61 protein-coding genes and 1 tRNA gene (2 of these 62 only partly in view) are annotated in these 54,396 nt (G+C 67.4%); 24 read left to right on the forward strand and 38 right to left on the reverse strand.

Going from position 1 to position 54,396, the window contains the following annotated elements:
* Both MA876_RS02215 and MA876_RS02220 read right to left on the reverse strand, forming a co-directional pair.
* Window positions 1-357 carry the start of an ATP-binding cassette domain-containing protein gene (locus MA876_RS02215; protein ID WP_248145663.1) on the reverse strand. The gene continues 423 nt to the left of window position 1, outside the view, so only the first 357 of its 780 coding nucleotides appear in the window; it begins with the start codon at window positions 355-357; its stop codon lies off the left edge, out of view.
* Between the two features lie 46 nt (window positions 358-403).
* Complete coding sequence (locus MA876_RS02220; protein WP_248145665.1) at window positions 404-1,402, reverse strand: sugar ABC transporter substrate-binding protein; 999 nt, start codon at window positions 1,400-1,402, stop codon at window positions 404-406.
* Window positions 1,403-1,587: 185 nt separating this feature from the next.
* Between MA876_RS02220 and MA876_RS02225 the strand changes: the two genes are divergently transcribed.
* Window positions 1,588-2,124, forward strand: a complete 537-nt coding sequence (locus MA876_RS02225) for a cupin domain-containing protein (RefSeq protein ID WP_248145667.1) — start codon at window positions 1,588-1,590, stop codon at window positions 2,122-2,124.
* A 1-nt stretch (window position 2,125) separates the two neighbouring features.
* On the opposite strand, the gene MA876_RS02230 is transcribed toward MA876_RS02225, so the two are convergent.
* Both MA876_RS02230 and MA876_RS02235 read right to left on the reverse strand, forming a co-directional pair.
* Window positions 2,126-2,482 carry a nuclear transport factor 2 family protein gene (locus tag MA876_RS02230; protein WP_248145672.1) on the reverse strand — a complete coding sequence of 119 codons (357 nt, stop codon included), beginning with the start codon at window positions 2,480-2,482 and terminating at the stop codon, window positions 2,126-2,128.
* 29 nt (window positions 2,483-2,511) lie between these two features.
* Window positions 2,512-3,570 carry a Gfo/Idh/MocA family protein gene (locus MA876_RS02235; protein WP_308221630.1) on the reverse strand — a complete coding sequence of 353 codons (1,059 nt, stop codon included), beginning with the start codon at window positions 3,568-3,570 and terminating at the stop codon, window positions 2,512-2,514.
* A 144-nt stretch (window positions 3,571-3,714) separates the two neighbouring features.
* Between MA876_RS02235 and MA876_RS02240 the strand changes: the two genes are divergently transcribed.
* Window positions 3,715-4,449 (forward strand): FadR/GntR family transcriptional regulator, encoded by a 735-nt coding sequence (locus MA876_RS02240; protein WP_248145673.1) that lies wholly within the window; start codon window positions 3,715-3,717, stop codon window positions 4,447-4,449.
* Here MA876_RS02240 and MA876_RS02245 read toward each other — a convergent pair.
* The 4 genes from MA876_RS02245 to MA876_RS19385 are packed head-to-tail and all read right to left on the reverse strand — an operon-like array spanning window position 4,446 to window position 8,015.
* Window positions 4,446-4,844, reverse strand: a complete 399-nt coding sequence (locus MA876_RS02245) for a hypothetical protein (RefSeq protein ID WP_248145674.1) — start codon at window positions 4,842-4,844, stop codon at window positions 4,446-4,448. The two genes, MA876_RS02240 and MA876_RS02245, sit on opposite strands and share 4 nt — an antisense overlap.
* 3 nt (window positions 4,845-4,847) lie before the next feature.
* Complete coding sequence (locus MA876_RS02250) at window positions 4,848-6,371, reverse strand: class I adenylate-forming enzyme family protein (protein WP_248145676.1); 1,524 nt, start codon at window positions 6,369-6,371, stop codon at window positions 4,848-4,850.
* Window positions 6,368-7,585 carry a thiolase family protein gene (locus tag MA876_RS02255; RefSeq protein ID WP_248145678.1) on the reverse strand — a complete coding sequence of 406 codons (1,218 nt, stop codon included), beginning with the start codon at window positions 7,583-7,585 and terminating at the stop codon, window positions 6,368-6,370. The genes MA876_RS02250 and MA876_RS02255 overlap by 4 nt, the downstream gene beginning before the upstream one ends.
* A complete protein-coding gene (locus tag MA876_RS19385) occupies window positions 7,503-8,015 on the reverse strand; it encodes a Zn-ribbon domain-containing OB-fold protein (protein WP_372491492.1) in 513 nt (170 codons plus the stop codon). The genes MA876_RS02255 and MA876_RS19385 overlap by 83 nt, the downstream gene beginning before the upstream one ends.
* A gap of 21 nt (window positions 8,016-8,036) precedes the next feature.
* On the opposite strand from MA876_RS19385, the gene MA876_RS02260 reads away from it, so the two are divergent.
* Complete coding sequence (locus MA876_RS02260; protein WP_248145680.1) at window positions 8,037-8,474, forward strand: Lrp/AsnC family transcriptional regulator; 438 nt, start codon at window positions 8,037-8,039, stop codon at window positions 8,472-8,474.
* Window positions 8,475-8,861: 387 nt separating this feature from the next.
* Here the strand turns inward: MA876_RS02260 and MA876_RS02265 are convergent, their stop codons facing one another.
* Window positions 8,862-11,330 carry a glycoside hydrolase family 2 TIM barrel-domain containing protein gene (locus MA876_RS02265; protein WP_248145682.1) on the reverse strand — a complete coding sequence of 823 codons (2,469 nt, stop codon included), beginning with the start codon at window positions 11,328-11,330 and terminating at the stop codon, window positions 8,862-8,864.
* A gap of 9 nt (window positions 11,331-11,339) precedes the next feature.
* Window positions 11,340-12,653, reverse strand: coding sequence for an MFS transporter (locus MA876_RS02270; protein WP_248145683.1), 1,314 nt, complete (start codon window positions 12,651-12,653; stop codon window positions 11,340-11,342).
* 182 nt (window positions 12,654-12,835) lie between these two features.
* Here MA876_RS02270 and MA876_RS02275 point away from each other — a divergent pair, with 182 nt between their 5' ends.
* Window positions 12,836-13,468, forward strand: a complete 633-nt coding sequence (locus MA876_RS02275; RefSeq protein WP_248145685.1) for a TetR/AcrR family transcriptional regulator C-terminal domain-containing protein — start codon at window positions 12,836-12,838, stop codon at window positions 13,466-13,468.
* 36 nt (window positions 13,469-13,504) lie between these two features.
* Here MA876_RS02275 and MA876_RS02280 read toward each other — a convergent pair whose 3' ends face one another.
* From MA876_RS02280 to MA876_RS02305, 6 genes are read right to left on the reverse strand one after another with little or no spacing between them, the layout of a single operon-like run.
* The gene (locus tag MA876_RS02280; protein ID WP_248145687.1) at window positions 13,505-13,912 is read right to left on the reverse strand and encodes a (R)-mandelonitrile lyase; all 408 of its coding nucleotides are present in this window, start codon (window positions 13,910-13,912) and stop codon (window positions 13,505-13,507) included.
* 2 nt (window positions 13,913-13,914) lie between these two features.
* Window positions 13,915-14,766, reverse strand: a complete 852-nt coding sequence (locus MA876_RS02285; RefSeq protein ID WP_248145689.1) for an aldo/keto reductase — start codon at window positions 14,764-14,766, stop codon at window positions 13,915-13,917.
* Window positions 14,767-14,792: 26 nt separating this feature from the next.
* Window positions 14,793-15,776 carry an aldo/keto reductase gene (locus tag MA876_RS02290; RefSeq protein WP_248145691.1) on the reverse strand — a complete coding sequence of 328 codons (984 nt, stop codon included), beginning with the start codon at window positions 15,774-15,776 and terminating at the stop codon, window positions 14,793-14,795.
* 13 nt (window positions 15,777-15,789) lie between these two features.
* Window positions 15,790-16,161, reverse strand: coding sequence for a DUF2255 family protein (locus tag MA876_RS02295; RefSeq protein WP_248145693.1), 372 nt, complete (start codon window positions 16,159-16,161; stop codon window positions 15,790-15,792).
* The gene (locus MA876_RS02300) at window positions 16,158-17,597 is read right to left on the reverse strand and encodes an MFS transporter (protein ID WP_248145703.1); all 1,440 of its coding nucleotides are present in this window, start codon (window positions 17,595-17,597) and stop codon (window positions 16,158-16,160) included. Before MA876_RS02300 ends, MA876_RS02295 begins: the two co-directional genes overlap by 4 nt.
* Entirely contained in the window at window positions 17,594-18,430 is an 837-nt protein-coding gene (locus MA876_RS02305; RefSeq protein WP_248145705.1) for an oxidoreductase, read from the reverse strand. The genes MA876_RS02300 and MA876_RS02305 overlap by 4 nt, the downstream gene beginning before the upstream one ends.
* 123 nt (window positions 18,431-18,553) lie before the next feature.
* On the opposite strand from MA876_RS02305, the gene MA876_RS02310 reads away from it, so the two are divergent.
* Complete coding sequence (locus tag MA876_RS02310; RefSeq protein ID WP_248145707.1) at window positions 18,554-19,417, forward strand: helix-turn-helix transcriptional regulator; 864 nt, start codon at window positions 18,554-18,556, stop codon at window positions 19,415-19,417.
* Window positions 19,404-19,817 (forward strand): hypothetical protein, encoded by a 414-nt coding sequence (locus MA876_RS02315; RefSeq protein WP_248145709.1) that lies wholly within the window; start codon window positions 19,404-19,406, stop codon window positions 19,815-19,817. The genes MA876_RS02310 and MA876_RS02315 overlap by 14 nt, the downstream gene beginning before the upstream one ends.
* A gap of 124 nt (window positions 19,818-19,941) precedes the next feature.
* Here the strand turns inward: MA876_RS02315 and MA876_RS02320 are convergent, their stop codons facing one another.
* Window positions 19,942-20,355 carry a MarR family winged helix-turn-helix transcriptional regulator gene (locus MA876_RS02320; protein ID WP_248145712.1) on the reverse strand — a complete coding sequence of 138 codons (414 nt, stop codon included), beginning with the start codon at window positions 20,353-20,355 and terminating at the stop codon, window positions 19,942-19,944.
* A 242-nt stretch (window positions 20,356-20,597) separates the two neighbouring features.
* Between MA876_RS02320 and MA876_RS02325 the strand changes: the two genes are divergently transcribed.
* Window positions 20,598-21,392, forward strand: a complete 795-nt coding sequence (locus MA876_RS02325) for an MBL fold metallo-hydrolase (protein ID WP_248145714.1) — start codon at window positions 20,598-20,600, stop codon at window positions 21,390-21,392.
* A gap of 103 nt (window positions 21,393-21,495) precedes the next feature.
* Here the strand turns inward: MA876_RS02325 and MA876_RS02330 are convergent, their stop codons facing one another.
* Window positions 21,496-22,014: a MarR family winged helix-turn-helix transcriptional regulator gene (locus tag MA876_RS02330; RefSeq protein WP_248145716.1), complete on the reverse strand. Its 519-nt coding sequence runs from the start codon at window positions 22,012-22,014 to the stop codon at window positions 21,496-21,498.
* Window positions 22,015-22,094: 80 nt separating this feature from the next.
* On the opposite strand from MA876_RS02330, the gene MA876_RS02335 reads away from it, so the two are divergent.
* Window positions 22,095-22,673 (forward strand): NADPH-dependent F420 reductase, encoded by a 579-nt coding sequence (locus MA876_RS02335; protein ID WP_248145718.1) that lies wholly within the window; start codon window positions 22,095-22,097, stop codon window positions 22,671-22,673.
* Between the two features lie 28 nt (window positions 22,674-22,701).
* Window positions 22,702-23,610, forward strand: a complete 909-nt coding sequence (locus MA876_RS02340) for a VOC family protein (RefSeq protein WP_248145720.1) — start codon at window positions 22,702-22,704, stop codon at window positions 23,608-23,610.
* A 313-nt stretch (window positions 23,611-23,923) separates the two neighbouring features.
* On the opposite strand, the gene MA876_RS02345 is transcribed toward MA876_RS02340, so the two are convergent.
* Both MA876_RS02345 and MA876_RS02350 read right to left on the reverse strand, forming a co-directional pair.
* Window positions 23,924-23,996: transfer RNA gene (locus MA876_RS02345), tRNA-Arg, on the reverse strand.
* Between the two features lie 38 nt (window positions 23,997-24,034).
* The gene (locus tag MA876_RS02350; RefSeq protein ID WP_248145730.1) at window positions 24,035-24,613 is read right to left on the reverse strand and encodes an asparagine synthase; all 579 of its coding nucleotides are present in this window, start codon (window positions 24,611-24,613) and stop codon (window positions 24,035-24,037) included.
* 91 nt (window positions 24,614-24,704) lie between these two features.
* Between MA876_RS02350 and MA876_RS02355 the strand changes: the two genes are divergently transcribed.
* Window positions 24,705-25,538, forward strand: coding sequence for an SDR family NAD(P)-dependent oxidoreductase (locus tag MA876_RS02355; protein ID WP_248145732.1), 834 nt, complete (start codon window positions 24,705-24,707; stop codon window positions 25,536-25,538).
* A 24-nt stretch (window positions 25,539-25,562) separates the two neighbouring features.
* On the opposite strand, the gene MA876_RS02360 is transcribed toward MA876_RS02355, so the two are convergent.
* Complete coding sequence (locus tag MA876_RS02360) at window positions 25,563-25,940, reverse strand: DUF5684 domain-containing protein (RefSeq protein WP_248145734.1); 378 nt, start codon at window positions 25,938-25,940, stop codon at window positions 25,563-25,565.
* Window positions 25,941-25,967: 27 nt separating this feature from the next.
* A complete protein-coding gene (locus tag MA876_RS02365; RefSeq protein WP_248145736.1) occupies window positions 25,968-26,399 on the reverse strand; it encodes a YdeI/OmpD-associated family protein in 432 nt (143 codons plus the stop codon).
* Between the two features lie 132 nt (window positions 26,400-26,531).
* Between MA876_RS02365 and MA876_RS02370 the strand changes: the two genes are divergently transcribed.
* The 3 genes from MA876_RS02370 (at window position 26,532) to MA876_RS02380 (ending at window position 27,807) form a co-directional block, all read left to right on the forward strand.
* The gene (locus tag MA876_RS02370; RefSeq protein ID WP_248145738.1) at window positions 26,532-26,720 is read left to right on the forward strand and encodes a hypothetical protein; all 189 of its coding nucleotides are present in this window, start codon (window positions 26,532-26,534) and stop codon (window positions 26,718-26,720) included.
* Between the two features lie 147 nt (window positions 26,721-26,867).
* Window positions 26,868-27,287: a DUF4383 domain-containing protein gene (locus MA876_RS02375; RefSeq protein WP_248145740.1), complete on the forward strand. Its 420-nt coding sequence runs from the start codon at window positions 26,868-26,870 to the stop codon at window positions 27,285-27,287.
* A gap of 1 nt (window position 27,288) precedes the next feature.
* Window positions 27,289-27,807: a hypothetical protein gene (locus MA876_RS02380; protein WP_248145742.1), complete on the forward strand. Its 519-nt coding sequence runs from the start codon at window positions 27,289-27,291 to the stop codon at window positions 27,805-27,807.
* Between the two features lie 29 nt (window positions 27,808-27,836).
* On the opposite strand, the gene MA876_RS02385 is transcribed toward MA876_RS02380, so the two are convergent.
* From MA876_RS02385 to MA876_RS02405, 5 genes are all read right to left on the reverse strand, one after another.
* A complete protein-coding gene (locus MA876_RS02385) occupies window positions 27,837-28,781 on the reverse strand; it encodes an aldose 1-epimerase family protein (protein WP_248145743.1) in 945 nt (314 codons plus the stop codon).
* A 4-nt stretch (window positions 28,782-28,785) separates the two neighbouring features.
* On the reverse strand, window positions 28,786-30,288 hold the full coding sequence (gene araA / locus MA876_RS02390; RefSeq protein WP_248145744.1) for an L-arabinose isomerase: 1,503 nt from the start codon (window positions 30,286-30,288) through the stop codon (window positions 28,786-28,788).
* 56 nt (window positions 30,289-30,344) lie between these two features.
* A complete protein-coding gene (locus MA876_RS02395) occupies window positions 30,345-31,880 on the reverse strand; it encodes a xylulokinase (protein ID WP_248145745.1) in 1,536 nt (511 codons plus the stop codon).
* Complete coding sequence (locus tag MA876_RS02400; RefSeq protein WP_248145746.1) at window positions 31,877-32,587, reverse strand: L-ribulose-5-phosphate 4-epimerase; 711 nt, start codon at window positions 32,585-32,587, stop codon at window positions 31,877-31,879. Before MA876_RS02400 ends, MA876_RS02395 begins: the two co-directional genes overlap by 4 nt.
* Before the next feature lie 205 nt (window positions 32,588-32,792).
* Complete coding sequence (locus tag MA876_RS02405; protein ID WP_248145747.1) at window positions 32,793-33,788, reverse strand: LacI family DNA-binding transcriptional regulator; 996 nt, start codon at window positions 33,786-33,788, stop codon at window positions 32,793-32,795.
* A gap of 19 nt (window positions 33,789-33,807) precedes the next feature.
* On the opposite strand from MA876_RS02405, the gene MA876_RS02410 reads away from it, so the two are divergent.
* On the forward strand, window positions 33,808-34,707 hold the full coding sequence (locus MA876_RS02410; RefSeq protein ID WP_248145748.1) for an oxygenase MpaB family protein: 900 nt from the start codon (window positions 33,808-33,810) through the stop codon (window positions 34,705-34,707).
* Window positions 34,708-34,730: 23 nt separating this feature from the next.
* Here the strand turns inward: MA876_RS02410 and MA876_RS02415 are convergent, their stop codons facing one another.
* A complete protein-coding gene (locus tag MA876_RS02415) occupies window positions 34,731-35,285 on the reverse strand; it encodes a hypothetical protein (protein WP_248145749.1) in 555 nt (184 codons plus the stop codon).
* Window positions 35,286-35,510: 225 nt separating this feature from the next.
* Between MA876_RS02415 and MA876_RS02420 the strand changes: the two genes are divergently transcribed.
* Together MA876_RS02420 and MA876_RS02425 are read left to right on the forward strand one after the other, a co-directional pair.
* Window positions 35,511-36,353, forward strand: coding sequence for an NAD-dependent epimerase/dehydratase family protein (locus MA876_RS02420; protein ID WP_248145750.1), 843 nt, complete (start codon window positions 35,511-35,513; stop codon window positions 36,351-36,353).
* Window positions 36,350-36,868 carry a DnaJ family domain-containing protein gene (locus tag MA876_RS02425; RefSeq protein WP_248145752.1) on the forward strand — a complete coding sequence of 173 codons (519 nt, stop codon included), beginning with the start codon at window positions 36,350-36,352 and terminating at the stop codon, window positions 36,866-36,868. The genes MA876_RS02420 and MA876_RS02425 overlap by 4 nt, the downstream gene beginning before the upstream one ends.
* A 132-nt stretch (window positions 36,869-37,000) precedes the next feature.
* Here MA876_RS02425 and MA876_RS02430 read toward each other — a convergent pair whose 3' ends face one another.
* Window positions 37,001-38,020, reverse strand: coding sequence for a LacI family DNA-binding transcriptional regulator (locus MA876_RS02430; RefSeq protein ID WP_248147153.1), 1,020 nt, complete (start codon window positions 38,018-38,020; stop codon window positions 37,001-37,003).
* Window positions 38,021-38,202: 182 nt separating this feature from the next.
* Between MA876_RS02430 and MA876_RS02435 the strand changes: the two genes are divergently transcribed.
* The 4 genes from MA876_RS02435 (at window position 38,203) to MA876_RS02450 (ending at window position 43,263) form a co-directional block, all read left to right on the forward strand.
* Window positions 38,203-39,498 carry an ABC transporter substrate-binding protein gene (locus tag MA876_RS02435; RefSeq protein WP_248145754.1) on the forward strand — a complete coding sequence of 432 codons (1,296 nt, stop codon included), beginning with the start codon at window positions 38,203-38,205 and terminating at the stop codon, window positions 39,496-39,498.
* A 61-nt stretch (window positions 39,499-39,559) separates the two neighbouring features.
* Window positions 39,560-40,462, forward strand: coding sequence for a carbohydrate ABC transporter permease (locus MA876_RS02440; RefSeq protein WP_248145756.1), 903 nt, complete (start codon window positions 39,560-39,562; stop codon window positions 40,460-40,462).
* Window positions 40,463-40,465: 3 nt separating this feature from the next.
* A complete protein-coding gene (locus MA876_RS02445; RefSeq protein ID WP_248145758.1) occupies window positions 40,466-41,359 on the forward strand; it encodes a carbohydrate ABC transporter permease in 894 nt (297 codons plus the stop codon).
* Window positions 41,356-43,263 (forward strand): glycoside hydrolase family 127 protein, encoded by a 1,908-nt coding sequence (locus MA876_RS02450; RefSeq protein ID WP_248145760.1) that lies wholly within the window; start codon window positions 41,356-41,358, stop codon window positions 43,261-43,263. Before MA876_RS02445 ends, MA876_RS02450 begins: the two co-directional genes overlap by 4 nt.
* A gap of 144 nt (window positions 43,264-43,407) precedes the next feature.
* Here MA876_RS02450 and MA876_RS02455 read toward each other — a convergent pair whose 3' ends face one another.
* The 8 genes from MA876_RS02455 to MA876_RS02490 all read right to left on the reverse strand — a co-directional run bounded on the left by MA876_RS02455 (window position 43,408) and on the right by MA876_RS02490 (window position 51,009).
* On the reverse strand, window positions 43,408-44,469 hold the full coding sequence (locus MA876_RS02455) for a LacI family DNA-binding transcriptional regulator (RefSeq protein ID WP_248145762.1): 1,062 nt from the start codon (window positions 44,467-44,469) through the stop codon (window positions 43,408-43,410).
* A gap of 43 nt (window positions 44,470-44,512) precedes the next feature.
* Entirely contained in the window at window positions 44,513-45,526 is a 1,014-nt protein-coding gene (gene yjfF, locus MA876_RS02460; RefSeq protein WP_248145764.1) for a galactofuranose ABC transporter, permease protein YjfF, read from the reverse strand.
* On the reverse strand, window positions 45,523-46,569 hold the full coding sequence (locus MA876_RS02465; RefSeq protein ID WP_248145766.1) for an ABC transporter permease: 1,047 nt from the start codon (window positions 46,567-46,569) through the stop codon (window positions 45,523-45,525). Before MA876_RS02465 ends, yjfF begins: the two co-directional genes overlap by 4 nt.
* On the reverse strand, window positions 46,566-48,143 hold the full coding sequence (locus MA876_RS02470) for a sugar ABC transporter ATP-binding protein (RefSeq protein ID WP_248145768.1): 1,578 nt from the start codon (window positions 48,141-48,143) through the stop codon (window positions 46,566-46,568). The genes MA876_RS02465 and MA876_RS02470 overlap by 4 nt, the downstream gene beginning before the upstream one ends.
* Before the next feature lie 93 nt (window positions 48,144-48,236).
* The gene (locus MA876_RS02475) at window positions 48,237-49,229 is read right to left on the reverse strand and encodes an ABC transporter substrate-binding protein (RefSeq protein ID WP_248145770.1); all 993 of its coding nucleotides are present in this window, start codon (window positions 49,227-49,229) and stop codon (window positions 48,237-48,239) included.
* 223 nt (window positions 49,230-49,452) lie between these two features.
* Window positions 49,453-49,671 carry a hypothetical protein gene (locus MA876_RS02480; protein WP_248145772.1) on the reverse strand — a complete coding sequence of 73 codons (219 nt, stop codon included), beginning with the start codon at window positions 49,669-49,671 and terminating at the stop codon, window positions 49,453-49,455.
* A 34-nt stretch (window positions 49,672-49,705) separates the two neighbouring features.
* A complete protein-coding gene (locus MA876_RS02485; RefSeq protein ID WP_248145774.1) occupies window positions 49,706-50,209 on the reverse strand; it encodes a gluconokinase in 504 nt (167 codons plus the stop codon).
* A gap of 14 nt (window positions 50,210-50,223) precedes the next feature.
* Window positions 50,224-51,009 (reverse strand): IclR family transcriptional regulator, encoded by a 786-nt coding sequence (locus MA876_RS02490; protein WP_248145776.1) that lies wholly within the window; start codon window positions 51,007-51,009, stop codon window positions 50,224-50,226.
* 108 nt (window positions 51,010-51,117) lie between these two features.
* Between MA876_RS02490 and MA876_RS02495 the strand changes: the two genes are divergently transcribed.
* The 4 genes from MA876_RS02495 (at window position 51,118) to MA876_RS02510 (ending at window position 54,232) form a co-directional block, all read left to right on the forward strand.
* A complete protein-coding gene (locus tag MA876_RS02495) occupies window positions 51,118-51,885 on the forward strand; it encodes a CoA transferase subunit A (RefSeq protein ID WP_248145778.1) in 768 nt (255 codons plus the stop codon).
* A gap of 2 nt (window positions 51,886-51,887) precedes the next feature.
* On the forward strand, window positions 51,888-52,541 hold the full coding sequence (locus MA876_RS02500) for a 3-oxoacid CoA-transferase subunit B (protein ID WP_248145780.1): 654 nt from the start codon (window positions 51,888-51,890) through the stop codon (window positions 52,539-52,541).
* Entirely contained in the window at window positions 52,538-53,722 is a 1,185-nt protein-coding gene (locus MA876_RS02505) for an acetyl-CoA C-acetyltransferase (RefSeq protein ID WP_248145782.1), read from the forward strand. Before MA876_RS02500 ends, MA876_RS02505 begins: the two co-directional genes overlap by 4 nt.
* A gap of 120 nt (window positions 53,723-53,842) precedes the next feature.
* Window positions 53,843-54,232: a hypothetical protein gene (locus tag MA876_RS02510; protein WP_248145784.1), complete on the forward strand. Its 390-nt coding sequence runs from the start codon at window positions 53,843-53,845 to the stop codon at window positions 54,230-54,232.
* On the opposite strand, the gene MA876_RS02515 is transcribed toward MA876_RS02510, so the two are convergent.
* Window positions 54,222-54,396: the end of a tocopherol cyclase family protein gene (locus tag MA876_RS02515; RefSeq protein ID WP_248145785.1), read on the reverse strand. 815 nt of this gene lie beyond the right edge of the window; only the last 175 of its 990 coding nucleotides appear in the window; the start codon falls outside the window, past its right edge — the gene reads right to left on this strand; its stop codon occupies window positions 54,222-54,224. The two genes, MA876_RS02510 and MA876_RS02515, sit on opposite strands and share 11 nt — an antisense overlap.

Genomic DNA, 54,396 nt, shown 5'->3' on the forward strand with positions numbered 1-54,396 from the left:
GAGCAGTCCGCGCTTGCGGACCGTGTGCCCAAGAAACATGTTGTCGACCACCGAGAGATCGGGCGCGAGCGCGAGCTCCTGGTGGACGCAATCGACACCCTCGGCTTGGGCGTCGCGGATGCTCGCGAGCTCGACTTCCCGGCCGTCGATCACGATGTGCCCCGCGTCGGGTCGGTAGACGCCGAGCAGAGTCTTCAAGAAGGTCGACTTCCCCGCCCCGTTGTCGCCGAACAACGCGACGACCTCGCCGTGATGGACGGTGATGTTCGCGTCGGTCAGAGCGCGAACGTGACCGAACGTCTTGGCGATGTTGACGCCGGCGATTGCGATCTCGGGACGTTCTTGCGTTGTCTCCATTACAGGGACCTCTCGGGCGATAGGGCGGGAAAGTCGTGTGCCTGGGCTAGTTCTGGCAGGTGTCGGAGTAGATGAATCCCGCCATGTCCGGATCGTCGATGTTGTCCTTCGTGAGGAACCCGAGTGGCGTGAACACCGGCTCACCCGTCACGGGCACCGGACCGGCGTCGGGGTTGGCTTTGATGTACTCGACGAGTGCGTTCACCTGCGCTCGCGCGACGTCCCCAGGGCTCTGCGCGATGAGCGCCGTGATCGTGCCGCGTCGAAGCGCATCGACTTCGGCCGGAACAGCGTCGAATCCGAGGACCGTGATCTCTCCTGCCTTGCCGGCCTGCTCGACGGCCGCGGCGACGGCCTGGCCCCCCGGGCCTGAGGAGGCGATGATGAACTTCAGATCGGGGTTCGCCAGGATGACACCGCTGATGAGCTGCGTTCCCTTGGCGACATCGAAGTTGTCGATCTGGTCGGGGAGCCATTCCAGGTTCGGGTTGGACTCCTGCAAGGCCTCCTGGATCGCCCCGTACCGATCGAGCTCCCAGCTCGCGCTCTCCGAAGGAAGACCGTTCAGGATGACCGCCTTGCCCTTCACGTCGGCGAGACTGTCGATGAGTTCGCCGGCAAACTCACTCCCGTCCTGACTGGACATGATGTTTTTCCACACAGTGTCCGGAGACTGCGGGCTCTCTCCCGTGACCGCGATGCCGTCCGCCATGATCGTCGCAATCCTGGACGAGAAGGTGGTGGAGTCGGCAGGCGCGAAGATGATGCCCTGAGGGTTCGTGAGCAGCGCAGCGTCGAGGGTCTGCGTCAATTGGGTGTTGTCATTCGTGGCGATCGAGAAGACTTCGTAATCGACCCCGAGCTTCTCCGCTTCGTCTGTCGCCGCACAGATCGTGGATGCGACGTAGGCGTCGACGGTGTTCCGGTACACCCCAGCGATGCGGATCTCCCCGTCGCTGCTGGGTTCCGTGGCGGGCGATGCCGAACAGGCGGAGACGGCGAGGCCGACGCCGACTACGGCGAGGAAAGAGAGGGTCTTCTTCATTGAGTGCTCCTGGGTGCGTCGTTGCTGATTTGCTTCGCAGGAAGGCGGTGCCGCCATCGAACTCTGCTACTGCCTGACTATTGTGTCATACCTATGGCAATAAAGGTAGTACCAGGCATTGATATCATTAGACCACTCGATTGGGATCCGGCGCCCCGTGCGACGAACAGGAAGAAGGAGCAGGCATGCGCGAAGGCAGCGAAGTTTCCGCGGCCACCATCGATCCGAACGAAGGTTCGGTCGCTGATCACGGCGCGAGAGTGGTGGTGACCGGCCTTGACGCACGAGGGCGGTCGACCGTCGCCAGCGACTCCGTCGCCACTCAGCGCTTCGTTTCCCCAGTCGCCACGCTGAACACCCTCTGGGAGACGGAAACCCTTCCGATCACGGCACTCTCGGACAGCGCAGCAGAAGGCGACCGTTACTTCCCCGCTCCCGGCGCGGTCAAGGCATTCACCGTTGCGTTCCCGCCTGATTCGACGTGGGCCGAGGACCGGACGGCCCACGGCGGCGGTGACGGATTCCATTCGACCGCGTCCCTCGATGTGTTCACGCTCATCGAGGGGACGCTGATCTGTGTGCTAGATGACGGGGAGGTTGTGCTCGAACCCGGTGACACCATCGTCCAGCGGGGCACCCGTCACACGTGGCGGAATCGGTCGGATGGACGGGCGATCCTCAGCGGGTTCGTCATCGCCACCGCGGACGCAACCTCGAACTGATCTATCGCCGGCTGAGAGGCACGGACCCCGGAATCCGACCAGAGTCGAACAGCTCCGCGACTTCCAGGATGAGGTTGTCTTCGGTCATAGAGAACACGCACCAGACCGGAAACGACCGTTCACCGGGAAACGTCAGCGTGAGGCGGGAGAGTACTCTCGACGCGTCTCCGAGCAACTCGAGCTGGTGCTCGATCTCGTATGCCGGACGCACACGGAACTTCTCGAGCGTTGCCGCCTTCAGCTCGTCGATGCCGCGGACGGTCGCTTCGTCGCCCAATGCCGGGTAGGTAAAGCACCCCCTCTTATCCCACAGGGCGACCCACGCGTCGATGTCGCGATCACGCTCTGCCTGGTACATCCGACGCACGGTCTCGATTGCGGGCCCGTTCATGTCGGGCTCCCCTCCCTGTCGGCCGCAGCCTCACCATCGAAAAGTATCGTGGCGCGCGCGCGCTCGAGGACACCCACGATCGCGACGGTCTCGTTGAGGGTATGGATCGGCGATTCTGTGAGTCCCTGCCCGACGAATGCGGCGAGAGCGTCGGCTTCGCAGCCGAGCAGGTCGTACACGGACTCCGTCCGGGGCGCTTGCCACTGCTCCGCCTCGCCCGGCGAGCCCCACCCGCCGCCCGTGCGGAGCGAGATGGACGGCGAAGCGATGAACGGCGGCGCGAGTTCGATCGTTCCTTGTGTTCCGATGATCGTCGCCCTGACCGGCGTCGGCGCTCGGCTCGTACAGAATGCAGTCGCCACGACTGATTCCCTTCGAAGGTGGATCGACGCGGTGTCCTCCACTCCGGTCGACGCGATCGTGCCCGCAGTGCCGACCAACTCGGGCACGCCAATGACTGAAGAGATGAACGACACCGGGTAAACCCCAGCGTCGAGGATTATCCCGCCCGCTACCGCGGGATCGAAAAGACGATGCGATGCGTCGAACGGAAGGTGGAACCCGAAGTCGGCCGATACCTCGATGACGTCGCCGATCGCCGATCGCTCGAGGAGGTCGCGCAAGACGTCGGCGATCGGCTGATATCGCGTCCACATCGCTTCCATCGCGAGGAGCCCGCGCGCTCGTGACTCGTCAGCGATCGCCGCAGCGTCCGCCTCCGTCGTCGCGAAGGGCTTTTCCACGAGCACATGCTTGCCTGCTTGCAACACACGAACCGCCAGAGCGGCGTGGGCGTGGTGCGGAACCGCGATATAGACGACGTCGACGGCGTCATCCTCGAGAAGCGCGTCGAGCGAGGTCAATGAACTGCATTCGAGATCGTGAGCGAGGGAGGCGAGCCTCGCTGGGTCTCGCCCGCTCACGCCCACCAGCCTCCGGGCGGTCTGCGATCTCAGCGCCGTGCCGAAACGACGCGCGATCCCGCCGGCGCCGACGATCCCCCAGCCGAGCGAGGGGCCGCGCCAGCGTCCTTCAGCTATTCCCGACATCGTCATGAGTCCTCTTCGTCGACGCGCAGCGACCGCTATGGTCGTGCTGGTAGGCTCAGCTTACTGGTGATACCAGAGGGCCTACAGGTATGACCATTCCCATCGTCGGCGGGGCGCGAGGATGCGCGAAGGATAGGGAGCGGAGGGCACATGTACGAGCCGAGCATTGTCGACGCAAGAGGCGGGCGCATTCCGGATACTGAGGACCCGATAACTTCACAGCTCGTTGATCTGATCGTGCGTACCGGCATCGGCGGGCGGCTTCCGACCGAGCGCAATCTCGCGGAGGAGTTGAACGTCTCGCGGACGCTGCTCCGCGATCGTCTGACACTGCTTGAGGCGCTCGGCGTCATCCAGCGACGCAGTGGACAGGGAACGTTCGTACAACCGCTGGACGCGAACCGCCTCGGGAATGCCCTAGACATCGGCCTTCAACTTACGGACCACACCACAGAGTCGTTGCAGTCGGTCCGCACGGCGCTCGAGCGCCAGGCCGCAGCCGAGGCCGCGCAGCGGATCGATCGACTGAACGTCGCGAAAATGCAGATTGCGATGGACGTGATCCGGGAATCGCCGTCCAACGCTGCCGTCGAGCAGGCCGACTTCGAGTTCCATGCGGCACTCATGAAGGCCTCAGGGAACAGCTCGATCGTCTTTTTCGCCGACGCTCTCGGCGTTCCGCTACGACGTTCGTTTGCCGAGCGACGCAAAATCCTGGAACGCATACCTCACCAGCACGAGCTGATGATCGAGCTTCACGAAGCGATTCTGAACGCCGTGCTGGCCCAGAATCCGACCGCGGCTAAGGAGTCGGTCGATGCTCATTTCGATCGATACGATGCCGAGGTGGCAGCCCTGATGCTGTCGGAGACGCAGACGGCCTAGGCGGCGACTGACGCCGCGCGGTCGACGGCTTCGCGCAGCGTCATACCTGCCCGAATCCCGATGCCCGCCGCGTGTTCGTTGACGACCGACACAACCCCGTTCCTCCAGTGATCGTCGACGTCACCAATGCGCGCCGAAGTGCTCGCGCACGTGCAGGCAGCGATGCCCGACCGCTCGAGGATCTTCAGGCCGGCCGTCCCCGCCGAGTCCTTGCCGATCCCCGCATCGTTGAAAGTAACGAGCTTCAGCGCGTAGGGCGCGGCGAGCTCCCCCACATAGACTCCACCGTGGGATGCGCTCACGACGATGGCACCTTCATCCCCCGGAGTAAGCAGTGAGATGGAGTCCATGAGCAGCACTGCGCGGCCGGCACCGAGGTCGAGTTGCTGTCGCATGCTTTATACGCTCCTTGCCAGCTCTGCACGGATTGCCTTCTTGTCCGGCTTCCCGAAGGGCGTGACCGGGATTTCCGGCACGATCCGAATCGATTTCGGCCGCTTATAGCTACTGAGCAGCGTCCGCGATCCGGCCAGAAGGTCAGCCTCGGAGAGGTCGAACCCGTGACGCAGGACGACGACTGCGCACACCGCCTCCCCCCAATCCGGATCGGGGACACCTACGGCTGCGACCTGAGCGACAGCGGGAATGGTCTGGACCGCCGACTCGACCTCTGACGAGTAGACGTTGTAACCCCCGGTGATGATCATGTCGCTGAGACGGTCCTTGATGAACAAGTACCCGTCGTCGTCGAGGCACCCGACGTCCCGCGTATGCACCCAACCATCGACGACGGTCGCAGCGGTCGCTTCCGGATTGCGCCAGTACTCGACCATTTGGTACGGAGCCCGCAGGCAGATCTCGCCCGTCGTGCCGTTCGGAACGGGATGCCCCTCTTCATCGCAGATCAGCACATCGACCATCGTCGAGGGGCGGCCGCAGCTCGAGAGGATCTCCGGATCGCGCTGGGCGAGTTGGTGATCGGACTTCGACAACGTCGTGCCCCAGTTGGGGACTTCGGACTGCCCGTAAAGCTGGATCAGTACCGGCCCGAGAAGTTCCACCGCCTGCGCGAGTCTGGTGGGCGTGATGGGGGCAGAGCCGTAGATCAGGGTGCGCAGACTCGGGAGCCGTCGGCCCGAGGACTCCAGCTCGTCGAGCGCCCGGTAGAGCATGGTGGGAACGACCGAGCCCCACGTCAGTCCGTGCCGTTCGATCGTGTCAACGTAGCCTGCGGCGTCGAACTTATCGGTGAGATGGATGGTTGCCCCTCGCGTGAGACCAGCGAGCAGGAAGAGCCCGGCGGAGTGGCTCAGCGCCGACGCCAGGATCATCAGCTCACCGTCTCGCACCTCGCCCTCCATGACATGCGCGATGTAGTTCGAGGCGACCGAGCCGGCAGAGTGGAGGATGCCTTTTGGGCGCCCCGTGGTACCTCCTGTGAACAGCATGGTCGCGGGAGCCGCCGGGTCGACGACGCGGGTGGAGGCGATCTCAGCTTCCGGTGCTACCGGATCTTCGCCGCTCACGTCCAGTTCGCTTACGGTGACACCCGCGGCGACGGCCGCCTCGAGGATCTGGTGGGACTGGGCGTGGATACCCTTCTTCATCAGGAGGACGGAGCACTCCGCGGCGGCGACGATGTAGTTGATGTCTTCAGCGGAGAGCATGGGGTTGAGCGGCACCTTAACCAGGCCGGAGCGCTGGACTGCGAGGTCCGCGACGACGTACTCCGCCGTATTTCCCAGGAGCAGGGCGACCCGATCCCCCGCAGCGGTCTGGCCGATCAGCTCGACGGCAAGTGACGCCGATCGCGAGTCAAGTCGGGTGTAGGTCCACTCTTCGTCGGATGTGACGAGGGCAGTTCGCTTCGCGTTCACTCTCAGTGACTTGCGCAGCAGATCCCAGGGAACCATCGCGTTCATTGCTTTCCTCCTGCGAGCGTCATAACGACGCATCCGTTGCCCGTCAGCCCCGCCACATTTCCCCCCATGGTCTCGATGAGACCTATATCGGCTCGATCGAGTTGCCGGGCACCCGCCTGACCCTGGACTTGCCAAGCAATCTCCGCGATCTGCGCGAGCCCCGTCGCGCCCAGGGGGTGCCCGCGCGAGAGCAACCCGCCCGAGACGTTCACCGGCAACCGACCGCCGACTGCTGTCTCGCCCGCCTCGGTCGCTGGACCGGCTGTGCCTGGCTTGAAGAATCCCATCGCTTCGAGCGTGACGAGTTCGCCGATTGTGAATGCGTCGTGAAGTTCGATCACGTCGATATCGCTGCGCGAGATGCTCGCCTGTGCGAGCGACTCGTTCGTGGTCCGCTCAATGAGCTCGTAATTCCAGACCTGATCCGGTCCGGTCGGCCAGGGGCGGGCGCTCGCGAGTGCGGAGCTCAGCACCTTCGCGCCTGCCGCCCCGACGTCTTCGGCCGTGACAACCACAGCGCCCGCGCCGTCCGAGATGGGGCTGCACTGCAACAGCGTCAGAGGATCCGCGATCGGTCGGCTATCGAGGATCTCTGCCACGGTGAAGTCACCGCTGTACTGCGCGCGGTCGTTCTGGAGGGCGTTCAGGTGGTTCTTGACCGATACGGTCGCGAGCTGCTCCGCCGTCACACCGTAAAGGCTCATGTAGCGCCTGGCCGTCATGGCATACACGGCGGGGAGTATCAATCCGGCGGCGGCGTCTGCATCACGCGGATCGGTCGGAAGCGGCCCGCGGATCGTGTCGGTCATCTTCTCGTAGCCCACTGCGAGAACGCGTCGGTAGTCACCGCGGTGCACGGCCTGCACGGCGAGATGAACCGCAAGCGTCCCGCTCGCGCACGTGTTCTCGACGTTGAATACCGGCTGTCCCGCGAATCCTGCGGCTAGGAGTCCCCGCTGTGCGGTCCCCGCATGATTGAAGACGTTCCCTACGAAGATCGCGTCGATGTCGGCAGCGGCGCATTCCGCGGCGATGAGCGCTTCGGAGATGGCCTGCCACATCAGAGTTTGCGCATCGTACGACTGCTTGCCGAAGGCCGACGTCCCTACGCCTGCCAGCGTCGCCAGGGCCTCACTCATGTGCACCCCTAGGCGCCACAGCGGCGCTCGCTCTTCCGTTTTTGTCGATGTAGAGCTCGACCCGCGCGTCCACACGGAGATTCGGGGCTTCGGCTTCGCTCACGTCCACGACCAGTCGAGGACCGTTGTCGACGTCGACGTAGGCCAGCGTGTACGGGTCAGGACGTGACGGCGACGGCACGAGGATCGTTGTGAACGACCACACGGTCCCGAGACCATCGAACATCGCGTCGACCATCCGCTCACCGCATAGCGGGCATGCGAAGGCGACGACCGCGGACGAGTATCCGTCCGCTGGACAGGACCAGCCGACTACATCGACGCCGTCTGGACGTAACCGGTAGTCGACGGCGCCCGATCGGGTCGTCGGTGAATCTTCCATGAGTTCCTCCGATGGCCAGTCTTCTCCACGGACTGATACTCTGCACACGAAAGACGAGAGAGTGCACTGGTTCGCATTGGTTGCGTGCACCAACCTTCCGGCAAGCGCATAATTCATTCGCATCACGCAAAAATGGGAGGTTCGATGGATGAGATCGATCTAACGATTCTTGAGGAACTCCGGCGCAATGCGCGTCTTCCCGTCGGGGAGATCGCTCGGCGAGTGGGACTATCGAGCGCGCCGGTCAGCCGCCGGATCGCGAAGCTCGAGAGCGACGGTGTGATCACGGGATACACCGCACTGATCGATGAGTCGACCACCGGTGAAATGGAGGCCTTCACGGAGGTCCGCCTCACCGCCGGAACCGACACAAGCGAGGTCGAGTCCATCGCGAGGGACGTGCCCGAAGTGCAGCAGTTTTACACTATCGCCGGCGATACAGATGCCCTGGTCCGGTTTCGGGTACGCAACGTCGACCACCTGCAGCGAGTGGTCAACGCCATCCGGCGAACGGGGAAGGTCGAGGGGACCAAGACGCTGATCGTCATGCGGGCGTGGGATCGGAGTTCGGGCGACCGGTAGTGCGAGGACCTGAAACCCACGGGCGCGTGAGTGGACCGCCGCAGTATTCCATGACTCAACAGCGTGATGCGGGTTGGACGAGAGCTCTCGCCGCGTACGGGCTGGCCGGGGGCCAGCATCCCGTGGTGAGAACAGAGGCGTTGGCGTGCCCCCGGGTATCAGGCGGGTCCGAACCTGCTTCCGACAGACCCGATGGTGTCGTCCGCGATTCCGCATGATTCGAATGACAGAGCGAAAGCCGCAACTGCTCACCCTCTACGGGAACATCATTCACAGTGCAGAAAGAGTGTTGTGCGGCCGCGATTCTGATGTCCTCGGTTGCACGCCACAGTGATCACACTGGCTCAGGTGCGCTGCACTGCGGACCGGATCCGTTCACCCGAGCAGTCAGGCTGCATGAGCGTCGCCTGTCACCGGCAGATCCACGTATTGCGGCTCGCATCCTTCTGCCGTCGCTGTTACCCGAACGCTCCCCTCCCGGCTGCCCGCTCGCACGACGGCAAGAACACGCCCGAAGTACGTCGAGTGCTCACTGGAGGTGAAGACCTCTTCGGTGATCGCCTCCCCGCTTCCGAGTCCGAGAAGTGTCGCCGGCCCGTCGACATCGATCTTGACGAGCCGATCGGCGAGCGGGCGCACCGTCCCTGCCGAATCGGTCACCTCAACGGTCACGAACGCGAGATCCTGTCCATCTGCCCGCAGGGTCGTCGTCTCGGCTGTCATGCGGAGCGAGAGTTCCTCGCTGGCGGTCCGAAGCGACGTGCTGCCCAGCTCGGCACCGTTCGAATCGAACGAGATCGCCACGAGCTCACCGGGCTCGTATGGGACCCGAAACGTCGAGAGGTAGCCGACCGACGCGCCCGATCGCTCGCGGCCGAGGGTGACTCCGTTGAGCCGCAGCTCCACGTGGTCGGCGTCCGCGTAGACCTCAACGACGGCATTCCGCCCCTCGTAGCCCTCCCAGCTCCAGCTCTGCAGCGAGCTCGTCGATCGCCAGCTCGAGATCGTCTGCTTCTCGCCCGAGCGATTGACCGGCTGCACCGCGAGGTGCGGTCCCGCGCGAAGCCCCCATGCGATCTCGTTCAGGTACGACTGCGTCTGCCGATGACCGGTGATGTCGATGTTGGGGGTGCCTGCGGCGAGCGCCGGATACGGCTGGTAGAGCCGGGCGCGGTCGTTGTAGCGGATCGTGGCGAGCCCCCCCTCGCCGAGGTAGTCCCAGCCGGTCCATACGAAGTCGCCGATGACGTGAGGTTGGTCCGCAATGTCGCGCCAGATTGCGACGGTCTGCGTCGCGGGGTCTTCGGAACCCACCATCACGCGCGACGGATGGAGACGGGCGTCTCCTCGGAAGCGTGAAGCCATGTAGTTGTACCCCGCGACGTCTACGGTCGCGAAGGCATCACGGGTCTTCATGTCGACAGCGCGCAGCTTCAGCAGTCGCGGCATGATCTTCGTCATTGCCCCCATCATCAGGTTGAGGAGCAAGATGAGATTCTTGTTCGCCTCCTGTCGCCCTGCTGCTCGAGCGGCCGCCGCCTTCGACTGCACCTTCTGCTCGTCTGCGGGCGCCACCAGATTAAGGAAGGCATTGATGCAGTTCGTGACGGGCCTCGAAGGGTCGAGTGTGCGTGCTCGTCCGGCGAGCGTCCGGCTCGTCTCGACCCCGGCCGGCGTAGCCGTCTCGCCGATTTCGTTTCCGATCGAGTACATGATCACGGACGGATGATTGAAGTCCTTCTCGATCATTGCCTCGAGGTCGGCCTCCCACCACTGGGGGAATTCGAGCGACGAGTCGAAGTTGACCTTCGGTCGAGTCCAGGCGTCTGCGAGCTCGTCCATCACGAGCATCCCCATCTCGTCGCACGCGCGCAGGAGCGCCCTCGATGCCGGGTTGTGGGCGCTGCGGATCGCATTGAAGCCGCTCTCCTTCAGGATCCGCACGCGGCGCCGCTCCGCGGCTTCGAGCGTGTGAGCCCCGATGACGCCGTTGTCGTGATGGATCGCTGCCCCCCGAAGCTTGACGGAAACACCGTTGATCCGCAGTCCATAAAGGGAGTCGACGTCGATGGTGCGAATGCCGAACCGATCTTGGCTCGCATCGACCTCGCCCTCCAGCGTCTCTATGCGGGCATCGATGTCGTAGAGAGCAGGTGTGTCCGGCGACCAGACAAGCGCGTTCTCGATTCGGACCATGTGGATGACCTCGCACGACCCGGGAGTCGCGGTCAGCTCTGAGCTGGTCTGCGTCCTCCGGCCGTCAGGGCCGCTCAGCACGGCCCGAACCCGCGCGTGCAGCGCCCGATTCGCCGAGTTCTCGAGAGGAATGCGGATCTCGACCGTCGCGTCCGCGCCGTCGATCGACACTGTGCGGGCGCGCGGCCCTGCCGGGCCGATGCGCAGTTCAGGCCCGGTGAGAATGTGCACGGGACGATAGATACCGCTGCCGGTATACCAGCGGCTGTTCGGCTCGTCGGCGTTGTCCACGACGACCTCGATGAGGTTTTCGCCACCGATCACGAGCTCATGGGTCAACGGGACCCGGAACTCCGCGTACCCCGACGGCCGTCCGCCGATGGAGCGACCGTTGAGGAGCACCTGCGAACGCTGGTAGACCCCCTCGAACTCGAGCAGCACGCACCGATCGCGCCACTCCTCTGGTGCGGTGAAGCGCTTGGTGTAGCGATAGCGACCGCCGGGGAAGTAGCCCGTATTATGCGCGTTGGCGCAGTCCGGTTGGCGGATCTCGTACATCATCGCGTCATGCGGCAACGTGAGTGGTCCCGCGGGTCGAGTCCGACGACCGGGAGTGAGCGTTTCGACGAACCAGTCGTCGTGGAACGGTTGACGGAGCATCCCGCTGCCTCAGCGCACCCGCTTGATGAACATCACCGCGATCGCACCGATCACGCTGAAGACCATCATCACCACGAAGAGGGATGGATAGCCCACCGTGCTGATGAGCAGACCGCCGAGAGCGGGGGTGACGATCTGCGGTGCGCCGTTCGCGACGCTGATCACGCCGATGTCCCGCCCGGCGTCCTCGATGTTCGGCAGGACGCGCGATATAAGCGCCTGATCGACCGCGAGGTACGCCCCGAACGCGAGGCCGGCGACGCTCATTCCGATCAGGATTCCGGTGAACGTCGGCAGGACGAGGGGGATCACCGCGGCCGGCACGAAAAGGAGCGAGGACGCCACGACGAAGATCTTCAGCCGGCCCACTTTGTCGGCGAGGACGCCGCCCGCGATCGCTGCGACCATCGTGAACAGGATGCTGACGCCGCTTACCTGGACGATGGCAGCCGATGCGGCACCGGTCGACCCATCGCCGACTGCGATGTAGTCGCGTAGGAGGAAGAGCATCATCCCCTGGACGATGAAGTAGCCGAAGAAGGTGAGGAATCGACCAACGAAGGTGAGCCAGAAGTCGCGCTCCGTCCGCAGGCTCGGCAGCGGCGACTTCTCGCGAGGCGTGGCGCTATCGACGGCCTCGAGATCGGAGGAAGAGAGATCTTTCGTGAAGAACGCGAACACGGCGCCGACGAGTACCAACTGCGCAGCGATCAGACAGTAGGCGAGCATCGGTGACTCGGTCAAGCCGCCGATCGCCACGCCGATGAACGTGCCGAGAAGGCCGAGAGTGCCCGAGAGGCCCGACATCGTGCCACGCACGCGGACGGGCACTCTTTCTGGAAGCACCGCAGCCATTGCCGTCTGATATCCGGTGAGTGGCCAGATCGCGACCGCCCAGACGATGCCCAGGACGAGCGCGTTTGGCGCGAGTCCGGTCGCGATGAGAGCGGCGGCGCCGACCACGGCCGAGCCCAGGATCCAGATGTTCCGCCGCCCGAGGAATCGGACGCGCGTGCGATCGGACGCGAACCCCAGGACGGGCCCGGCGATGAGCCCGAAGATGGCCGCGAAGCTGACGACGACACCCAGCGTCCCCGCGTCGTCAGGGCCGCCCGAGCCGAAGGCTGCGACTTGCCGCGCGAGAAGCACCTGGAGCGCAGAGCCCCAGACGATCGAGAGACTCAGAAGGCCGAGAGGGTAGAGGACCCACAGCCGCTTGGACATGGTCGCCGGCCCCTCGTTCGGGTCGAGCGCTCGCGGCGCATGGTCGGCCGCGCCCGCGGGAATCGGCGCACCCGCTATGGGTGCCAGTTCGTCAGTCATGTCTTCTCCATCGAAGTCGAGGCTCGGTGTGCTTAATTCATGCGCTTGAAAAATAGCACCAATTCCGGGGGAGCGAGCCGTAGACTTATCCGCGAACCGGAAGAAATCGAGTGACCGACCAGATCGACCAGCCGAAAAGACGGGGCCGACCCGCTCGCATCAGCCGCGAAAGGATCATCGACGTGGCGCGCTCGATGGAGCCCTCCACGCTCACGATGAGGGCCGTCGCCGCCGAGCTCGGCGTCGATCCCTCGGCGGTGAACTATCACGTCACGGATCGCAACACCCTCCTCGAGCTCGTCGCGGAGGACGTCGTTCTTTCGCAGATCGACGGCGCCCGGCTTCCCGACGAAGCGGACTGGCGCGACGCTCTCCGCATCTTCGCCGCGAGGCTTCGAGGCGCGGTGATCCGCAGCGGGTCTCACAGCCCGTACTTCCGCTTTCCCGCCGGCGGGGCGCCCCACGCGCTCGGTATCGTCGAGGACCTCTCCGAGCGACTCGCCCGCGCCGGAATGGATGCCGACGACACGATCCGAGCGGTCACGGCGGTCAACCAGATCACTTTTGCCGCCGCGCGCGAGGCGGTTCTCACTGCGGATGGTCGCCAGCATCCTCAGTTGGCAGAGATGAAGCGAGCGCTCGGTGAACTCGATGCCGATGGACTGCGCGGTGCGAGGGCAGTCATCGAGCGCTGGGAACCAGGATCCGACGTTCAGTTCGAGTACAACATCGAGCTACTCATCGCCGGGATCGAGCATCGACTCGCGGCGGCGAAACCCACGTCCAACACCGGGCCCGGGCGCACCGCCAGTTGAGCCGAACGGGTCAGTCCACTCCCCGATCACGGGACCTCAGGACGATGCTCTTCGGCACTCGGCCGCGGTGACGTGCTCCTTCCAGACAGTTGTCTCGGAGGGGTTGTCCGCATTCTCGATCATCGCGATGTGCTCCATGAACGCGTCTTCGGACGCGGAATGGAAGTGGTCCTCGCCCGGCGGGGTATAGATCGTCTGGCCGGCGCGGACTTCGACGATCCGCCCGTCCCGTGTTCCGAATCGACCCACGCCGGAGGTCACCCGCAGGTACTGGCCCCGCGCATGGGAGTGCCAGGCGGTGCGAGCGCCCGGAGCGAACCGGACGAGCGCGACGACCATGCGTTGGCCCGACTCATGAGGTGAGGCGATCTGGTCGACCCAGACGTCGCCGGCGAACCTCTCGGAGGGACCTTTGGTGGTCGGCGCGCTCGGTTCGATGTTCATCCTCACGCCTCGAGACGGCGGGCGCTGAGCCAGCGGACCATGTCCGGGTCGCGGTGGTCGAAGAACTGCGACGTCGCCTCGTCGAGTGCGGCGATCTGCGTGAAGTCGCCGTCCGTGAGCTCGAAGTCGAACACGTCGAGGTTCTGCGCCATGCGTTCTGGACTGACGGTCTTGGGGATCACGACGACGTCGCGCTGGATCATCCAGCGCAGCACGACCTGTGCGACGGACTTGCCGTACTTCGCGCCGATCTCGGACAGCACAGGGTTGCTGAAGAGGTCGTTCTTGCCTTCGGCGAAGGGCCCCCACGACTCGTGCTGGACGTTCTCGGCCACGAGGACGTCGTGCGCGGCCGCTTGCTGGTGGAACGGATTGGTCTCGATCTGGTTCACCGCAGGACGGATCTCGTTGTTGGCGATCAGATCGAGGATGCGGTCGGCGGGAAAGTTCGAGACGCCGATGGCCCGTGCGCGACCATCCCGGTTGATCTTTTCCATTGCCCGCCACTGACCGTAGTAGTCGCCGAAGGGCTGGTGGATCAGGTAGAGGTCGACGTAGTCCAGGCCGAGCTTGCGCGCCGAGTCATCGAAAGCCTTCGCGGTGTTCGTCTCGGCCGGAGCATCCTGCACCCACAGCTTGGTCGTGATGAAGAGCTCGTCGCGAGGGACGCCGGACTTCGCGATCGCCGCGCCGACCGCTTCCTCGTTCTGATAGGCGGCCGCGGTGTCGATCGAGCGATAGCCGGCGGCGAGAGCAGCGGTGACCGCCGCTTCGGTCTCTTCGGGGCCGACCTGGAACACGCCGAAGCCGAGGATCGGCATTTCGACGCCGTTGTTGAGTGTGACGTTGTGCATGGTGTGTCCTTTTCTGTCCTGCTGAATCAGTGGAAGTAGGTGGGTGTGCGAGGCACGTATCCGGCCTCGAGGGCGGTGATCTCTTCATCGGTGAGGGTGATGTCGAGGGCTGCGGCGGCGTCGTCGAGGTGACGAGGCTTCGTCGCGCCGGACAGGACGGAGTCCACGACGGGATTCCTCAGCACCCAGGCCAGGGCGATCTGAGCCATCGGCACTCCGCGACGGGCGGCGATCTTCTCGATCGCGTCAACGATGGCGCTGTCGCTGTCGAGGCGGAGCGGGTTGCCGAACATGTCGGTATCGGGGTTTTGCTTCGCCCGCTCGGTGCTCTGATCACCCCAGGGGCGCGCGTTGACACCGGCGTTGAGCGGGCTCCAGGGGATGGAGCCGACACCCTGGTCGGCGAGCAGGCCGAACATTTCCCGCTCCTCCTCGCGGTGGGTGAGGCTGTACTGGTCCTGCATGGAGATGAACTTCGTCCAGCCGTGCAGCTCCGCCGTGTACTGCATCTTCGAGAATCGCCATGCCCACATGGACGATGCGCCGATGTAGCGCACCTTGCCGGACTTGACGACGTCGTGGAGCGCCTCCATCGTCTCCTCCACGGGCACGTCGGGATCGTACCGATGGATCTGGAGCAGGTCGATGAAGTCGGTGTCGAGGCGCTGGAGTGACGCATCCGTCTGCTCGATGATCGCCTTCCGTGACAGGCCGGAGCCCCCGGGTCCCGCGTGCATCGGCCAGAACAGCTTGGTCGCGAGGACGATCTGCTCGCGGGACGCGTACTTCTTGATCGCGCGTCCGACGATCTCCTCGCTGGTGCCGCGTCCGTAGACGTTGGCGGTGTCCCAGAAGGTGATGCCGAGGTCGAGCGCCTGGCGGAAGATCGGCTCGGCGCCGTCGTCATCGAGCGTCCAGTCGCGACCTGTTCCGGGCGCGCCGAAGCTCATGCAGCCGAGCGCGATCCGGCTGACCTTGAGCCCGGAATTTCCGAGGAGCGTGTACTGCATGGGGAGTGTCCTTTCAGATCGATGGGATGACTCGCAGCGTGCGGCCATGGGCCGCCGGCCCGACAACGGTGCCGACCGTCCCCGCGCCGTAGCGGTCGTACTTCGCGTGGTAGGCGGCGTCCAGGGCATCGCCTCCATCGACGACCCGCTCGAAGGCGACGTCTTTCACGACCCCGCCGATGCGGATGCGACCCGAACCCGAAGCCACCGCGCGGCGGAACCACGGATTCTCCTGGCGAGCCGATCGTACGAACACGTCAGAGCCCACGCGGACGGCCCACATCGTCACGAAGCCGCGCAGAGAGCCGTCGGGTCGTCGGGAGGAGAGCTCCAGTTCGTCGACGCGGTCGACGGTCGAGAGTTCGTCCGGTGTCCAGGCGGTCATGATGTCTCCTTGAGATGACGGGTGGCGCGTGAGCGCCAAGGAACGATGAGAGCGACAGCGGCGAGGAGCGCGAGGCCGAGCAGCGCGGCCCCCGCCGTCAGGCCGGTCGCGGTCTCGACGGCGATGCCCGCGGGGGTTGCCGAAGCATCCGCCGTCGACGCCACCGCGACCATGACGCTGACTCCGAGTGCACCGCCGAGCTGATGCGCGACATTGACGACACCGGACGCCGCACCGGCATCTCGAGCACCGATCGCGGTCACGCCCGCGGCGGTGAGCGGCGCGAATCCGATCCCCTGCCCGAGTCCGAGGAGGACCATCGGCAGGGCTATGGCCGGCCAGTACGTGGTCTCGGCGCCCAGGCCGCTGAGCAGGAGCATCCCGCCTGCCGTCACCGCGAGACCGATCACCACGAGCGTCGGGTTGCCGAACCGCTTCGTCAATCGGGAGACCGTCATCGAGAACGCGAACTGGACGACGGTCATCGGGAGGAACGCGAGGCCGGCTTGCAGCGGGCTGAAGCCGAGCACCGCCTGCAGGTACTGACTGATGAAGAAGAAGTAGCCGAAGATCGATCCGGCGAAGAGCATGCGGGCGATGAACGCACCGGCTCGCGATCGATTCGCGAAGATGCGGAGGGGAAGGATCGGGTCGGCGGACCTGGACTCGATGAGGACGAAGCCCGCGAGGGTCGCGAGGCCGATCCCCAGCAGCGCGAGCGCGAACGGGTCCGTCCAGCCGTGATCGGCGGTCCGCGTGACGGCGTAGACGAGGACCGCCATGCCGAGCGTGGACGTCACGGCGCCCGCGATGTCGAAACGACCGGCCCGTGTGAAGGAGGGCTGGATGCAGCGCAACGCCGCGATGATGAGCACCACTCCGATCGGCACGTTGACAAGGAACCCCACGCGCCACGATGTCAGGTCGGCCAGGACGCCGCCGAGCACCAGTCCGAAGCTCGCGCCGAGCCCGGCGACGGATCCGTAGGTCGCGACGGCGCGCGTGCGTGCGGGGCCTTCCGCGAAGTTGGCGGTCAGTAGCGCGAGACTCGTGGGGGCGAGGATGGCGGAGCCGACTCCCTGCACGGCGCGAGCGGCGATGAGGAACTCCCCCGAAGGCGCCAGTCCGATCGCGAGGGAGGCCGTTCCGAAGATCGAGAGTCCGATCACGAACATCCGGCGGCGGCCGAGGATGTCGCCCGCCCGAGCGCCGAGGAGGAGGAGACCGCCGAAGGTGAGCGCGTACGCCGTCTGCACCCATGACAGCCCGGTCGTCGTGAGGTCGAGGTCTGATCGGATGCTCGCGAGGCCGGTGAAGACGATCGAGTTGTCGAGCACGATCATGAAGTAGCTCGTCAGGATGATCGCCAGCAGCACATGCTTCTGAGCGGGCGAGCCGACGACGGTCGGCGTCGAGGAGGTATCGGTGGCGGTCATCGTCCGTCGTCGAACCCGGTCTGCTCGCTGAGATCACGCCACTTCTCGAGCGACGCCAGCTGCGCGGTGAGAACCCGACGGTAGTTGTCGACGGCGTCGCGCCCGATGACCAACAGCTCGGGCGCTTCGCCGGACTCGACGGCGGTGATGATCGCCTGGGCGCCCTTCGCAGGATCGCCGGGCTGGGTGCCGTCGGTATTGTCGTTCTCCTTGCGCCGCGCGCCGGCCGTCTCGGCGTAGTCCTCGATCACCGTGCGGGACTGCGCCAGTGATCGGCCCGCGAAGTCCGTGCGGAACCCACCGGGCTCGACCACCATCGCCGTGATTCCGAGGGGCTCGACCTCACGTCGCAGCGCGCCGTTGAGACCTTCGATGGCGGACTTGACTGCCGCGTAGTATCCAGAGCCGGCGGGCGTCAGGCGCGCTCCGATGGAGGAGAGATTGACGATCGTTCCCGAGCCGCGTCGACGCATCTGCGGGAGCACCGCCTTGATCATCGAGACCGCGCCGAACAGGTGTGTCGCGAAGAGTTGCCGCACATCGTCGTCGTCACCTTCCTCGACGGCGGCGCGGTAGCCGTAGCCCGCGTTGTTCACGAGCACGTCGATGGCGCCGAACCGGTCGATGCCGGCACCGACAGCGGATGGCACCTGCGATGTGTCCGTGACGTCGAGTTCCGCGAAGAGGACCTGTTCGGGATGCGCTTGACCGATTCCATCGAGCTTGTCGAGGTTCCTCGCTGTCGCGATGACGTTGTGACCGTGCGCGACGACGGCTTGCGCGAGCGCGCGGCCGAGCCCGGTAGAGCAGCCGGTGATCAGCCAGGTCGTCACGGTGAAACCCTCCTGCCCGCGGTGTCTCCACGGCGCCACGCTTCATTCAACGCCGACTCCCCGCGTTCAGGCAGGCTCTCGCGGAACCACCCTCATTCGCGCTCCCGGTCGTAGCCTCATTGCATGGACACCGGCAATGAACTGCGGGACTTCCTCGTGTCGCGTCGAGCGAAGGTCTCCCCCGAACAGGCGAAACTTCCGGCCTACGGGGGCAACCGGCGGGTGCCCGGCCTGCGGCGGGAAGAGGTCGCGATGCTCGCCGGCGTGAGCGTCGACTACTACACGAAGCTCGAGCGGGGAGCGGTCGGCGTCGTCTCGGAGGGAGTGTTGGATGCCGTCGCCCGAGCGCTTCAACTGACCCCGACGGAACGGGACCATCTCTTCCACCTGACCGGCACGTCGACCACGATCCGGACCGTCTCACGCCCCGCATCGGCTCAGGTCCGCCCCTCGGTCCAGCGGATCCTCGATGGGCTCACCGACGCCCCGGCGTTCGTCGGCAATAAGACTCGGCATCTCCTCGCGGCGAATTCGCTCGGACGTGCCGTGTTTTCACCGCTCTACGACTTCGAGCCTGACGGCGTCCCGAACAGCGCTCGCTTCATGTTCCTCGATCCGCTCGCCCACGAGTTCTTCCCAGAGTGGCGCAGTGCGTCGGCGAACCTCGCGGCGAACCTCCGACGCGAGCTGGGCACCGACCCGCTCAATCGTGAACTGCAGGCGCTCGTCGACGACCTGAATCGCGAGAGCCGGGACTTTCACGCGCTCTGGAAGGCCCACGACGTCCGCACCCACGACACGGGCTTCAAGGCGGTTCACCATCCGATCGTCGGCGACCTCCACTTGAGCTTCGAAGCAATGGAGCTCCCGAAGGATCCTGGGCAGTCCCTCATCGTCTACGGTGCGGAGCCAGGATCCGAGACCGCGGATCGACTGCGCTTGCTTGCGAGCTGGATCGCGACCGAGAGCACCGATGCGACACGATGATGTCAAGGTCGCTGTGCTCGGCGTCGGGGCGATCGCGGTGGTCGTCACGATGACCGGGTGCGCTGGGTCGCCGTCCGGCGATGAGACATCCATTCCTCCGTCGTCCACGACGTATGAGGACGGCGTCTACGAGGCTCGAGGTTGGTACGGAGGACTGCCGTCGCACCATGATGTGACGCTCACCATCGAGGACGATGTTGTGACGGACGTTGCGATCACCACACCCGCCGAGGACGAGACATCGCTCGGATACCAGCAGCGGTTCGCGCAGGCATTGCCGGATGCCGTCATCGGGCGCCCGATCGATGGGTTGGAGATAGACCGCCTCGCTGGATCGAGCGGCTGCTCCGAGGGCTTCATGGATGCGCTCGAGAAGATCAAGACGCAAGCACGCAACTAGACCGGGCCGATCGTGCGGCGGACCGCGTCGACGTCGCGGCCGAGGGTGAGACAGTTGTGACGTCCAGCTCGCCCATGCCCATTGTTGCCTGCGACTTCGAACGCGGAGCGAGGCGCGGTCGGAGTCACGGGATCGCTGGGGATTCGAGTCGTTCGATGAGTTTGTCCGCGATGTCGGCAAGCAGTGTGACTTCCTCGTCGTCCAGCACCGCCAGGAGCGGGTCGCGCACGATCCTCATCTGCTGAGGCGCGATGCGGCGGACGAAAGCGACGCCGCTGTCGGTGAGCACCGCGTCCCAGGACTTGCCGCGTGTCTCGCTGTCGACCTTCGTCAGTAGGCCGAGCGCTTCGAGCCGCTTGATGGCGTGGCTGAGCCGACTCGGTGAGAACCGGAGCTCGCCGGAGAGCACCTTCAGCCGCATCCGCTTCCCAGGGGCGTCATAGATGAGCGCGAGCACCTTGTAGAACGCATGCGGCAGCCCGCCGTCGGTATGCGTGTGCTTGTCGAGGGCGGCCTCGACCAGATGGGAGAGGAGCACGAGCGATTCGAAGGCATGTCGAGCATCTCGTCCTGACTCGGAAGAGGAATTCTTCGACATCCGGACAGAGTACCGGGAATAGCATCCGTGACTTCAACTTTGAAGTCACGGATGCGACAGAGAGTCGCGGGAGACGAGAGTCACCATGAACGGGCCACGGTGAAGGCCGTCCTCGTCATGGACGAGGAATCCGCTTCAGCCATCTGAAATCCCACCCAAACCGATCAGCAAGGAGCACCACCGTGAATGGCACCGTCGAAAAGACCGAACGGGCAACCGTCACCATCCACACCTACACATCGCCCGAGTCGGGCCTGGCCGCGAATACGCACATCATCGAGCTTGCAACCCAAGTGCTCGTCCTCGACACCCAGTACGGCGTGCCATTCGCGATCGAAGCAGCCGAACTGGCGCACTCGCTGGGCAAGCCGGTCACCCGCGTCTACGTGTCGCACGATCATCCCGATCACTTCTTCGGGGCTGGATTCTTCCGTGCGCCTGTCTACGCGCTCGCCGAGACACAGGCATCGATCGCCGCCGCCGGCGACGCGATGCTCGCAGGCAACAAGGTCGTCGCCGGTGACTTCGTGCCCGATTCGGTCGTCGTCCCGGGGGAGATCGTCGCTCCGGGGGTTGAGGTCATCGACGGTGTCCGCTTCGAATTCACCGCTGTGCGCGACGCGGAAGCAGACGTGATGCTCACGATCGCGCTCCCCGAAGAGGGCATCGTCATGGCGCAAGACCTGGTGTACGACAACCTCCACCTCTTCATCGCCGGAGGACACCTGGACGGCTGGGCGAACGCCGTCCGAGCCCTGAGGGAGAAGGACTACACGACCGTCCTTCCCGGTCACGGCGCACCTGGCGGCGCAGAGCTGTACGACTTCGTTCTGGACTACCTGGCTGGCGCGGCACACGCCCTGGCCGCCGCCGCCGATGCCGATGAGCTCAAGAGCTCGTTGGTGGCCGCCTTCCCCGACGCGGGCGGAGTGGGGCTTCTCGACATCCAGAACGGATACCTCTTCCCCCAGCAGTGAGCACCCGGATTCCCCCTCGATCCCTCCCGGGATTGCGGGGGGAGTCCGGATGGGTGTGGTGGGGAATCGGGTTGCCCGCAGCGTGAAGGTCTCACATACCCGGTCAGGGGGAGCGGACCGGATCGGCCGCGCAGGCTTCGGCGACGCCGTCAGCCGTCACCGCCAGCCGACGATCAGGGTCGAGACGGGTGAGGATGTTCAGTGACAAGGAGGCGAACTGCTCGACGCCTTCTTCATCGAGACCGTTCAGGACGATCCTCTGTACCGCATCGTCGTACAGCGGACGCGCTTCGCCGAAGAGGAGCACTCCGGCATCGGTGAGAACGGCATTCGTCGCTCTACCGTCCTCCTCACACGGTGCGCGCAGGACAAGATCCTTGCGTTCGAGCCCGGTCACCACTCGTGATAGCCGTGCGAGCGTCGCGTTGGTGCGGGACGCGAGTGCGGTCAACCGCAGTCGGTGATTCTCGGCTCCGTGCAGGGCTTCGAGCAGCGTGAACTCGAACGACGTGAGCCCCGCCGGAGCCAGTTCCTTGTCCAGGGCGGTCGGCAGAAGCTCCAGCAACGCATGCAGGCGCGCCACAGCGACTCGTTGTTCGTACGTCAGGTCGTTGTCGCTCATGAACTCCAGCTTACCTTTGTTTGTAGGTACAAGTAATCTTTGCTAGTGTTACTTGTACCTACAACTAATTAGGAGCACTCATGACCTCTTTCACCATCATCGGGACCGGCAACATGGCGAACGCCATCGGCGGGATCGTCGCGGACGGCGGGAACGACGTGACGTTCATCTCGCAGTCCGACACGGGGACGGCGCCACTCACCGGCGACGTCGTCGTCCTGGCAGTCCCCTATCCGGCCGTCGACAGCATCATCGATGCGTACTCGGATCAGCTCGCCGGCAAGATCGTCGTCGACATCACCAACCCGCTGAACTTCGAGACCTTCGACTCCCTCGTCGTGCCCGCAGCGAGCTCGGCCGCCGCCGAGATCCAGGCGAAGGTCCCCTCAGCGAAGGTTCTCAAAGCGTTCAACACCACGTTCGCAGGCACCCTGGCCACGAAGCGCGTTGGCGACAGCGACACGACCGTGCTCATCGCCGGCGACGACGCGGCTGCCAAGCAGACGCTCGCGGCAGTCGTGGAGGCAGGCGGCGTGAAGACACTCGATGCCGGCGCTCTGTCTCGTGCACGTGAACTCGAAGCCCTCGGGTTCCTCCAGCTCACTCTCGCCGTCGGGGAGAAGATGAGCTGGACCGGTGGCTTCGCCACCGTTCGCTGATCCCGTCCACACCCGCTTGGAGCACATGATGAGCAGTCTCGACGAGCGAACCATCAACCCCGAGACGACGATGGATGCCGTCACACTGCGCGTCGGCGACCTGGAAGGCATGTCGTCGTACTACGCGAATGCGCTCGCCCTGACTCCGCTCGAGGAACGTGCTCGCGGTCGCGAGGTGCGGAGGGTTCTCGGCCGCGGCGACGTCCCCCTGCTCCAGCTGATCCACACACCCGGCCTGCCTGCTGTGGACCCGCGGCAGGCCGGGTTGTTCCACACTGCCTTCTTGTTCGACGATGAGAGCAGTCTCGCCGGCACCGTCTACCGCGCCGCGCAGAACCCGCGGAGCCGATTCACCGGGTCCAGCGACCACCTCGTGAGTGAGGCGTTCTACTTCACAGATCCTGAGGGCAACGGTGTCGAGCTCTACCGCGATCGCCCGCGCGACACGTGGTCGTACGTCAACGGCGAGATCCAGATGGCTACGAACTACCTCGACCCCAACGCCTACCTGCAGCAGCACCTGACCCAGACCGCGCTCGACGCCACCCCTTCCTCGGCCGGCCGAGTCGGTCACGTGCATCTCCAGGTAGGCGATGTCGCCGTCGCCAGGAAGTTCTACATCGACGCGCTGGGATTCGAGCCGACGGCATCGGTACACCCAGGAGCGCTCTTCGCCTCAGCGGGCGGCTACCACCACCACGTCGCGATGAACACCTGGCAGTCCGCCGGCGCCGGGCCGCGAGCGGCCAGCCTCGGACTGGGCGACGTCGCCATCTCGGTGCCGAACCGCGAAGATCTTGACGCGCTCACGGTGCGCCTACGCGACGAGAAGGTGCCGTTTGCGTCAGACGGCCGGACCGTCCGTGTGAACGATCCATGGGGAACACAGGTCTCGGTGTCGACCGCCGGACTGACGACCGACGAGCTACTCGCCTGACCAAAGCGAGGAGCCACGACCCCGCGCTCATCGGTGGCTCGGCTCGGCGCGAACGGTGGGATTCGGCCTTCGCCAAGAGTCGCATCAACTGATCGGACCAGGGCGGTGGCTTCGGCGTCGGCTCTTCGAGTCGTAGAGCGCGCCCGCCCGTGGTCTCGCCGTTCCGGCCAGTCCCGGGGTACGCCAAGTGCACACATCGGTGCACACTTATCCCTGCACTCCTGTGTCGCGATGGGACAACAGAGGATGCGTGGAGAAACAGAAGAACCCGCGGTGATCCGCGGGTTCTTCCAAGTACTGTCTCAACACAGTGTGCGCCCGAAGAGACTCGAACTCCCAACCTTCTGATCCGTAGTCAGATGCTCTATCCATTGAGCTACGGGCGCATGGTCACGCTCTCGCGCACACCAGCGTCCAGAATACCTCACTCCTGCTCTGACGACGAATCGGGGTCGGAGTCCCGCGCGATCGCCCGGCGATGGGCCGCGAGGCGCGGCAGGTCGATGAGTCGGAGCGACTGCATCCGCGCAGCGCGCATGGTCTCGTAGTCGGGATCGAGGTCCGCCCGCATCCCCTCGACCTGCAGGCGCCGCTGCAGGTTCGCCTCGACGTCTCCCCACGCGGCGTCCCGGGACTCCTCGACCAGCGCTGCCACGGATTCAGGATCCGCCGCCCGGTGACGCAGCACCTTCGCGACGCCGCGATACTGCCGTTCGCGCTTGCGGAGATTGCGTGTGTCGCGGTCGCGGTAGTCGTGCGTGCCGTCGGGATCGGTGAACTTGCCCCACGCCTTCTTGCGCTGCTTCCTCACGAGGTCGGCCGCAGCCTCCTGCTCGGTCGCGAGAGCCTCGAGCGTCTCGCGGGCGAATGGGGCGACCTGGTCGACGTCGAAGGTCTCGTCGTGGGCGATGGCCTGAACGAGGATGTGGTTGCGCACGGCGAGGCGCGCCGCGGCGGCCGCGATCGACACGCCCTCGGCGATCGCATCGGCAGTCTTCCCCACAGCACTGAGGCTAGCGTCCGCGACGCCCTCCCGAGTGGGCGACAATCTAATGTCCGGTTCGACGAAGACAGGAGACCAGGGCGTGCGCAGGATGAAGCGACTCGACGTGAGCGGCAGGACGAGCGTCATCACGGGCGCCGCGAGTGGCATGGGTGCCGAGGTCGCGCGGGAGCTCGCGCGACGCGGAGCACGACTCGCGCTGATCGACCGCAACCGGGAGGGCATCGAAGCCCTCGATCTCCCCGGCACGGGTCACACGATGCACGTCGTCGACCTGACCGACGACGACGCCGTTTTCACGCTCGCGGGTGAGATCGAGGCATCCCACCCCCACGTGCAGACGCTCATCACGTGCGCCGGGTCCTCGATGCTCGGCGACATCGACCAGGTCACGATGGACGAGATGCGCTGGCTCATGGACGTCAACCTCTGGGGCACGGTCAACATCACGAAAGCGCTGCTGCCGGCGATGCGGCGCCAGCCCGCGGCGCACATCACGCACCTCGTGTCGATCTACGGTCTCGCGGCGCCCGCCGGCCGCATCCCGTACGCGATGAGCAAGTTCGCGGTGCGCGGGTTCACCGAGTCGCTTCGGCATGAGCTCGAGCGTTCGAACGTGACCGTCGGCGCGATCTACCCCGCGGGAGTCAAGACCGGCATCATCCTGCACGGGCGCTATGCCGCGGCGATCGATCCCGCAGTGGCCCAGCGCGCCGCCGCCGCGCAGGCCGCGATGTACCACACCGAGCCCGCCGACGCGGCGCACCGGATCGTCGAGGCGACGGTCAAGCGCAAGCCGCGCGTCATGGTCGGCCGCGAGGCTCGACTCGTCGACGCCCTGTCGCGGCTGACCCCCACGAACTACTGGAAGCCCATGCGCAAGCCGCTCAAGGACGCGATCGATACGACGACGCCGATCGGCTGACGCTTCGTCAGCTCAGCGCGCGGATCAGACCGGCTTGGTGTACTGCGCCTTGCCGAAGCCGATGATGAAGTAGCCGATCCACTGGATGAGGAACAGCAGGAAGAACGAGAACACTCCGCCCTTGCCGAACGCCTTGCCGACCCGGAACGCCACCATGATGTGAAGGACGATGTTCGCGATCGGTATGAAGAAGAGAAGTCCGAGCCACGCCGACCAGCCGGCGATCTTGACCAGGATGAACATGTTGACGATGGGGATGATGGCGAGGATGCCAGGCCACCCCGCCTTGGCGAAGACCTTCCACAGGGCGACGACGACGAGGATGTACCAGATGAGGCCGAAGATGCCGGAGACGGTATAGAGGCCCGCGAGATCGGCCTGCGAGGTGATGGAGTCGCTCATGCGCTCAGCCTAGGGGCGCGGCGCGCGTCAGCCGCGCAGTTTGTCGACGATGGATGCCACGCGCCGCGCCCGGGTCTCGTCGGTCTTCGCGCCTTCGACGTTCGTCACGTGCGCCTTGCGGGCACTCGGCGCGAGCTTGTCGAACGCCGAGGTCGCGCCGCCGGCCGCGAGCGCAGCGGCGAGGTCGTCGGGCACGACGGTCGTACGCGGCGCCGTGTCGAGTTCGATGTCGACCGTGATCGCGTCACCTCCCTGGATCCCCGACGCCGCCCGTTTGTCGGAACTGAAGGGGACGAGGTAGCGCCCGCCCATGACCCCGACGGTGCTGTCGTAGGCGAATCCGTTCACGACGACCTTCACGGCCGGCCGTTTGCCACCGCCGAGCTGTTCGAGGATCTCGAGGGGAACCTCGATCCCGGTGTTGTTGCCCATCTGCGACATGGTCGTCTCGTAGCGCATGGCTCCGAGTCTGCCAGGGCTGTGGCATCCGGGCCTAGCAATCCGATGCCACCTGCGCAAGCCCCTGCTCTTTCCCCACGCGCGACGTAGCGTCGAAGGAGACCACCACGAAGGGAGCACATCATGGGATTCATGGATGACGCCAAGGAGACCGCCGAGGCCGTCGGCGAGAAGATCAAGCGTGGCTTCGAAGACACGACCGACCGCATCGGCGACAAGATCGACGAGCACAAGGCCGACGCGGACGTCAAGAAGGCCGAGGCGGAGCGCGACTCGGTGAAGACGCGCAACGACATCAAGGAAGAGCTGCGCGACAGCTGATTCCCGCACGACTGCCGTGACACGGCACCGACGGGGGGCCTCGAAGAGTACTTCGGGGCCTTCTGCTTTGCCTGCAAACCGATCGTCAAGGCGTTCCGAACAGCCCTGTGACACGGCATCCGTCGTGCGTGAACAGGAGGTCCTGCCATGCGATCGTCACCGAACCGTCTCGTCGCGGTCATCTTCGGCGCCGTCTACCTGCTCGTCGGAGCGCTGGGCTTCGCCTACACGGGCGGCGTGGGCTTCGTCGCGACCGAGGGCGGACTCATCCTCGGAATCTTCGAGGTCAACCCGCTCCACAACATCATCCACCTGCTCGTCGGGGCGGCCCTCCTGATCGCGGGCCTCTCGTCGGTCGTCGCAGCCAAGACGATCAACACGATCATCGGAGCCGTGTACCTGCTCCTGGGCATCGTGGGGTTCTTCCTCGTCGGCACGGCGCTGAACATCCTGGCGCTCAACACGTTCGACCACTTCCTGCACCTCGCCAGCGCCATCGTGCTGCTGGGTGTGGGACTGGCTGCAGACAAGTCCGTGCGTTCGACGCGGAACCCGCGGACGGTCTGACATGACGGCCGCTCCCCTCGCCACGACCCGCAGCGCCAGTCCGGCGTGGACGTCTGTCGCGGCATGGGGAGCTGGCCTGATCGAGCTCGCACTCGGCGCCGGCGCACTCACTTCGGGAGACTCCCCCTGGGGGTGGGGAGTCATCCTGATCGCACTCGGCGTCGCGGGACTCGTATGGGGAGCCGCGACGCTCGCCCGGGGGCACCTTCTCGCTCCCCGGACGGGCGTCGCCGGCGCCCTCGCCTCTCTGGTCGCGGTGGTCGCGATACTCGTGCTGGACCCAGCCCGCACCAGCGTCGTGACCGTGGGCGCGGCATCCGTGCTTCTCGTCGCCGTCGCCCTCTCGTGCGCACGGCAGAGTCGCAGGCGAACGGATGCCGCACCCCCGCGTCTCTGGGTGCTGTTCGCCGCGGCGGTCATCGTGGCGGGCATCGTCACTCCCGCGCTCGGCGCGACGGAGGCCGGCCTGCTCGCGCCGGACCACAGCGACCACGGGATCGTCGATCCCGGCCACCACTGAGCCGAAGCGACGAAGCCCCGGGCGGCGCGTCAGGCGATGGCGGCGATGCGCCAACCCACCTCGACCGACTCGCCCGCGCTCAGCACGATGAGGCCCGCGTCGTAGGGGTAGCGATCGGCGTTGAACGCATCGGGCGCGCACGTCATCGGCTCGACCGCGAGGCCGAGCCTGCTGTCGGCGGCGACCGGCTTGTCGGCGGTGTGGATCTGCACCCAGGGGCACGAAGCGTCCCACGTCATCTCGACGCCCTGTCCCGCGGCATCCGTCACCCGGACCGTCGCGAAGCCGTCCTCATCACGGTGCAGCGCCGTGAAGGCGTGGTCGATCTCGGCGGCGCCGATCCGGCGCGCGGTGCGGAAGTCGAAGCGCGCCGGGTCGTCCTGACCGACGGGTTCGAGGTCGATGGGCGAGAGCCGATCGTCGGTGACGGCGAGCACCTGGCCGGCGGGAAGCTCGAGCGTCCAGTCATCCACTCGCCCCTCGCCTGCGACGAGGTAAGGATGCGGGCCGGTGCCCCACGGAGCGGGCTCGAGCGAGTCGTTGCGGCCCGTGACCGTCTGTGTCAGGCCGTCGGGACCGAGCGCGAACGTCGTTGTGACGACGATGCGCCAGGGGTACGACACCTGCGGCTGGATGACGGCGGCCAGCGTCACGTGGTCGGGCCCCTTGTCGACGGCCTCGAAGTCGAGCCACGTGCCGAACCCGTGCAGCGCGTGCGAGCGTGCGGGCTCGGTCAGCGCGAGCTGGAAGTCACGGCCCTCGAAGGAGTACTTGCCGTCGACGACGCGGTTCGGCCACGGCACGAGGATCGCGCCTCGCGTCGCAGGACGCACTTCGTCGGCCTCGAACGGCACCACGAGGTCCCGCCCCTGGTACGTCAGCGAGCGGAGGGATGCTCCGACGCTCGCGATGACGGCCTCGTAGTCCCCCGATCGAAGGGCGTGCTGGGTGCCGGACAGGGGGGTGCGTGCCATGGGGTCAGAGTCCTTGAGCGAGTCGGTAATACGCCTGGTTCCACCTCAGCTCGCGCTGGAAGCCGCGAACGGTGGTGTCATCGTCGATGACGACGAGCTCGGTCCCCGCGATCTCCGCGAAGTCGCGGAAGACCTCGATGCCGACGGCGGTCGTCATAACAGTATGGTGCGCGGCACCCGCGGCGAGCCAGCAGGCGGCCGATGTCGCGAAGTCGGGCGCGGGCTTCCACACCGCGCGGCCCACCGGAAGCTTCGGCAGGTCGGGAGCCTCGACGTTCTCGACGACGTTCGCGACCAGCCGGAAGCGATCGCGCATGTCGCTCATCGCGACGACGAGCGCGGGTCCGGCATCCGCCGTGAACACGAGGCGCACGGGGTCGTCCTTGCCCCCGATGCCGAGCGCGTGCACCTCGAGGCGCGGCTTCGCGGTCGTGAGCGACGGCGAGACCTCGAGCATGTGCGCGCCGAGGATGCGCTCGGAGCCCGGCACGAGGTCGTACGTGTAGTCCTCCATGAGGCTCGCGCCGCCGGGAAGACCCGCACCCATCACGTTCGCGACGCGCACGAGGATCGCGGTCTTCCAGTCGCCCTCGGCACCGAAGCCGTAGCCCTCTGCCATGAGACGCTGCACCGCGAGACCCGGCAGCTGCTTGAGCGCGCCGAGATCCTCGAACGAGGTCGTGAACGCGCCGAAGCCACCAGCCTCGAGGAACGAGCGCAGGCCGATCTCGATCGCCGCACCGTCGCGCAGCGACTGGTGGCGGTCGCCGCCCGGCTGCAGCTCGGGGGCGACGTCGTACTCGTCGAGGTACACCGCGACGAGTGCGTCGACGTCGGCGTCGGATGCGGCATCCACCGCCTCGACGAGCTCGTTGACACCCCACGTGTTGACCTGCACGCCGAAGCGCAGCTCGGCTTCGGTCTTGTCGCCCTCGGTGACGGCGACGTAGCGCATGTTGTCGCCGAAGCGCGCGAGCTTGAGCGTGCGCGCTGCGGTCCAGCCGGCCGCGGCGCGCTGCCAGTCTTCGATCTGCTGCACGACGGCGGGGTTCGACACATGTCCGACGACGGTCTTGCGCGCGACGCCGAGGCGGGTCTGGATATAGCCGAACTCGCGGTCGCCGTGCGCGGCCTGGTTCAGGTTCATGAAGTCGAAGTCGATGTCGGCCCACGGCAGCTCGACGTTCGCCTGCGTGTGCAGGTGCAGAAGCGGCTTGCGCAGTGCGTCGAGGCCGGCGATCCACATCTTCGCGGGGCTGAAGGTGTGCATCCACGCGATGACGCCGATGACGTCGTCGCGCGCGTTGACCTCGAGCGCCAGGCGGCGGATGGAGTCCGAGTCCTTGAGCACGGGCTTCCAGACGACCTTCACCGGGAGCCCTGCGAGCCCGTCGGCGACGGCCTGCGACTGCTCGGCGACCTGGCGCAGCGTCTCTTCGCCGTAGAGGTTCTGGCTGCCGGTGACGAACCAGACTTCGTAGGCGTCGAGCGAGGAGGAGAGGGTCATGGTGGTGTCTTTCCGGTCGTTGAGCGAGGAGCGAAGCGACGAGACGAAACGTCGGTTCAGAGAGCGGTGACGGCGGCGGCCTCGACGGCGAGGCCCGCCCGGTAGCGGTCGAGATACGTCGCGAAGCCCGCGACGTCGGCGGGGTCGGGATCGACGGTGGATGCCGCGGACCCCGCGAAGATGCGACGCTCGAGGTAGGTCGACAGATCGGTCTCGGCATCGCCCAGGAACGCCGCCAGCACGGCGATGCCCCACGCTCCACCCTCCGAGGCGGTCGCGCCGACCGATACGGGAGCATCCAGTGCGCCCGCGAGGAACCGCTGTGCAACCCCCGCCGTGCGGAACATGCCGCCGTGGGCATGCATCCGATCCAGCGTCACCCCCTCGTCGTCGAGGATGCGCATGCCGAGGGCGAGTGTGCCGAATACGCCGTAGAGCTGCGCGCGCATGACGTTCGCGAGCGTCATGCGGCTGTCGGGGGTGCGCACGAAGAGCGGACGACCCTCGGTGAGCCCGGCGATGGGCTCGCCGGCGAGGTGGTTGTAGGCGAGCAGGCCCCCGGCATCCGCCTCCCCCTCCAGCGCTTCACGGAAAAGCGTGTCGAAGACCTCGTCGGCGGAGACGGCGGATCCGGATGCCGCGGCGAAGCGCTCGAACAACCCGACCCACGCCGAGAGCTCGCTCGCACCGTTGTTGCAGTGCACCATCGCGACGGCATCACCTGCCGGAGTCGTCACCAGGTCGAGCTCCTCGTGCACGCGCGCAAGGGGCTTCTCGAGCACGACCATGGCGAAGATGCTCGTGCCGGCGCTCACGTTGCCCGTCCGCGGTGCGACGGCCCCCGTCGCGACCATGCCGGTGCCGGCGTCCCCCTCGGGCGGGCACAGCGGGATCCCGGATGACAGAGCTCCGGTCGGGTCGAGGAGCGCCGCACCTTCCATGGTGAGCGCACCGGCGGGCTCGCCCGCGACGAGCACGCGCGGCAGAAGTTCGCGCAGACCGCTCGGCAGCCCTCCGAGGGTGTCGAACCGGGCCAGCAGCTCATCGTCGTAGTCGCGCGTCAGGGAATCGACGGGGAACATGCCCGAGGCATCCCCGATCCCGAGTACTCGTTCGCCGGTCAGTCGCCAGTGCACGTATCCGGCGAGAGTCGTGAGGAAGTCGATCCGGCCGGTGTGCGGTTCGTCGTCGAGGACCGCCTGCCGCACGTGTGCGACCGACCACCGCAGCGGGATGTTCGTTCCGAGCAGGTCGCTGAGCTCGCCGGCGGCCGCCGCGGTGTTCGTGTTGCGCCACGTGCGGAAGGGCACGAGCAGCTCGCCGTCGGCGTCGAACGCGAGGTAGCCGTGCATCATCGCCGAGACGCCGACGGCGCGGATGTCCGGATCCTCGCCCAGCGCCGCGACGAGGTCGCGGTACGCCGCTTGGAGCCCCGACCACACGTCCTCGAGCGAGTAGGTCCAGAGGCGGTCCTCGAAGCGGTTCTCCCACTCGTGGCTGCCGACGGCGAGCACGTTCGTCGGGTCATCGGCGTCGACGAGACAGGCCTTGATACGCGTGGAGCCGAGCTCGATGCCGAGCACCCCGCTCATCGCCGGTCGTCCTCGGTCTGGCCGTACACGTTCTGGTACCGGTTGAAGAGCGCGTCGATCTTGTCCTGCGGGATGGGGATGAGCGGTCCGGCTTCGCGTGCGATGTGCACGGTGCGCGCCGCGTCTTCGCACATGACGGCGGCTTTGACGGCATCCTTCGCCGACACTCCGATCGTGAAAGGACCGTGATTCTGCATCAGCACGGCCCGACTGCGGTGGCCGGTGAGCGTCTCGACGATCCCGCGGCCGATCGAGTCGTCGCCGATGACGGCGAACGGGCCGATCGGGATCGGTCCGCCGAACTCGTCGGCCATGCCCGTGATGACGCACGGGATCTCTTCGCCGCGTGCCGCCCACGCGACCGCGTACGTCGAGTGCGTGTGCACGACCCCGCCGACATCAGGCATGTGGCGATAGACGTAGGCGTGCGCGGCGGTGTCGCTCGACGGGCTGCGCTCACTGCCCGCGGAGCCGGGGACGACGACGCCGTCGAGATCGCACAGGATCATGTTCTCGGGCGCGAGGTCGTCGTACGAGACACCCGAGGGCTTGATGACGAACAGATCGGCGCCCGGGACGCGTCCCGAGACGTTGCCGCCGGTCCAGATCACGAGCCCGTAGCGCACGAGCTCGGCGTGCAGCGCTGCGACGTCTGCGCGGGTGGCGGCGATCGCCGCTTCGACCTCTGGGCTGAAGTCGACAGTCACGGTGGCCTCCGTTGGTCTCGTGCGAGTGGTGCTTCGCTCGATGTTACCGGTAACAACCCGGATGTGCGACATCCGCTGTGTGCATTGCTCAGGCTGGATCGACCATCGCGCACCAAACTCGCCCCCGTCCGCTCGCGGGGCCTGAGTGCGGTACGTCTTTGAGTAGGTTTCCGTCTTCGGCGCGAGCGAAGAGCTCGTCGCCAGGTCAACGCGGGGCCGTGGATGAGCGCGGCACGAGCTCGGGCGCGTCGACGATCGGTTCATCGGCTCCGAGCACCGCGGCGACCGCGCGGCGGGCTTCGCCCGCGAAGTCGAGCCGCACCGTGGTGAGCGAGGGTGCGTAGAAAGCGGCGTCCGGGTTGTCGTCGAAGCCCACGACGCTCACATCATGCGGGACGGCCAGGGCACGCTCGCGCAGGCCGGCGACGAGGCCCAGTGCCATCTGGTCGTTCGCCACGACGACGGCGGTGATGCCGGAACGTATCGCGTCGGCGACCGCCGGCGCGATGGCATCTCCCGAGGCAGCGCTCCAGTCCCCGCGCCAGACGGGACCGGGAACGAGCTCGGCGGCAGAGATCGCGGTGGACACGCCCTCGTCGCGTGCGATCGCCTCGAGCCAGTCGTTCGGACCCGACAGCCGCGCGATCCGCCCGTGCCCCAGCGCGATCAGGTGCTCGGCGGCGAGCGCGCCGCCCTCACGCTGTCGATCCGCGCCGACTCCGGCATGGAGCGCCTCGACAGGGATCCCCGCACGGGAGTTCTCGAGCGCCGCGAAGGTCGCGACGTGCGGCGCGAGCACGATGATCCCGTCGACCCCCTGCGCGAGCAATCGGTCGGCGGCGGCGATGACGGATGCCTCGGACGCGGCATCCGCGTACGCCGTCGCGATCCAGCGACCCGATTCGCGTGCCGCAGTCTCGAGCGCGGCGATCCCGACGGAGGGCCCGTAGAGCGTCGCATCGGACGCGATCACCCCGAGCGTGCGGGTGGTGCGCGTTCCCAGGGCGCGGGCGGCGTTGTTGACCCGGTAGCCGAGCGAGGCCATGGCGTCGAGCACACGCGCGCGCGTCTCGGGCCGGATGTTCGGGTGGTCGTTGATGACGCGCGAGACCGTCTGCGTCGAGACCCCCGCGGCGCGCGCGACCTCGCGCACTCCCACTCGACCGCTCGACACCTCGTCCATCGCGCTCACGATACCCATCGCGTGGCACGCTGGGCACATGACCCTGCGTGCGCGACTGCTGACCGCGCTCGCGGGCGATCCCGACGGGACACCGTCGTGGGTGCGTGCTCTCGCCGAGGGCGACGACGACGGGTACTTCGCCGACGGAGGCGCGGTCTGGACGGTGCACGCCGGCACGGCGACCTTCGTCGCCGGCATCCGAGCCCTGCTGATCCAAGCGCTCCACCCCGGTGCCCTCGCGGGCGTGCACGACCACTCGCGCTACCGTGAGGACCCGATCGGCCGACTCACCGGCACCGTTCGCTGGATCATCTGCGTCACCTACGGCTCGACAGTCCACGCGCAGCGCGAGACCGCACGTGTGGGTCGCCTGCACGCACGGGTCGAGGGGACGTATGAGACGGATGCCGGAGCCCGCGCGTACTCCGCGTCCGACGCCACACTCGTCGAGTGGGTGCATCTCGCCTTCACCGAGGCGTTCCTCGGCGCCCACGAACGGTGGGGCGGGGCGATTCCCGGGGGCGCGGACGGGTACGTGCGGGAGTGGGCGATCGCGGGGCGGCTGATGCGGGTCGAGGCGCCACCCGAGACGGAAGCGGACCTGCGGGCGCGGATCGACGGCTTCCTCGATCGCGGCGAGCTCCGCCGCGACGTGCGGGTAGACGAAGTCGTGCGGTTCCTGCGCGATGTGCCCTTCACGGGCTCGATGCGCATCGCCTACCGGGTGCTGTTCGCCGCGGCGGTCGCCTCGCTCCCGCGGCGATACAGAAAGCTGCTCGGGCTGCGCCGCAGCATCCTTCCCGTCATCACGGCGACCCGCGTCGTGCTCGCCGTCTCGCAGCGCGCGCTCGGTTCCGGTCCTCGCGCGCAGGACTTCGCCCGTGAACGTCATCGTCGACTCGCGCACGACGAAGCCGGGGCCCACCCCGCAGGATGAGCCCCGGCTCGCAGGTGGGGGTATCAGTCGAGCAGGCCGCTGACGAGCCCGTCGACGTCGCTCGAGACGTCTCCGACGAGGTCGTCGACGTCGGCGCCGATGTCGCCGAGCGAGACGCCCGTGTCGTTGCCGGAGCCGACGGCGTTGCCGTTGCCCGTGCTGTTGCCGTTGGCGACCTCGTTGCCCGAGCCGATCGGCGCCTCGATCGAGGTGTCGTTGCCCGAACCCACGGGGGCGCTGACGTCATTGCCCGAGAGCACGGGGGTGTCGTTGCCCGACAGCACGGCGCCGTTGCCCACGTCGCTGATGAGCGGTCCGTTCACGAGGCCGCCGTCGATGCCGACGTTGCCGGCCGAGGTGTCGGTGCCGTTCGCGATCATGAAGTCGCGCAGGAGGTTCTGGATCGCGTCGGCCGAGGCCGCGACATCCGTCCAGCTCGTCGACTCGGTCGACGTGGTGGTCGTGTCGCCGTCGTGCTCGGCGGCACTCGCGGGGAACGCGAATCCGGCGACCGCGAGGGCTGTCGCTCCGGCAGAGGCGGCGACGATGGTGGTGAAACGCTTCTTCTCAGTACGCATGTGGTATCTCCTTGGTTCCGTATCGAGCGACCCGTTCCGGTCGCACGTGGGGTCATCCGGGTGTCCACCCGGAATCGGATTGGACAGGGGCTGCCGATCCGGCGACAGGTGGCACACGCAGACCGCGTGATTCCGGTGCGGGGAACGGATTCCTGAGAGAAGCCTGGGAGCATCGAACCGATCCGATTCCGCTCCCGCGACCGCCGGGAGTGGCACGCTGGGATCATGCGCATCGCCCTCACCGGATCATCCGGAAAACTCGGAACCGTCGTCGCCCGCGAACTCCGGGCGGGCGGCCACGACGTCATCGGCCTCGACATCGCAGGGAAACGAGGCCCCGGCTTCGTGCAGGTCGACCTGACCGACTACGGCCAGGTGGTCGATGCACTGACCGCAGTGGGCGACCGGCACGACGGGTTCGACGCCGTCGTGCACCTCGGCGCGATCCCGGCCCCCGGCATCCGCAGCGACGTCGCGACCTTCCACAACAACATGACCGCGACGTTCAACGTCTTCTGGGCGGCGGTGCGCCTCGGCATCCGGCGCATCGTCTCCGCATCCAGCGAGACCGTACTGGGGCTGCCGTTCGACGTGCCGCCGCCCTACGTCCCGGTGGACGAGGAGTACGCGCCGCGCCCCGAATCCGTGTACTCGCTCGTCAAGACGCTCGAAGAGCGGCTCGCCGTCGAGCTCGTGCGGTGGCATCCCGATCTCTCGATCACGGCGCTGCGGTTCTCGAACGTCATGGTGCCCGAGGACTACGCGGTGTTCCCGTCATTCGACGCCGATGCGCGGCTGCGCAAGTGGAACCTCTGGAGCTACATCGACGCCCGCGACGGCGCGCAGGCCGTCGAGCGCGCGCTCGAGGTCGCCCCGCCGGGATTCGATCAGTTTATCATCGCGGCCGCCGACTCTGTCATGTCGCGGCCGAACGCCGAACTCGTCGCCGAGGTGTTCCCCGACGTGCCGCTCGCGCGCGATTTCGGTCCGCACGAGACGCTCCTGTCGATCGACAAGGCCCGCCGCCTGCTCGGGTACGAGCCCCGGCATTCGTGGCGGGATGCATGAGCGAAGACCCCCGCCTCGCCGCCGCCCGGTATCGACAGGGCGATGACGCCGAGCCTGAGCAGCCCGCGCGCCAGCCGACGCCGCGCGACACGGCTGCTTACGTCGAGACCGCGATCCAGCAGGCGATCCGCCGTGGCGAGTTCGACGACCTGCCCGGCGCGGGCAAGCCGATCCCCCACCTCGGCGCGGGCCATGATCCGGATTGGTGGATCCGCCGCAAGATCGAGACCGAGAACCTGACGGGGCTGGGGCCCGCCGCGTTGACGCTGCGCGTGGAGGATGCCGAACTCGAGTCCGCGCTCGACACGCTCGCTCGCGAGTCCGACGTGCGCGAGGCGCTCGACGATTTCAACCGCCGAGTGATCGAGGCGCGCCGGCAGCTGCTCGGGGGTCCTCCCGTCGTGACACCGACGCGCGACATCGAGGCGGAGGTGCGAGCGTGGCGTGATCGCCGCGCCCCGCAGGAACCGGCGGATGCCCCGCCCACGCGCCGCCACTGGCGCCGCGCGCGCTGACCACCACCACCACCCGGGAATGGGGCGCCCCATTCGCTTCGGGGCGGGCGATCCCGCGCCACATCGGGAATGGGGCGCCCCATTCCCGATGTGGGAGGTCGCTCGCGCGGCGGCTGAGGCAGCCTGACGCGATCAGCGACGGGCGATCGTCGACCCGCGGATGACGAGCCGGACGGGCAGGTGGTGCGTGCCCTCGCCGATGTCGACGCCGTCGATCGCGTCGAAGACGCGCTGCGCGGCCTGCCGCCCCAACTGCTGAAGGTTGGCGTCGATGCTCGTGAGCTCGGGGCGGGAGTTGGTGGCCAGGACCTCCCAATTGTCGTAGCCGATCACCGCCAGGTCATCGGGCACACGGCGGTCGAGATCACGCGCCGTGTCGAGCACACCGCGGGCGATCTGGTCCGAGCCGCAGAAGATCGCGTCGACATCGGGATGCTTGGCGAGGAGCATGGCCGCCGCATCCCGCCCCCAGTGCTCGGTCCATTCCGAGAACATCGGGTCTCCGACGAGTTCGAGGCCCGCGGCATCCATCGCCGCCCGAGCACCCGCCAGGCGATCCTGTGCGGCCGCGTATGCCGGGTCGCCCGAGATGTGCGCGATGCGGGTGCGGCCGCAGGCCACCAGATGCTCGATCGCGAGACGTCCGCCCGCGTAGTTGTCAGGCGTCAGCGACAGGTCGCGCGGATCGTCGGACGGCGCGTAGGCGTAGACGACCGGCACGGGGAGGTCCTGCCCGAGCGTCGGCCGAGGGTCGGTCTGACGCCCCACGACGATGATCCCGTCGACGCGACGACTGAGGAGCGCCTTGAGGTGGTGCTGTTCGCGGATCGCATCGCCGCGCGCGTCGCACAGGAAGACGTTGACCTGACCGGCGCCGAACGCGTCTTCGGCCCCCATGAGGATCGGGATCATGAAGCGACCCTCGAGGTCGCTCGTGAGGAGGCCGACGGTTCCGGTGCGGCCCGCGAGCAGACCCTTCGCCATCGCGTTCGGGGTGAACGAGAGCTCCTCCGCTGCCCGCAGCACGCGCTGCCGCGTCGCGACCGCGACGTCATCGCGATCGTTGATCGCCTTTGACGCCGTCGCGATCGACACCCCTGCGAGCCGGGCGACGTCGCTCAGTGTCGCGGCACGCGAGGCCGGGTCGTTCATCGTCACGGGCGCCTCCTTGCTCCGGAAAGGTTATCGACATCGGCGCTTGACCGCTCGGCGAAACTCAGGATAACGTTCCGAAAGGCATTTCGGTAATTTCGAAAGGCCGCCTGCACCCCCAAGCAGCGGTGTCGGCTCGGCCGACGTCATCCGCTCGAAGAAGAGCCAGAGGAGACATCTGCATGTTCAGCACCCGACGCCGTGCCGCGTTCCGCGCCGCGACGGCATTCGTGGCGGCCGGCGCCCTCGTCGGCGGCCTCGCCGCCTGTTCCGGCGGAAGCACGCCCACCCCCGCCGAGTCGATCCCCGCCGAGGGCCTCGACGACGGTTCCACCCTGACGCTGTGGACCCGCGCGCCGCTCGAGAAGCAGGCGAACCTGCTCGTCGACGCGTACAACGCGAGCCACGAGAACCAGGTCGAGCTCACCGTCGTCCCCAACGACGATTACGTCGCGAAGGTCGGCGCGGCAGCGGGTTCGGGCGGTCTGCCCGACCTCTTCGCCGCCGACATCGTCTATGTGCCGAACTGGGTCGAGCAGGGGCTGTTCCAGGACATCACGCCCCAGATCGACGCCCTGTCGTTCAAGGACGAGATCAATAAGGGCCACCTCTCTGCCGGCACCATGGACGGCAAGGAGCACGTGCTGCCCTTCGTGCTCGACCTCTCGATGCTCTTCTGGAACAAGGAGCTCTTCGCCGAGGCCGGGCTCGACCCCGAGAAGGCTCCCGCGAACCTCGAGGAGTTCGCCGACGCGGCCAAGGCCGTGCAGGCGCTCGGCAAGGACGGCGTCTACGGCACGGCGACGGGCCTCAACTGCGGTGGGTGCCTCGTCTTCACGTGGTTCCCGAGCGTCTGGGCCGACGGCGAAGAGGTGCTCAGCGACGACGGTCGCGAGTCGCTCCTCGCGAGCGACACCGCGAAGGACATGTACTCCGTGTGGCGCGATCTGTGGGAGTCGGGCGCCGTGCTCCCGAGCTCGCAGGACGAGGCGGGCCCGACGTGGACCGCGGGCTTCACCGAGGGCAACGTGGGGCTGATGTTCTACCCCGCGACGCTGCTCTCGTCGACCCCGTTCGACGTCGGCGTCGCCGGCATCCCCGGCCCTGAGGGCGGCGCGTCGACCTTCGTCGGCGGTGACGGCATCGGCATCTCGAAGGACTCGAAGAAGTCCGCGCAGGCCTGGAACTTCCTCAACTGGCTGATGTCGGAGGATGCACAGGTCCAGGTCCTCGCGAAGAACAACGACGTCGTCTCGCGCGCCGACTTCGCCGACAACGAGTACGCCGCGAAGGACCCCCGACTCGTGACGATCAACGAGGTCGCGGGACAGGGTGACACTCCCGTCGCGCTCAACTTCCAGCAGGCGTTCAACGCACCGGGCAGCCCGTGGCTGACGCTCGTACGCAACGCCGTGCTCGAGGGGACCGACACGGTGGACGCCGACAACGAGGCGATCACCGAGATCCTCGCGCAGTGACCGAACGAGGGCGGCGGATGCCCGGCATCCGCCGCCCTCCTCGACCCAGGAAGACACCATCATGACCACAGGCACCGTGAGCGCGCCCCGCCGAACGCGGCGCGCGCGACAGGAAGCCGCGAGGGGCTGGGCGTACGCCGCTCCGACCGCGATCTTCGTCCTGTTCGTCTTCATCGTGCCGCTCGCTCTCGTGCTGCAGATGTCGGCCTCGGACTGGCCGCTGCTCGCGGGCAACCGCGGCTGGAACTTCCCCGCGAACTACGCCGATGCCGTCTCGCACCGCCTGTTCTGGGACTCGATCTGGTTCACGCTGAAGTACACGGTGATCACGACCGTCCTGCTCATCGGCCTCGGCCTCGGCCTCGCCCTCCTCGTGCAGGAGTCCACGCGGTGGAAGTCGATCCTGCGGACCTCGTTCCTCGTGCCGAGCGCACTCGGGCTGGCCTCGGCATCCCTCCTCTTCTACGTCCTCTACTCGCCCTATGCCGGCCCGTTCGCCGGGCTGATGCAGTCCTGGGGGTTCACGTTCCTCGGCACGCCCGAGGGTGCGCTGTGGTCGACGGTGTTCCTCATCGTGTGGCGCTACGCGGGCTTCTACATGCTTCTCATGCTCGTGGGCCTGCAGGCGATCCCCGACGACGTCTACGAAGCCGCTCGCATCGACGGGGCATCCACGTGGCAGACGTTCCGCACGATCACCGTGCCGCTCCTGCGTCCGACGTTCGCCCTCACGATCGTGCTGTGCGTCACGGGCTCGCTGCTCGCGTTCGAGCAGTTCTACATCCTCACCAAGGGCGGCCCCGACAACAGCACCATGACGATCGTGCAGCTGATCTACAACGTCGCCTTCCAGGGCCAGAACAACCTCGGCATCGCCGCGGCCCTGTCGGTCATCGTGCTGCTCGCCCTCATCGTCATCAACATCGCCCAGATCCGCGCGTTCCGCCGGCCGGAGGACAGCTGAGCCATGGCCCTTCAGACACAGACCACCGCGACCGACCTCATCCGCGTCGAGGAGCCGCGCCGCCGCACGCGCTCGACGGCCGCTCGCATCGCCTTCGGCATCCCGTACTGGGTGCTCACGACGGCGCTCGCGATCATCTTCCTGTACCCGCTCATATGGACCGCGATCTCGTCGTTCGAGCCGCGGGCCGGCACGAGCCAGGTCGACGGCTGGGGCTTCGGCAACTACGTCGCCCTCGCGAACTACCAGGCAGGCATCTGGGTGTACCTCGGCAACTCGCTCTTCGTCTCGCTTCTGACGGTGCTGCTCACCCTGGTCGTCTCGGGGCTCGGCGGCTACGCGTTCGCGCGGTTCTCGTTCCCCGGCAAGAATCTGCTGTTCCTGACGGTGCTCGCGATCCTCATGGTGCCGTACGCGACGCTGCTCATCCCGCTCTACGTGATCCTCAACGCGGTGGGGCTCAGCAACTCGCTCGTCGGCGTCGCGATCGTGCTGGCGATGTTCCAGCTGCCGTTCTCGATGTTCATGATGCGCATCTCGTTCGAGTCGGTGCCGCGCGAGCTCGACGAGGCAGCGATGGTCGATGGATGCTCGAGCTTCGGCGCACTGTGGCGAGTGCTGCTCCCCGCGGTCAAGCCGGGGCTCATCACGGTCGGCCTCTTCGCGTTCCTCGCCGCATGGAACGACTTCATGGCGCCGCTCATCCTTATCACCGACACCAACCGGATGACGCTGCCGCTCGCCGTCGCGAACCTGCGCGTGCAGGTGCAGGGCGTCATCGACTACGGAGCCACCGAGGCCGGAGTCGTCGTACTGGCGCTGCCCTGCATCCTGCTCTTCCTGATCCTCCAGCGTCACTACGTCCGCGGCTTCATGTCCGGCGCTTTCAAGGGATGACCATGCCGAACACCACCGCTGCCCCCGTCGTGCCTTCGCGCGGTCGCCTCCGGCCGCTGGGTCAGCACGAGGTCCGCATCACCGGCGGCTTCTGGGGCTCGCGCCAGGACGTCAACCACGAGGCGACGCTCGCCCACATCGGCGGTCGCCTCGAGTCCGAGGGATGGCTGCCGAACTTCGACCTGGCCGCGGCCGGCACGCTTCCCGACGGTCGGAGGGGTCGAGAGTTCTCGGACTCCGAGGTCTACAAGTACCTCGAGGGGCTCGCGTGGGAGATCGGCCGCACCGACGACCCGGCGCTCGAGGAGCGCTTCCGCGCGGTCGTCGCGCGTATCGCGGCAGCGCAGGAGCCCGACGGCTACCTGAACACGCAGTTCGGGCGGCCAGGGCAGGGTGCGCGATGGTCGGACCTCGAATGGGGGCACGAGCTCTACTGCCTCGGCCACCTCTTCCAGGCCGCGGTCGCGCGCGAGCGCACGCGACCGGGCGCAGACGACGGACTCGTCGAGATCGCGCGCCGCGCAGCCGACATGGTGTGCCGCGAGTTCGGCGCCGACGGGCGCAACGCGATCTGCGGACACGCCGTCATCGAGACGGGGCTCGCCGAACTCGGACGGGTCCTCGACGAGCCGCGGTACCTCGAGCAGGCCCACCTCTTCGTCGAGCGCCACGGTCAAGGCACGCTGCGCGACATCGAGTGGGGCCGCCAGTACTACCAGGACGACGTGGCCGTCCGCGACGCCGACGTGCTGCGCGGCCACGCCGTGCGTGCGAACTATCTCGCGGCCGGCTCGGTCGACGTCGCGGTCGAGCACGACGACGCCGCGCTGCTCGACGCGCTGCGCGGGCAGTGGGAGCGCACGGTTGCGCGACGCACGTACATCACGGGCGGCCAGGGGTCGCATCACCAGGACGAGGCGTTCGGCCTCGACTGGGAGCTCCCGCCCGACCGGGCGTACTCCGAGACGTGCGCGGGCGTCGGCTCGATCATGTTCGCGTGGAGGATGCTGCTCGCCGACGGCGATCCGCGCTACGCCGACCTCATCGAGCGGACGCTCTTCAACGTCGTCGCCACGTCGCCGAGCGCCGACGGCCGCGCGTTCTACTACGCCAACACGCTGCACCAGCGCGTTCCGGGCGCGGTCGTGGACCCGGGCTCCACCTCGCCGCGCGCGGGCTCAGCCCTGCGCGCGCCCTGGTTCGATGTGTCGTGCTGCCCACCCAACGTCGCTCGCACGCTCGCGAGCCTCGACGCGTACATCGCGACGGCCGATGACGACGGCATCCAACTGCACCAGTACGCCGATGCATCCATCCGCACGACCCTCGCCGACGGTCGCGACGTGGCGCTGCACGTCGAGACGCGGTACCCCGACGACGGCGTGGTGCGGGTCGTGGTCCACGAACCCGCCGAGTTCGCGCTCGGGCTGCGGGTCCCCGCGTGGGCTTCCGGGGCGTCTCTGCAGATCGAGGGAGCGAACGGCTCGGTCCAGGATCACGTCGTCGAGCCCGGCATGGCGACGGTGCGACGGGCGTTCGCCGCGGGGGATGCCGTGGTCCTGACCCTTCCGGTCGCGCCGCGGGTCTCGCATCCCGACGCGCGCATCGACGCCGTGCGCGGCGCGGTGGCGATCGAGCGCGGGCCGGAGGTCCTCGCCCTCGAGTCCGTCGACTTCGGCTGCGACATCGCCGACGCCGTGCTCGACCTCACCGCCGAGCCGATCGAACGCGACGGACGGGTCTGGGTCCGCGTCGCGCGTCGCGGCTCCCGCGATGCGGGATGGCCCTACGACTCGGACGCGGGCGGCCCGGCCGAACGTCACGTCGAGGTCCCGCTCGTCCCGTACCACTCCTGGGCCGAGCGCGGTCCCTCGACGATGCGCGTCTGGATCCCGACCGCCTGACCTCCGCCGAAATCGGACCCACGCGGGTTTGGGACACCCCGACGCTGAACCCACACATCCTGAGCGAACCCACACGATCCGGTGGCGAGAAGCGTGTGGGTTCGCGCCAAGCGCGTGGGTTCGCGAGGAATCAACCCAGGCGGGTCAGACGGCGCGCGTCGAAGACCGTACGATGATCTGCGAAGGGCGGGGTTCGGGATGCTCCGTGGACTGCTCGTCCTGCAGATGTGCGAGCACCGCGGCCATCGCGTCACGGCCGAGCCCGACGAAGTCCTGTCGCATCGTCGTCAGGGGCGGCTGGAAGTGCGCGGCCTCGGGGATGTCGTCGAATCCGACGACGCTGACGTCCTCGGGCACACGGAGCCCCGCTTCCGCCAGGGCATGCAGCAATCCGAGCGCCATCTGGTCGTTCGACACGAACACCGCTCCGGGCACGCCCCCCTGGAGCATCGCGGTGCCGAGGTCGAAGCCCGACTGCGGCGACCAGTCCCCCCGCGGCGGGTCGACGACCGCGATCCCGGCTTCCCCGAGGCGGTCGCGCCAGCCGCGCAGGCGCTCCTCGGCATCCATCGATCCCGCCGGTCCCGCGATGTGGCGGATGTCTCGGTGGCCGAGCTCGAGCAGGTGCGACACCGCCGCGCGAGCGGCACGGTACTGGTCGATCGTAACGCGCAGCGCGCGGCCGCGTGCCTCCGAGGCCACCGCGACGAGCGGCACCCCGAGCTCCCAGCCGTCGAACGCGTCCAGAGCGGCGCGCTCCGTCGCGATCAGCACGATCGCCTCGACGTTCTGGCGGATGAGCATCTCGGCCGCCGATCGCAGCGTCGGACCCAAGGCATCCGCAAGCGTCGTCGTGATGACGGCGTAGCCGGCATCCGCCGCCGATTCGTTGACGTGCAGCACGATGCTCGATGGCCCGAAGTCAGGCAGGCCGGCCGCGACGAGCCCGAGCGTGCGGGAGCGGCGCGTCACGAGCGCGCGCGCGGCCTGCGACGGCACGTACCGCAGCTGCCGGATCGCGTTCTCGACGCGCTCGCGTGTCGCAGGGCGCACGTTCGGCAGGTCGTTGAGGACTCTCGACACCGTCTGGTGCGAGACCCCCGCGAGGCGCGCGACGTCGAAGATCGTCGCGACGCGCCCCCGTTCGCCGCCGTTCGCGCTCACCTGCGCAGCCCGCTCCCCTCGCGCACGCGCCGACGCGCGCACGTCCTCATTATCGCGGGATGCCGCGTCCCTTCCCGTGCACCGCTCATCGTCGCCGCGCCGTCAGCACCCGCTGCAGGATGATGAAGACGAGCAGCAGGGCACCGATGAAGATCTTCGTCCACCACGACGACAGCGTGCCCTCGAACGAGATGATCGTCTGGATGATGCCCAGCACGAGCACGCCGAGCACCGATCCCAGCACGAATCCGTAGCCTCCCGCGAGCAGGGTGCCGCCGATGACGACCGCGGCGATCGCGTCGAGCTCCGTGCCGATCGCCGTCAGCGGGTAGCCCGAGAGCGTGTAGAGCGAGAACAGGATGCCCGCGATGCCCGAGCACAGACCCGAGATCACGTAGACGAGCACCTTCGTTCGGGCGACGGGCAGTCCCATCAGCAGACCGCTCTGCTCGCTGCCGCCGAGCGCGTAGACCGTGCGGCCGAAGCGCGTGCGGTGCAGCACCCATACGGCGATCGCCACGACGGCGAGCGCGATGATGACGCTCGGCGTGATCGACAGACCCGGGCCGAGCGGGATGCGCGTGACGCCGAGTGCGATGAACGCGGGGTCGGTGATGGAGATGGACGACTGACTGATGACGTAGCAGAGGCCGCGCGCGAGGAACATCGCGGCCAGCGTCGCGATGAACGGCTGGACTTTGAACACGTGCACCATGAGTCCGACGAGCAGTCCCAGCACCGAGGTCAGCACGAGGATGAGCGGGATGACGGCGGCCGCCGGCCAGCCCGACTGCAGCAGACTCGCCGCGATCATCGTGGACAGTGCGACGACCGCACCGACCGAGAGGTCGATGCCACCGGTCAGGATCACGAACGTCATGCCGACGGCGAGCACGATGAGGTAGGCGTTGTCGATGAACAGGTTGAGGAAGACCTGGCCCGAGAGGAACCCGTTGTACCGGATGCCGCCGCCGATGAAGATCGCGACGAAGAGGATCAGGGTCACGAGCACGGGCCCGTACTTGGGGCTCGTGAAGGTGCGCTCGAGTCCCGCGCCGAAGCGGCGGAGCGAGCTCGTGGGAACGGTCGCGGTGGTCATGCCGCCGCCACCCCCTTTCCGGATCGCAGGGCGAGCTTTCGTCGGAAGCATCCGAGCGCCTCGTTCGTCGTCGGCGACTGCAGCAGGCAGACGACCGTCACGACGGCGGCCTTGAACACCATCGTCGCGATGGGCGGGATGCCGACCGTGTACACGGTCGTGACGAGAGTCTGGATGACGAGGGCACCGACGAGGGTTCCCGCGAGCGAGTAGCGGCCGCCCGCGAGCGACGTGCCGCCGATCACGACGGCGAGGATCGCGTCGAGCTCGATGAACAGGCCTGTGTTGTTGGCGTCTGCGGCCATCGTGTTCGCCGTGAGGATCAGGCCCGCCACCGCGGCGCACAGGGCGCAGAACGTGTAGACCGCGAAGAGCAGTCCGCGTGCGCGCACGCCCGCCTGACGGCTCGCCTCGGGATTGATGCCGACCGACTCGATGAGCATGCCCAGCGCGGTGCGGCGCGTGAGGACGGCCGCGAGGATGAACACCGCGGCGCCGATGTAGACGGCGACCGGCACGCCGAGCCAGAAGCCGGCGCCGAGCGCCTTGAAGGGTGGGCTCGTGACGGTGAGGATCTGTCCCTCGGTGATGAGCATCGCGACACCGCGCCCGGCGGTCATGAGCACGAGCGTCGCGATGATGGGCTGGATGCCCAGAACGCTCACGAGGAAGCCGTTCCACACGCCGCACACGAGACCGACGGCGAGCGCCGTGAGGATCGCGATCGCGACGGTTCCGGGATTGCCCGGATCGGACGACCCGAGGAGGATGCTGCACGCGACCGCCCCCGAGATCGCGCACACGGCGCCGACCGAGAGGTCGATGCCGCGCGTCGCGATGACGAGCGTCATGCCGACCGCGACGATGAGCGTCGGAGCGCCGTTGCGGAGGATGTCGATGAGACTGCCGTAGAGGTTGCCGTCGCGGATCGTGATCGTGAAGAACCCCGGGAACGCGATGACGTTGATGAGGAAGAGCACGAGCAGCATCACGATGGGCCAGAAGATCCGGCTCGAGGCGAAGCGGGCGAGCAGGGCGATCATGCGGCGTCTCCGGTGGATTCTTCGTCCCCTGATCCCTCGGCGATGAGGGCGAGGAGGCTGTCGACGGTGATGTCTTCGTTCGGAAGGTCGGCGACCTTCTCGCGGTCGCGCATCACGACGATGCGGTGGCTGAGGCGCAGCACCTCTTCGAGCTCTGCGCTGATGTAGACGACGCTCATGCCGTTCTCGGCGAGGCTCACGACGAGCTTCTGGATCTCGGCCTTCGCGCCGATGTCGATGCCGCGCGTCGGCTCGTCGAGGATGAGCAGCCGCGGTGCGACGGCGAGCCATCTGGCCAGCAGCACCTTCTGCTGGTTGCCGCCGGACAGATTGCGGACGATCGCGTCCTTGTTCGCGGGACGGATGTTGAGGGCCTGGATGTAGCTGTCGGCGAGCTCGTCCTGCCGCTTCTTCGGGATCGGCCGGAACCATCCGCGGTCGGCCTGCAGCGCGAGCACGATGTTGTCGCGCACCGTGAGCTCGTCGACGATGCCCTCGGAGCGACGGTTCTCGCTCGAGTACGCGATGCGCTCCGAGAGCGCCTGGCGCGGAGTGCGCAGCTTCTCCTGCGCGCCGCGGATCGTCAGCTCGCCGCTGTCGGCGCGGTCGATGCCGCCGAGCAGGCGCGCGACCTCGGTGCGCCCCGATCCGAGCAGACCCGCGAAGCCGACGACCTCACCCTCGTGGATCGTGAGATCGACCGGGTTGACGGCGCCCTTGCGGCCGAGTCCCCGCGCCCGCACGAACACGGTCGGATCGCCGCCCTCGGCATCCGCTTCCCGTACCCGCTGCTCGAGGTCCTCGAGGGTCGAGATCTCCTTGCCGATCATCTTCTGCACGAGGTCGATGCGCAGGAGGTCCGGCGTGAGGTACTCGCCGACGAGCCGACCGTTGCGGAAGACCGTCAGCCGATCGGCGATCTCGTAGACCTGGTCGAGGAAGTGCGAGACGAACAGGATCGCCACGCCGTCGTCCTTGAGCGAGCGGATGATGCGGAAGAGCTCCGCGACCTCGTCCGCATCCAGGCTCGAGGTGGGTTCGTCGAGGATCAGCACGCGCGCGTCGATGTTGATCGCACGGGCGATCGCGATGAGCTGCTGCAGTGCGAGGGAATGGGATGCCAGGAGCGAGCCCGGGTCGATGTCGAGACCGAGGCCTTCGAGCACCTCGCGGGCCTGCGCCCGCATGCGTCGCGTGTCGATCGCGCCGAATCGCCGCGGCTCCCGGCCGAGCATGATGTTCTCGGCTACCGAGAGGTTGGGGAGGAGATTGACCTCCTGGTAGACCGTCGAGATGCCGGCATCCTGCGCCTGCGCGGTCGTGTGGAACGACACCTGCTCACCGCCGAGGACGATCGTGCCGGAGTCGATCTGGTACACGCCCGTCAGCGCTTTGATGAGCGTCGACTTGCCCGCGCCGTTCTCGCCCATGAGCGAGTGCACCTCGCCGGGGAACATGCGGAACGAGACGCCGTCGAGCGCCTTGACGCCCGGGAACGAGATCGAGATGTCCGTCATCTCGACGATGGGTGCAGGATGCGCCTCGGGGGCGGGTGGGCGGGTGAGCTCGGTCATCGAAGTTCTCCGTCGAACGCGTGCGGGTCGGTCTGAGCGTAGGGGGTGGGGTGCGCGGCTCGGCCGCGCACCCCACCCGGTCAGGTCACTCGATCAGTACTGACGAGTGGGCAGAGCCTCGATCGCCTGCTCCTGCGTGAACGTCGTCTCCTCCGTCACGATGCGCTTCTCGACCGTGCCGCCGTCGTTGAGCGTCGTGATGACGTCGACGAGCTGCTTGCCCAGCAGCGGCGAGCACTCCACGATGAAGTTGATCTTGCCGTCGGCGAGGGCCTGCATGCCGTCCTTGACCGCATCCACCGTCACGATCTTGATGTCTTCGCCGGGAACGAGACCCGCGGCCTCGATCGCCTCGATCGCACCCAGACCCATGTCGTCGTTGTGCGCGTAGACGAGGTCGATGTCGGGGTTCGACTTGAGCATGGCCTCCATGACCTGCTTGCCGCCGGCGCGCGTGAAGTCACCCGTCTGGCTCGCGACGATCTCGAACTTGTCGTCGGCGCCGATGACCTCGGCGAAGCCCTCGGCACGGTCGATCGCGGGAGCCGCGCCCGTCGTGCCCTCGAGCTGGACGATGTTGACCTTGTCCGCGTCGGCGAACTCCTCGACGACCCAGTCCCCGGCCTTCTTGCCCTCTTCGATGAAGTCCGATCCGAGGAAGGTCACGTAGAGCGAGTCGTCCTTGCTGTCGACGGCGCGGTCGGTGAGCACGACGGGGATGCCGGCGGCCTTCGCCTCGTTGAGCACGGCGTCCCAACCGGTCTCGACGACCGGCGAGAACGCGATGTAGTCGACGCCCTGCTGGATGTAGGACCGGATCGCCTTGATCTGGTTCTCCTGCTTCTGCTGGGCATCCGAGAACTTCAGATCGATGTCCGCGTCGGCGAACGCCGCCTGGATGTCCTTCGTGTTGGCGGTGCGCCAGCCCGACTCGGCGCCGACCTGCGCGAAGCCGACGACGAGCTCGTCGACGGGCTTGGGACCGGATGCGTCGCCGCCTGATCCCGCGTCGGTGCCCGACGCGCAGCCCGCGAGTCCGATGAGCAGCGCGCCTGCCGCTGCGATCGAGATGAGCTTCTTGTTCATCCCTTGAACCTCCTTGTTCGAGTTCGGGCGCGGTCATCGCGCTCCTGGTGCGTGCGGCCGTCAGTAGCCGCGATTCAGGATGTTAGCGCTCACTGTTAGCGTTCACAAGCGCGATTCCTCCCGCGGACGGCAACGGAAGGGTAACGAAATGTGAGCGTGAACATCCGTGCGCGCAACAGTCCCGCCCGACACGGGGTCGGGCGGGACTGTGAGGGTGCTCGGATCAGAGAGCCGAGATGCGGGCGGTCAGCTGCTCGAGCGTCTCGGCGGGCAACTGTCCGCCGGCCATCTTGAGCACGGCCGCGGCCGGCATGCCCTTCGCGAAGCCGATCATCGGGTGGTCAGGCAGTTCGGGCACCAGATCGACGATGATCGCCCGGGCCTCGGGGTCATCGAGCAGGGTGCCGAGTGTCGTCGTCTCGAGGTCGTATCTGCCGGCCATGTGCGCTCCTTCGGGCATGGGGGATGAGTGGGTCTCAGCCTACGTCCGCGCTCCGCCGCCACGCCCCCACGGCTTCGAGGACGATCGGGTCGAGCGGCGCCGCCGCGTCGATGACGATCCCCTCCTCGTCCGGCTCGAGGGGCTCGAGCGTCGCGAGCTGAGAGGCCAGCAGACTCGCCGGCATGAAATGGTCCGTGCGCTGGGCGAGGCGCGTCGAGAGCGCGGCGGGATCCAGGTCGAGGTGGACGAAGAAGACGCCGGATGCCGCATTCCGCAGCGCATCGCGGTACGAGCGCCGCAGCGCCGAGCAGGCGACGACCACGACACCGCCGTGATCCTGGGCGAGGGCGGCACCGACGAGTCGAAGCCACGGCATCCGGTCTTCGTCGGTCAGCGGCACGCCCGCGGCCATCTTCGCGACGTTCGCGGCGGGATGGAGGTCATCCGCGTCGATGTACACCCCGTCGAGCGCCGCAGCCAGTGCCGCCGCGACGGTCGACTTGCCCGAGCCGGACACTCCCATCACCACGATCGACATGCGGTCCACGTTAGTCACCGGGAAGACGCCGCGATGCGGGATGAGAGCTGGTGCGCATGGGCGAGGAGCGTGCGCCCGAGATCGGCGATGCGATCCGGCCCGAACCGGAACTCCACGCCCGTCAGGCTCAGCGCCCACTGCGGGTGTCCCTCCCGCGTGAACACGGCTGCGCCGAGCCCGTAGGACCCCTCGACGATGAGCCCGGGGTTCACGGCGTAGCCGCGCTCCTGCGTCTCGCGCAGGCGCGCGCGCAGTCGCTTCTCGCCGTGAGCAGCCCCGCGCTCCTTCGCGAGCTCGGGATGCCGCTCGAAGTAGGCGTCCACATCGTGAGGTGGCAGGAACGCCAGGATCGCGAGACCCGCCGAGGCGACGCCGAGCGGGAACCGCACGCTCTCCGACAGCACGAACGACCGGATCGGGAAGCTGCCCTCCTCGCGCAGGAGGCACACCGTCTCATCACCCCGACGCACCGACAGGAACGCGCTCTCCTCCGTCCGCACCGCGAGGGAGCGCACGATGTCGCGCGCGATGGTCGTGATGTCGTAGCGGGATGCCGCCACCTGGCCCATCAGGTAGAGCTCGGGGCCGGGCATCCATCGACCCGTCCGCTCGTCCTGATCGACGAGTCCCTCGTGGCGGAGCGCCATCAGAAGCCGGTGGGCCGTGGGCCGCGTGAGATCGGCTCTGCGCGCGAGGTCGCTCACCGCGAGGCCGTCGGCGGAGGCCTGCGTGACGAGGCGGAGCAGCCGCGAGGCGCGCGCGATCGACTGCGCTCCGGGGATCGTCGCGGTCGTGTCCACGATATGGACGATAGGCGCCTCGGGTTCCACATGGCAACCCCCGCCGTGACACCCGGCTCTGGCGAGCGGAGCATGGAACTGCAGACGCACGAACGCGAAGGAGCACACGTGATCGACAAGACCTGGGGATCCGCCGCCGAGGCGGTCGCCGACATCCCCGACGGCGCCTCGCTCGCCGTCGGCGGTTTCGGGCTGTCCGGCAACCCCATCGCCCTCATCGAGGCTCTGCTCGCGCAGGGCACCTCCGACCTCAGCATCGTGAGCAACAACTGCGGAGTGGATGACTGGGGCCTGGGGATCCTCCTGGGCGCCAAGCGCATTCGCAAGATGACCTCCTCGTACGTCGGCGAGAACAAGGAGTTCGAGCGGCAGTTCCTCACGGGAGAGCTCGAGCTCGAGCTGACCCCGCAGGGCACGCTCGCCGAGAAGCTCCGCGCCGGCGGCTCCGGCGTCGCCGCGTTCTACACGCAGACCGGCGTCGGCACGCAGGTGGCCGAGAGCGGGCTGCCCCGGCGCTACTCCCCCGACGGCAGCGTCGCCGTGGCATCCCCCGTCAAGGACGTCCGCACGTTCGACGTGAGCGGCGAGCCCCGCGAGTACGTCCTCGAAGAGGCGATCGTGACCGACTTCGCACTCGTGCACGCGTGGAAGGGCGACCGCCACGGCAACCTCGTCTTCAACAAGGCCGCGCGCAACTTCAACCCCCTCGCCGCGATGGCCGGCCGCACCTGCATCGCGCAGGTCGAGGAGCTCGTGGAACCCGGCGAGCTCGACCCCGACGGCATCCACCTGCCGGGCATCTACGTGCACCGCATCGTCGAGGTCGGCACCGACATCGAGAAGCGCATCGAGCGCCGCACCGTGAAGGAAGCCTGATCATGGCACTGACCCGCAACGAGATGGCCGCGCGCGCGGCCGCCGAACTCGCCGACGGCGCGTACGTCAACCTCGGCATCGGTCTGCCGACGCTCGTGCCGAACTACGTCCCCGACGGCGTCACCGTCGTGCTGCAGTCCGAGAACGGCATCCTCGGCGTCGGCCCGTATCCGACCGAGGAGAACGTCGACCCCGACCTCATCAACGCGGGCAAGGAGACCGTGACGACCCTGCCCGGCGCGGCGTTCTTCGACTCCGCGATGAGCTTCGGAATGATCCGCGGCGGCAAGATCGACGCCGCGATCCTCGGGGCGATGCAGGTGTCGGCGACCGGCGACCTGGCGAACTGGATGATCCCCGGCAAGATGGTCAAGGGCCCGGGCGGCGCGATGGACCTCGTGCACGGCGCCGGGAAGGTCATCGTGCTCATGGAGCACGTCGCCCGAGACGGATCGGCCAAGATCGTGAACGACTGCTCCCTGCCCCTCACGGGCCGCGGCGTCGTCAACCGGATCATCACGGATCTCGCCGTGATCGACGTGACGGATGCCGGGCTCGTGCTCGTCGAGACGGCCCCCGGCGTCACGGTCGACGAGGTCGTCGCCGCGACCGAGCCGCCGCTCACCGTGTCGGACGAACTTAGGGTGGAAGCATGAACCACGACGATGTCGTCATCGTCGCCGCCGCGCGCACGCCGCAGGGGCGACTCAAGGGCCAGCTCGCATCGCTGACCGCGCCCGAGCTCGGCTCGCGCGCGATCGCGGGCGCACTCGAGAAGAGCGGCATCCCGGCCTCGGCCGTCGATGCCGTGCTGGTCGGCCAGGTGCTGCCCGCGGGCTCGGGTCAGAACCCGGCCCGCCAGGCTGCGATCGGTGCGGGCATCGGGTGGGACGTGCACGCGTCGAGCGTCAACAAGGTCTGCCTCTCCGGCCTGACGGCGATCATCGACGGCGCCCGCATGCTGCGCGTCGGCGACGCGACCGTCGTCGTCGCGGCCGGCATGGAGTCCATGACTCGCGCACCGCACCTGCTCATGGGCTCGCGCGACGGGTGGGCGTACGGCTCGGTCGAAGTGCTCGACCACATGGCGTACGACGGACTCACCGACGCCTTCGACCGCGAGAGCATGGGCGCCTCGACCGAACGTCACAACGAGCGCTTCGAAGTGACGCGCGAGGCTCAGGATGCCGTGGCCGCGCGCTCGCACCAGCGTGCCGCCGCGGCGCACGAGCAGGGCCTCTTCGAGGCCGAGATCGTGCCCGTCGAGATCCCGCAGCGACGCGGCGAGCCGCTCATCGTGACGAAGGACGAGGGCGTGCGCCCTGAGACGACGGCCGAGACCCTCGCGGGCCTGCGTCCCGCATTCTCGAAGGACGGCTCGATCACGGCCGGCAACGCGTCGCAGATCTCGGACGGCGCATCGGCCGTCGTGCTCACGACCCGCTCCCACGCGGACGAGAACGGCTGGGACGTTCTGGCCGTCGTCGGTGCCTCAGGTCAGGTCGCCGGCCCCGACAACTCGCTGCACGCGCAGCCCGCACGCGCGATCGAGAAGGCCCTCGCGAAGCAGGGGATCACGGCATCCGACCTCGACATCGTCGAGATCAACGAGGCCTTCGGCGCCGTCGTCGTCCGCTCGCAAGCCGAGCTCGGGCTCTCGGACGACGTCGTCAACCCGCACGGCGGGGGCATCGCGCTGGGCCACCCCATCGGGGCATCCGGCAACCGTCTCGTCGTCCACGCCGTGCACGAACTCGTGCGCCGCGGCGGGGGCACGGCCGCGGTCGCGCTGTGCGGCGGCGGCGGTCAGGGCGACGCCCTCATCCTCACCCGCTGAGCTTCCGATCCGCCGAAACCGACCAATTCCGTCGAAACCGACGTCGTGAATGTCCGGTTCGGCAGACATGATCGGGTTCGACCCGGACAGCGCGTCGGAGGGCGGACGTAGGCTCGTGCCGTGCCCACCCTCGACGACGTCAGCGCGATCGCGGCGGGGCTCCCCGGCAGCGACGAACGCGAGACCACCGGCGGGCGCGCGTGGTTCGTGCGCAACAAGCTCTACGCGTGGGAGGTCCACCCGTGGCCGAGCACGCCCGACGCGGTGCGGGCGATCGTCGCGGCCGAGCTGTGCATCGGCGTCAAGCTCGCAGATCCGCTCGACGCCCTCGCGCTGCGCGAGATGGCTCCCGACGTCTTCCTGCCCAAGACGACGGCGTGGGGTGAGCCGAAGATCGCGTTCCGCGCGGCATCCATCGACGTCGATCATCTCGCCGAACTCGTGATCGAAGCGTGGCGCGTGCAGGCGCCGAAGTACCTGCGCCGCGAGTACGACGCCCTCAGCGGCTGAGCGCGAGCAGGCGCTCGGTGTCGCCGAAGACCTCGAGTCCCGCGCACTCCGCGACGCCTTCCAGCAGCACGCGTCCGTCCGACGAGACGTGACGGAAGCGGATGCGGGCATCCAGCGTCTCCTCGACGCGCTGGTGCATCGCGGTGCGCAGCGGCGCGTGCAGG

Origin of the sequence: Microbacterium aoyamense (assembly GCF_023155855.1) — a bacterium.
GTDB classification, from domain to species: Bacteria; Actinomycetota; Actinomycetes; order Actinomycetales; family Microbacteriaceae; genus Microbacterium; species Microbacterium aoyamense.

Bases quoted from the DNA above. Each gene is read 5' to 3' on its own strand.
- MA876_RS02220 (WP_248145665.1), bottom strand. From the start codon at position 1,402: ATGAAGAAGACCCTCTCTTTCCTCGCCGTAGTCGGCGTCGGCCTCGCC.
- MA876_RS02225 (WP_248145667.1), top strand. From the start codon at position 1,588: ATGCGCGAAGGCAGCGAAGTTTCCGCGGCCACCATCGATCCGAACGAA.
- MA876_RS02230 (WP_248145672.1), bottom strand. From the start codon at position 2,482: ATGTACCAGGCAGAGCGTGATCGCGACATCGACGCGTGGGTCGCCCTG.
- MA876_RS02235 (WP_308221630.1), bottom strand. From the start codon at position 3,570: ATGACGATGTCGGGAATAGCTGAAGGACGCTGGCGCGGCCCCTCGCTC.
- MA876_RS02240 (WP_248145673.1), top strand. From the start codon at position 3,715: ATGTACGAGCCGAGCATTGTCGACGCAAGAGGCGGGCGCATTCCGGAT.
- MA876_RS02245 (WP_248145674.1), bottom strand. From the start codon at position 4,844: ATGCGACAGCAACTCGACCTCGGTGCCGGCCGCGCAGTGCTGCTCATG.
- MA876_RS02250 (WP_248145676.1), bottom strand. From the start codon at position 6,371: ATGAACGCGATGGTTCCCTGGGATCTGCTGCGCAAGTCACTGAGAGTG.
- MA876_RS19385 (WP_372491492.1), bottom strand. From the start codon at position 8,015: ATGCGAATGAATTATGCGCTTGCCGGAAGGTTGGTGCACGCAACCAAT.
- MA876_RS02260 (WP_248145680.1), top strand. From the start codon at position 8,037: ATGGATGAGATCGATCTAACGATTCTTGAGGAACTCCGGCGCAATGCG.
- MA876_RS02265 (WP_248145682.1), bottom strand. From the start codon at position 11,330: ATGCTCCGTCAACCGTTCCACGACGACTGGTTCGTCGAAACGCTCACT.
- MA876_RS02270 (WP_248145683.1), bottom strand. From the start codon at position 12,653: ATGACTGACGAACTGGCACCCATAGCGGGTGCGCCGATTCCCGCGGGC.
- MA876_RS02280 (WP_248145687.1), bottom strand. From the start codon at position 13,912: ATGAACATCGAACCGAGCGCGCCGACCACCAAAGGTCCCTCCGAGAGG.
- MA876_RS02285 (WP_248145689.1), bottom strand. From the start codon at position 14,766: ATGCACAACGTCACACTCAACAACGGCGTCGAAATGCCGATCCTCGGC.
- MA876_RS02290 (WP_248145691.1), bottom strand. From the start codon at position 15,776: ATGCAGTACACGCTCCTCGGAAATTCCGGGCTCAAGGTCAGCCGGATC.
- MA876_RS02295 (WP_248145693.1), bottom strand. From the start codon at position 16,161: ATGACCGCCTGGACACCGGACGAACTCTCGACCGTCGACCGCGTCGAC.
- MA876_RS02300 (WP_248145703.1), bottom strand. From the start codon at position 17,597: ATGACCGCCACCGATACCTCCTCGACGCCGACCGTCGTCGGCTCGCCC.
- MA876_RS02310 (WP_248145707.1), top strand. From the start codon at position 18,554: ATGGACACCGGCAATGAACTGCGGGACTTCCTCGTGTCGCGTCGAGCG.
- MA876_RS02315 (WP_248145709.1), top strand. From the start codon at position 19,404: ATGCGACACGATGATGTCAAGGTCGCTGTGCTCGGCGTCGGGGCGATC.
- MA876_RS02330 (WP_248145716.1), bottom strand. From the start codon at position 22,014: ATGAGCGACAACGACCTGACGTACGAACAACGAGTCGCTGTGGCGCGC.
- MA876_RS02335 (WP_248145718.1), top strand. From the start codon at position 22,095: ATGACCTCTTTCACCATCATCGGGACCGGCAACATGGCGAACGCCATC.
- MA876_RS02340 (WP_248145720.1), top strand. From the start codon at position 22,702: ATGAGCAGTCTCGACGAGCGAACCATCAACCCCGAGACGACGATGGAT.
- MA876_RS02355 (WP_248145732.1), top strand. From the start codon at position 24,705: ATGAAGCGACTCGACGTGAGCGGCAGGACGAGCGTCATCACGGGCGCC.
- MA876_RS02360 (WP_248145734.1), bottom strand. From the start codon at position 25,940: ATGAGCGACTCCATCACCTCGCAGGCCGATCTCGCGGGCCTCTATACC.
- MA876_RS02365 (WP_248145736.1), bottom strand. From the start codon at position 26,399: ATGCGCTACGAGACGACCATGTCGCAGATGGGCAACAACACCGGGATC.
- MA876_RS02370 (WP_248145738.1), top strand. From the start codon at position 26,532: ATGGATGACGCCAAGGAGACCGCCGAGGCCGTCGGCGAGAAGATCAAG.
- MA876_RS02375 (WP_248145740.1), top strand. From the start codon at position 26,868: ATGCGATCGTCACCGAACCGTCTCGTCGCGGTCATCTTCGGCGCCGTC.
- MA876_RS02380 (WP_248145742.1), top strand. From the start codon at position 27,289: ATGACGGCCGCTCCCCTCGCCACGACCCGCAGCGCCAGTCCGGCGTGG.
- MA876_RS02385 (WP_248145743.1), bottom strand. From the start codon at position 28,781: ATGGCACGCACCCCCCTGTCCGGCACCCAGCACGCCCTTCGATCGGGG.
- araA (WP_248145744.1), bottom strand. From the start codon at position 30,288: ATGACCCTCTCCTCCTCGCTCGACGCCTACGAAGTCTGGTTCGTCACC.
- MA876_RS02395 (WP_248145745.1), bottom strand. From the start codon at position 31,880: ATGAGCGGGGTGCTCGGCATCGAGCTCGGCTCCACGCGTATCAAGGCC.
- MA876_RS02405 (WP_248145747.1), bottom strand. From the start codon at position 33,788: ATGGGTATCGTGAGCGCGATGGACGAGGTGTCGAGCGGTCGAGTGGGA.
- MA876_RS02410 (WP_248145748.1), top strand. From the start codon at position 33,808: ATGACCCTGCGTGCGCGACTGCTGACCGCGCTCGCGGGCGATCCCGAC.
- MA876_RS02415 (WP_248145749.1), bottom strand. From the start codon at position 35,285: ATGCGTACTGAGAAGAAGCGTTTCACCACCATCGTCGCCGCCTCTGCC.
- MA876_RS02420 (WP_248145750.1), top strand. From the start codon at position 35,511: ATGCGCATCGCCCTCACCGGATCATCCGGAAAACTCGGAACCGTCGTC.
- MA876_RS02425 (WP_248145752.1), top strand. From the start codon at position 36,350: ATGAGCGAAGACCCCCGCCTCGCCGCCGCCCGGTATCGACAGGGCGAT.
- MA876_RS02430 (WP_248147153.1), bottom strand. From the start codon at position 38,020: ATGAACGACCCGGCCTCGCGTGCCGCGACACTGAGCGACGTCGCCCGG.
- MA876_RS02435 (WP_248145754.1), top strand. From the start codon at position 38,203: ATGTTCAGCACCCGACGCCGTGCCGCGTTCCGCGCCGCGACGGCATTC.
- MA876_RS02440 (WP_248145756.1), top strand. From the start codon at position 39,560: ATGACCACAGGCACCGTGAGCGCGCCCCGCCGAACGCGGCGCGCGCGA.
- MA876_RS02445 (WP_248145758.1), top strand. From the start codon at position 40,466: ATGGCCCTTCAGACACAGACCACCGCGACCGACCTCATCCGCGTCGAG.
- MA876_RS02450 (WP_248145760.1), top strand. From the start codon at position 41,356: ATGACCATGCCGAACACCACCGCTGCCCCCGTCGTGCCTTCGCGCGGT.
- yjfF (WP_248145764.1), bottom strand. From the start codon at position 45,526: ATGACCACCGCGACCGTTCCCACGAGCTCGCTCCGCCGCTTCGGCGCG.
- MA876_RS02465 (WP_248145766.1), bottom strand. From the start codon at position 46,569: ATGATCGCCCTGCTCGCCCGCTTCGCCTCGAGCCGGATCTTCTGGCCC.
- MA876_RS02470 (WP_248145768.1), bottom strand. From the start codon at position 48,143: ATGACCGAGCTCACCCGCCCACCCGCCCCCGAGGCGCATCCTGCACCC.
- MA876_RS02475 (WP_248145770.1), bottom strand. From the start codon at position 49,229: ATGAACAAGAAGCTCATCTCGATCGCAGCGGCAGGCGCGCTGCTCATC.
- MA876_RS02480 (WP_248145772.1), bottom strand. From the start codon at position 49,671: ATGGCCGGCAGATACGACCTCGAGACGACGACACTCGGCACCCTGCTC.
- MA876_RS02485 (WP_248145774.1), bottom strand. From the start codon at position 50,209: ATGTCGATCGTGGTGATGGGAGTGTCCGGCTCGGGCAAGTCGACCGTC.
- MA876_RS02500 (WP_248145780.1), top strand. From the start codon at position 51,888: ATGGCACTGACCCGCAACGAGATGGCCGCGCGCGCGGCCGCCGAACTC.
- MA876_RS02505 (WP_248145782.1), top strand. From the start codon at position 52,538: ATGAACCACGACGATGTCGTCATCGTCGCCGCCGCGCGCACGCCGCAG.